The following is a 53072-nucleotide window of genomic DNA, read 5'->3' as shown; positions in this document are numbered from 1 at the left end:
CCTGTAGGAGCTGTCGAGTGAAACGAGGCTGCGATCTTTTGATCTGCGCTAAGCCCCTACCCGCGCCTGCAAACTCAAATGCGCCTTCTGTCCCGGCGCCAGGCTCAGGCTGTGGGTGCCGCCACTGGCCGCTTCCACACACACAAACTCTGATATTTCATTCCAGCTCACCCCCAGCAACGGCCGCGAGCCCGGATGCCAGACCACCGTGTCCGCCTCGTCACCCGTATCGATGCACAACTCACGCTGCCAGGCGTGGTCCTTGAGTTGCAATTCGCCGTCTTGCTGGAACACTCGCTGGCACCCGCCATCGACCCTCAACTCACCATCCTGCTGACAACTCTGGCGATTCAAATGGTCGTAACCCTGCACGCCATCGAGCCCAGACAGCGCTATCTCGCTGACATCGCCAATACGCCAGTAAGCATGCAAAGCCTGGCTCAACTGGCACGGCATGTCGTCCTGATGCTCGGTGCTCAGGCGCAATTCCATGCGTTCGCCAAGGTGGGCGTGCAAGTCCACTTGCCAGTCACACAATTGAAGCTGCCAGTGCAATCGCACGCCATCGTCGTCATGGCGGCTGTCGAGCAGCTTCCAGTCGATCAACCGCGCCCAGCCATGAGATGGCCACGCATTCTCGCTCGGATGACGGCCATACCACGGCCAGCACACCGGCACGCCACCCCGAATCGCGCCGACCTGCGGCCACTTCGCCGCGCACCACAGCCAGGGTTTTTGACCCGTTGGCTGGAAGTGCAGCAACTGCGCGCCCTGGCGACTGAACACGGCCTGACACAGCGGATGGTCGATCACCAACACGTCGCGCTTCTGATAGCGCTCCCACGCAAACACCGGACGTTCGCGCAAGGATTTGAAGAAGCGTTGTAGCGGATGCTCATGCATGTGCCACGGTCCTGAAAATCAATGGGGGTACTCTTACTGTTGTGCCCAGTGCGCCACAGGCCCTCTAAGGCCTCCCAAAAAAAAGCGGACAGCCTTGGCTGTCCGCAAACATGCGCACATAGAGAGGAGCTTATCGCAACAGCGTTAGAACACCGACTGAATTTTCAGGCCGGCTACCAGCGCGTTGTCGACTTCATCCACACCGCCTGGGTGAGTGACGTATTGCAGGTTAGGACGCACGGTCAGCCAGTTGGTAACGTGGAAGCCGTAGTTGAGTTCGTAGTTGTATTCAGTGGTCCGCAGTGGCGAGAACAGTGGATCCTCGTACTCAGTCACATTGTTGGCAGCGTTGACCGCCTCGGCGTTTTTCTTCACGTCATCGTTGACATGGATACGGGCGAAACCGATGCCCATGTCATCTTTAGGACGCGCATCGAACGGGCCCTTGTACACAAACATCAACGACTGGTAGTTGTCGACAATGTTGGTGTCCTTGTCGTGGAACGTGGCGTTGGCTGCAATGTTCAGACCGCGGGACTTGTCACCGTTGTGGCTGGTGAGTTGTTGCTGTGCAACGAACCAGTAACCGTGCTTGCTGCTGTGGCTGCGATAGGCGTTACCGCTGGTGGCCGCATCATTGCCGTTGTCGTCCTTGAGAACGTCATCGGCCTTGGCCGTGCTTTTGTAGTAACCGACACGGTATTCGCCCGGCAGGTTGCCAGGGTTAGGCAACCAGACCAGTTCGACTGGCAGGACGGTGCCGTTGGTACCACTGCCGCTGAGTTTGAAGCCGTTACCGTGCTCCAGTTGCGACGTGTTCTGGTTGTACGCGCCGATCTGCGCATAGAACTCAGGCGAGATGTTGTACTTCACGCGGACCGCAGCCTGCATGACCGGCCAGTTGTACCAGATGTTGGTGGCCCAGTTACCCACCTGGGAACCACAGAACGCCAGGTTCTGGAACTCGCATGGGAAGGTGTTGAAGTCTTCGCCTTCGCCGAAGTAACCGGCCTTGATGTCCAGTTTATTGTCGAAGAACTGGTGCTTGATCCACAACTGGGTCAGACGGACCATGTGACCACGGCCATAGACTTCCTGGGAGGAACTCAAGGTGCCAGCACGCGGGTCGCCGATACGGTCATTGGAGATGTTCTCACCGTTACGGTTGGTGAGCTGGATCTTGGCCTGAGTGTTATCCCAGCCAAACAGTTTTTGCAGGTCCAGTGCTGCCCCAAGGCCAAACTGGTCTGCGTAACGAGCCGTTTTGTCGTCGTTGAAACCGCCATGGAGGTTGCCGCCGACTTCACCGACGTAATCCATTTTGATGTCGATGCCCTGCTCGATCAGCTTGGTCCGCTCGCCACCCCAATCACCGGTCATCCATTCGGAGTCGGCGCTGAACGCATCAGCCGCGTGTGCGCTACCGGCAATCATCATCACTGCAACAGCTGACAACTGGCAGATAAGCTGAGCGTTGTTGTTCTTCTTCATCCCTACATCCTCGTTTTATTGTTATTAACTTTTCTTTTTCTAACGCGGTGACATCGGTTGCAGCGGACGACAGGCCATCCGCCGCGTATCCCCCTGTGGGAGCGAGCCTGCTCCCACACTTTTTATTTTCAGCGGCCTTTGAATTGGGCCACGTTGTCAGCGTGCATTTCGCTTTTCGGCAAGCCCGCCACCCCCAAACGCTCACCCGTCCTGGCGTCGAACAGCAGCACTTTCGATGGGTCGAATTGCAGGGTCAGTGTCTCGCCCGGTGCCGGTGCGACGTCTGGTGCCAGACGGCAGCAGACTTTGGTGTCATTGAGATTGACGAACACCAGGGTGTCGGGGCCGGTTGGCTCGGTGACCTGGACTTCAGCGCGAATGGTCGGCAATCCGTTCGGTTCGCCATTGGCCAACACGATCTGTTCAGGGCGCATGCCCAGGATCACTTCGCGGTCTTCGAGGCCGGCATCCTGCATGCCCAGTGGCAACTCGCAACGGGCCTGGCCGCTGTCGAGCAATGCAACCAGACGACCGTCCTTGCGCTGCAAACGCAGGGGGATGAAGTTCATCGGTGGCGAGCCGATGAAGCTCGCCACGAACAGGTTGGCCGGGTTGTTGTAGATGTCTTTCGGCGTGCCGAACTGCTGGATGATCCCGTCCTTCATCACCGCCACTTTGTCGCCCAGGGTCATCGCTTCGATCTGGTCGTGGGTCACGTAGACCGTGGTGGTTTTCAGGCGCTGGTGCATCAGTTTCATTTCGGTGCGCATCTCGACCCGCAGCTTGGCGTCGAGGTTGGACAGCGGTTCGTCGAACAGGTAAATCTTCGGTCGCCGCGCCAGGGCCCGGCCCATGGCGACACGCTGTTGTTGACCACCGGAGAGCTGGCCCGGCTTGCGAGTGAGCAGGTGTTCGATCTGCAGCAATTTGGCGACGCGAGCGACTTCTTCGTCGATTTCGGCAGTCGGCATTTTGCGGATCTTCAGGCCGAACGCGATGTTGTCGCGCACACTCATGGTCGGGTACAGCGCGTAGGACTGGAACACCATGGCGATGTCGCGATCCTTGGGGCTCATGCCGCTGATGTCGGCGTCGTCCACCAGGATTGCGCCGCCGCTGATGGTTTCCAGGCCGGCGATGCAGTTCATCAGCGTGGATTTACCGCAGCCCGATGGCCCTACCAGGATCAGGAACTCACCGTCATCGATCTTCAGTTCGATGTTTTTCAGAGTGTCCGGCAAACCGGCACCGTAGGTCTTGTTGACGTTGCGTAATTCGAGAGTTGCCATGTTTCTACCCCTTGACCGCGCCGGACGTCAGCCCACGCAGGAAATACTTGCCAGCGAATATGTAGACCAGCAGTGTCGGCAGCCCGGCGATCATCGCGGCGGCCATATCAACGTTGTATTCCTTGGCCCCGGTGCTGGTGTTGACCAGGTTGTTCAGGGCCACGGTAATTGGCTGGGCATCGCCACTGGCGAACACCACGCCGAACAGGAAGTCGTTCCAGATTTGAGTGAACTGCCAGATCAGGCAGACCATCACGATCGGGATCGACATCGGCAGCAGGATCTTCAGGAAGATCGTGAAGAAGCCCGCACCGTCCAGGCGTGCAGCCTTGACCAGTGCATCCGGAATGCTCACGTAGTAGTTGCGGAAGAACAGYGTGGTGAACGCCAGGCCGTAGACCACGTGCACCAGCACCAGGCCGGTGGTGGTGTTAGCCAGGCCGAACTTGCCGAGGGTGAACGAGGCAGGCAACAGCACGGTCTGGAACGGCAGGAAGCAGCCGAACAACAGCAGGCCGAAGAACAGTTGCGAGCCACGGAAACGCCACATCGACAGTACGTAACCGTTCATGGCACCGATGAAGGTGGAAATCAGCACCGCCGGCACGGTGATCTTCACCGAGTTCCAGAAATAGCCGCCGACCACGTCCCAGGCCTTGATCCAGCCGATACCGTCAATTACGGTCGGCCAGCTCAGCAAGTTGCCGGTGCGGATGTCTTCCGGAGATTTGAAGCTGGTCAGCAGCATCACCACCAGCGGGATCAGGTACACCGCCGCTGCGAGCAGCAGCGTGGCGTATATGGCGACCCGGCTGAAGCTGAGGCTGCGTTTTCCGAATTGATCAGTCATGGCGTTTGCCTCGCAGCTCGGAGTACAGGTACGGCACGAGGATGGTCAGCACGGCACCGAGCATGAGCATGGCGCTGGCCGAACCGATGCCCATCTGGCCACGGCTGAAGGTGAAGGAATACATGAACATCGCCGGCAGGTCGGACGAGTAGCCGGGGCCGCCCGCCGTCATCGCCGCGACCAGGTCGAAGCTCTTGATTGCGATGTGCGCAAGGATCATGAAGGCACTGAAGAACACCGGGCGCAGGCTCGGCAAAACGATCTTCAGGTAGATGGTCGGCAGGCTTGCACCGTCGACCTGGGCAGCACGGATGATCGACTGATCGACACCGCGCAGACCGGCGAGGAACATTGCCATGACAAACCCGGAGGCTTGCCACACAGCGGCGATCACCAGGCAGTAGACGACGCGATCCTGATCCACCAGCCAGTCGAGGCGAAAGCCTTCCCAGCCCCAGTCACGCAGCATCTTGTCCAGACCCAGGCCTGGGTTGAGCAGCCATTTCCATGCGGTACCGGTGACGATCATCGAGAGCGCCATCGGGTACAGGTAAACGGTGCGAATGAAACCTTCCTTGCGAATGCGCTGGTCCAGCAACACGGCGAGGAACACGCCGAGCACCAGGCTGATACCGATGAACATGCCGCCGAACACCGCGAGGTTTTTGCTCGCGACCCACCAGCGATCGTTGTCCATCAGGCGCATGTATTGCTGCAGGCCGACCCACTTGTAGCTCGGCATGAAGCTGGAATTGGTAAAGGACAGAATGAACGTCCAGATGATGTAACCGTAGAAACCAACCAACACGATCAGCATGCTCGGCGCCAGTACCAACTTGGGTAACCAGCGTTGCAGCGCATCGAACGGTGAGGCTTTGCTGAAAACCGCCACAGAGCTCATCGGGATAATCCAGGTGGAGAGAAGTGAGATCGACACAGCCCTTGTGGGAGCCGAGCTTGCTCGCGATGACGGACTGACATTCAAAAGAGATGTCGACTGTCACACCGCTATCGCGAGCTAGCTCAGCTCCTACAGGGGATTACTGGGCCGCTTTGACAGCCGATGCCAGTTGGGCGCTGGCCTTGGCCGGGTCAGCATCCTTGTCGTTCATGAAGTTGGTGACCACATCGAAGATCGCGCCCTGTACGGCCAGGGAGGTGGCCATGTTGTGCGCCATGCTCGGTTGCAGGCCGCCCGTCTTGTCGTCCGCAACGAAGTCCTTCGCTGACTTCTGGGCGCACTCGTCGAAGCCGAGCTTGTCCATTTCATTCAGCATGTCGTTACGCACCGGGATCGACCCTTTGTTCATGCTGAAGACTTTCTGGAAGTCAGTGCCCAATGCGACCTTGGCCAGGTCTTGCTGGGCAGCGATGTCACCCTTGCGATCCGCTTTGAGCTTGAACACCGCCAGGGAGTCGATGTTGTAGGTGAAGGCTTTTTCGGTGCCCGGGAACGGTACGCACTGGTAGTCCTTGCCCGCGACTTTCTTCGCCGCTGTCCATTCGCTTTTCGCCCAGTCGCCCATCATCTGCATGCCGGCCTTGCCGCCGATGACGTCGGCGGCGGCGATGTTCCAGTCACGACCGGCGCGGTTCGGGTCCATGTAGCCGGTGATTTTTTTCAGTTCGGTGAACGACTTGGTCATCTCCGGGCCGGAGAGGGTTTTCTGGTCCAGGTCAACCAGGGCTTTCTTGTAACCGTCGGCGCCCATTACCGAGAGCACCACGTCTTCAAACACGGTGCTGTCCTGCCAAGGCTGACCGCCGTGGGCCAGGGCGATGAAGCCTGCGGCTTTGAGCTTGTCGCCAGCGGCATAGAATTCTTCGAGGGTGGTCGGGGCTTTTTCGATCCCGGCTTTCTTGAACACTTCCGGGTTGATCCACAGCCAGTTCACACGGTGAATGTTCACCGGAACGGCGACGTAGTCACCTTCGTACTTCACGGTATCGGAGACTTTCCTGGACAGCAGGCCATCCCAGTTTTCCGACTTGGAAACGTCTTTCAACGCGTCGGTGCTGAGCAGGCCAGTGCTGCCCCACTCCTGGATGTCCGGGCCTTTGATCTGTGCGACGCCCGGCGGGTTACCMGCTACGGCGCGGCTTTTGAGCACGGTCATGGCCGTRGARCCACCRCCGCCRGCGACWGCGCCGTCTTTCCAGRYGAAGCCGTCTTTTTCRACYTGMGCYTTGARCACATCGACYGCWGCTTTTTCACCACCCGACGTCCACCAGTGAACAACTTCCACGGAACCTTTGGATTCGGCGGCAAGCACACTGAGAGGGAGCGCAGACAGGGAGGCGAGAGAAATGACAGTAGCGAGGCGAGAAATCGCATTCATCTAGAAGTACCTTTCTTGTTGTTATGCATGCAAGTCTGGTGCTTGCGCTGCATAGGATTTTAAACAGGAGTTATCCCCTCGCAGGTAACGAAGGGACGCTGGAATGTCACTGCATGGTTACACAGGAGCGCTCTGTGATAACTGCCCCAGAGCGGTGGCCATGCTCGGCGCCAGAGGCAGACGCGGAATCAATACGGCTTGCCAGGCGTGATACAGGTCGGGTTTACCGGCCCAGATATCAGCGCTTGGGCGGTTTTGCGGATCCAGCTCATGGTGCCAACTGCCGTCGCAACGATCGATAAAATGACTGTCACAGAATTCCCAGAATAGCCGGTACCAGGTTTCGTATCGCRCATCGCCGGTGCGTTTAAGCAACGCACTGGCGGCGGCACTGGCTTCGCAATGGGTCCAGTGCAGACGGTGGCGAACCACCGCCCGATTGTCCCAGTCGAGGGTGTAGACAATCCCGGGCAGCCCATCGACATCCCAGCCGTGACGGCAGTTGTGGTCGAAGAGTTTTTGCGCGTCGGTGGCGAGCCAGCCTGGCGTGAGCATTCCCGCCTGAACCCGCGCCGCTTCAAGGTGCAGCACCAGTCGCGCCCATTCAAAACCGTGGCCCGGTGTGGTGCCGTAGGGGCGAAAACCGTCGGCCGGGTTGTCGTGGTTGTACTCGCGTAGCGGCTGCCACTGACGGTCGAAATGCTCGATCACCAGATAATCATTGGCCGCGGCATGACCGTGAATAACGCGCTCGACGATGCGTTGTGCACGGCACAGCCAGCGGTTGTCCTGGGTGACATCGGCCAGTGCGAGGAAGGCTTCGGTGGCGTGCATGTTGCTGTTGGCACCGCGATAGGCCTCCTCTTCACGCCAGTCGCGATTGAAGGATTCGCGCATCGCGCCCTCCTCCTCGCTCCAGAAATGCGTGTCGATGATATTGATTGCATCGTCGAGCAAGGCTTGTGCGCCGGGACGCTGGGCGACGACGGCGGAACTGGCGGCCAACGCAACAAAGGCGTGCAGGTAGGCGGCCTTACCAGTGTTGCCGTCGCGATGATGCGCGACCGCAAACCAGCCCCCGTGTTCGGCATCGCGCAGCGGCCCGCTGAGGGCGCGGACGCCGTGATCCACCAACTCCGCAAACCCCGCAAGCCCCTGGATGTGCGCCATGGCGAAGCTGTGGGTCATGCGGGCGGTGTTCATGGTTTCGGCGTAGGCGTTGGCCGGCAGGCGGCCTTTTTCATCCAGATTGCCGAAGCCGTCGGCAAGCGTTGAAGCCTTGGCAAACGCCAGCAGGCGCAGGCCTTCAGCTGCAAGCCATTGCTGATGGGCAGGCGCGTTCAGCCAACTGCTGAACGCCGGTTGGAAGGTGTCCATGGCATACCTTTTTTGTTGTTATGACTGGAGGGCAGTCTAAACAACGGGCGATGACAGGCAGGTAACGAAGGGGGCGAGTTATGTCACCAGTCTGTGACATTCGCCTTGAGGAGTGTGTTGAATGGTCTGACGCCATCGCGAGCAAGCTCGGCTCCTACAGGATGGGCGCAATACCTGTGGGAGCAAAGCTTGCTCGCGATGAACGATAACGCGGTCTGACTAGTCAACACTTCGCGGTAACTGAAGTGTCACCCGCAACCCACCCTCACGCAGGTTTTGCAGGCTCACTTCCCCACCATGGCTATGCGCAATGTTGCGCGCAATTCCCAGCCCCAGCCCATACCCCTGCTGCTGCCCGGCCAGGCGGAAGTGCGGTTCGAAGACCTGTTCCAACCGTTGCTCGGGCACGCCCGGCCCTTCGTCATCGACGTGCAGAACAAACGCACTGTCGTCATCATCGATGTGCAAATGCGCGTTTTGTCCGTACTTCAAGGCGTTGTCGATCAGGTTGCCAATGCAGCGTTTAAGCGCCAACGGTTTGCCGGGGTACGCTGCCAGCGCCCGCCCCTGCTGAGTCACGCGACCATTGCCATTGGGCGCCAGATACGGCTCCACCAGGCAATCAAGCACATGGTTGAGGTCCACTGGTTCGATGTTTTCGTGAATGTCGGTGTCTTTCACGCATTGCAACGCGCCTTTGACCAGCAACTCCAGCTCATCCAGATCCCGTCCGAACTTGGCTTGCAGCTTTTCGTCTTCCAGCAATTCCACGCGCAGGCGCAAGCGAGTGATGGGCGTACGCAGGTCATGGGAAATCGCACTGAACAACTGGCTGCGCTCGGTCAGGTACCGGCTGATGCGTTCGCGCATGGCATTGAATGCACGGCTCACTTCGACCACTTCACTGCCGCCGCCCTCAGCCACCGATTGCACGTCGGCCCCCAGCGACATGTCCCGGGCGGCACGGGCCAGGCGTTTGAGCGGACGGCTCTGCCAGTGCACCAGCAAACCGATGAACAGCAGCAGAAAACCGCTGGTGAGCACAATGAACCAGACCTGCTGCGCCGGCAGCCCCTGCTCTTCAAGACTGGTGTAGGGCTCGGGCAGCAGCGAGGCGATGTACAGCCATTCACCCGGCGCCATCTGGATTTGCGTAACCAGCACAGGCGGGTTCACCGGCTCCAGCGTCAAGGCGTAGTGCGCCCACGAGCGTGGCAATTCGTCGAGCTTCAAGCCACCGTTGAAAATTCGCAGGTCTTCGGGGCTGACGAAGGTCACCGAAATGTCGGTGTCCTGGCCCAGTGACTGGCGCAGCACTTCGTCCACCGCTTTGAGCACCGCTTCCTTGCGCGGGGTGATCGGCAGCACATCCATGCCCAAGGGTTTGTCGTTGAGGGTCACCACGAATCGGGTGCCGCCCATACTGCGCAACTGGTCCAGCACCAACGGCCTGAAAGCGACCGGCAGCGAGCGGAAATAACTGACGCTGGCCGTCATCGAATGCGCCAGGCTGCGGGCACTGGTGACCAGGCCTTCAAGCTGCGTCGCGCGCAATTGCGACACCCAGATCACGCTCGACAACGTCTGCGCAAACAACACCGCCAGCAGCGTCAGCAGCAACATCCGCCCCAGCAGCGAACGCGGCATCGGCACCTTGGCCGCAAGCTTGCGCAAAGACTCAGTGGCCATTGCTGGCAATCACATTGGCGGCCAGTTGATAGCCGCTGCCGCGCACGGTGCGAATCAATCGTGGCGGTTTTTCAGTGTCACGCAGGCGTTGACGCAAACGGCTGACCGCCATGTCGACGATGCGGTCCAGCGGCATCAAATCGCGACCCCGGGTGGCGTTGCCGATGGTGTCTCGATCGAGGATTTCCTGGGGGTGGTCGAGGAACAGTTTCAGCAACGCGAAATCGGCGCCGGACAGAATCACTTCTTCACCGTCGGTGTGGAACAGTCGATGGCTGACCATGTCCAGGCGCCAGTCATCGAAGGCCAGCACTTCGCCGCCGTTGCGTTCCTGACCGAACTGCGCGCGGCGCAACAACGCCTTGATGCGCGCCTGCAATTCACGTGGGCTGAACGGTTTGCCAAGGTAATCGTCAGCACCCAGCTCCAGGCCAATGACCCGGTCGGCTTCGTCGGAGCTGGCGGTGAGCATGATGATCGGCACTTGCGCCTGACGCGGGTGCTGGCGAACCCAGCGGCAGAGGCTGAAGCCATCTTCGTCCGGGAGCATCACATCGAGGATCACCAGATCGCTCGGCGCCTCGTTCAGCGCCTGGCGAAAACCGGCGCCATCGGGCGTGGTGCGGACCTGGAAACCGGCGCGGGTCAGGTAGGTGTCCAGCAACTCGCGTATCTCTTGATCGTCATCGACCAACAAAATCGACTTGTTGACTGAGCTCACGGGGCGGCGTCCTTGTTGTTTGAATTGGGCGGATTATGCCTGATCGTGCAAAGAACGTTGGTGTCTGTGAGGGCCCCATCGCGAGCAAGCTCAGCGCCTACAGGTCATCACAACCCTGTGTAGGAGCCGAGCTTGCTCGCGATGAATGGTACTCGGTCTCAAGCCTGTTCCAGCGCCACACCCGCGCCCATCAGGCCGGAATACGGTGCCGTCACCAGCCACACCGGGATGCCTTTGAAGTAGTCGCTCATGCAGCCCTTGTCGGCGAAGCACTTGGCGAAACCGCTTTCAAGGAAGAAATCGGCGAATCGCGGAATCACCCCGCCCACGATGTACACGCCACCGCGCGCGCCGGTGGTCAGCACGTTGTTGCCGGCCACGCGGCCAAGCCAGCAGCAGAACTGCTCCAGCACCTCCAGTGCAATCGGATCACCAGCCAACCCTGCAGCGGTAATCGCTTCCGGGGTTTCAAGTACCGGCGTGTGACCGTCCACCGCACAAATCGCCCGGTAAACCCGTGGCAAGCCGCCACCGCTCAACGCGGTTTCAGCACTGACATGGCCGATCTCATTGAAGATGTGCTGCCACAACTGGGTCTCCCGTGGACTGCTCAGCGGCAAGTCGACGTGACCGCCTTCTCCGGGCAACGCGGCAAAACGCCCTTCCCCCAGATCCAGCAAGGTGCCGACGCCAAGACCAGTGCCCGGACCAATCACCACGGCCGGGCGCAACGGTTCCGGCATGCCTTCGCAGACCACGCGGAATTCGCCGGGCTGCAAACGGGTCATGCCCAGCGCCATGGCCGAGAAGTCATTGACCAGCAACAGCTGCTCGACCTGCAAGGTCTCGCAGAAACCCTTGCGGCTCAGTCGCCAGTGATTGTTGGTGAACTTGAATTCATCGCCACTCACGGGACCGGCCACCGACAGGCACACCGAGCCGATCGAACCCGGCGCCAGCCCCAAACCGCTCAGGTAAAGACTGATCGCGTCTTCCGGATGGGCGAAGTCTGCCGTCGCCAGCACCTGGACCGATTCCAGTTGCTGGTTTTTCCACAACGCGAAACGTGCGTTGGTCCCACCGATGTCACCGACCAAAGCCAGTTTCAATTAAGCGTCTCCAGGGCAGAAGTAAAGGCGCTGGCGCCCTGCTCCGCCGAGCTGAAGGCCATGCGCATGAAACCAAACAGTTCACGACCGCTGCCAATGTTATTGCCCAACAGGCCCTTGGCAGGTTCGCGCGCTGCAAATTCAGCGGCGTCCACCTTAAGTTCCAGGGTGCCTTTGACGCCATCGACGCGGATGATATCGCCCTCTTGCACCCGCGCCAAAGCGCCACCGACATACGCTTCGGGGCTGACATGAATCGCCGCCGGGATTTTGCCCGAGGCACCGGACATACGCCCGTCCGTCACCAGCGCCACTTTGAAGCCACGATCCTGCAGCACGCCAAGGAACGGCGTCATCTTGTGCAGTTCCGGCATGCCATTGGAGCGCGGGCCCTGGAAGCGCATCACCGCGACAAAATCCTTCTCCAGCAAACCGGCCTTGAACGCATCGGCCAGGTCCTGCTGATCCTGGAACACCATCGCCGGTGCTTCGACGATCTGGTTTTCCAAGGCTACGGCCGATACTTTCATCACGCCGCGGCCCAGGTTGCCTTCCATCACGCGCAAACCGCCTTCTGGCGAGAACGCACGAGCGACCGGGCGCAGGATGCTTTCGTCGAGGCTGTCGGTCACGCCTTCGCGCCAGACCAGTTCGCCGTTATCGAGGAACGGTTCCATGGTGTAACGGCGCAGGCCGTGACCCAGCACGGTGTTGACGTTTTCGTGGAGCAGCCCGGCGTCCAGCAGTTCGCGGATCAAGAACGACATGCCGCCCGCCGCCTGGAAGTGGTTGATGTCGGCTTTGCCGTTCGGGTAGACGTGGCTCAGGGTCGGCACGACTTCGGAGAGGTCGGCCATGTCCTGCCAGGTCAACTGGATGCCCGCCGCCATGGCGATGGCCGGCATGTGCAAGGTGTGGTTGGTCGAGCCGCCAGTGGCATGCAGCGCCACGATGGAGTTGACCAACGAACGTTCGTCGACGATTTCGCCGATCGGCATGAAGTCGCCGTTCTGCTTGGTCAGACGCGTTACCTGGTGCGCCGCTTCGCGAGTCAAGGCATCGCGCAGTGGCGTGTTCGGGTTGACGAAGGAGGCGCCCGGCAAGTGCAGGCCCATGACTTCCATCAGCAACTGGTTAGTGTTGGCGGTGCCATAGAACGTGCAGGTGCCAGGGCTGTGGTAGGAATTCATTTCCGATTCCAGCAGCTCTTCGCGGCTGGCCTTGCCTTCGGCGTAGCGCTGGCGCACATCGGCTTTCTGCTTATTGGAAATGCCCGAGACCATCGGCCCGCCCGGCACAAAAATCGTCGGCAGATGACCGAAACGCAAAGCCCCCATCATCAGGCCCGGCACGATCTTGTCGCAGATGCCGAGCATCAGCGCACCGTCGAACATGTTGTGGGACAACGCCACCGCGGTGGACATCGCGATCACTTCGCGGCTCGGCAAGCTCAGTTCCATGCCCGGCTCGCCCTGGGTCACGCCGTCGCACATGGCCGGGGTGCCGCCGGCAAACTGGCCGACCGAACCGATCTCGCGCAGCGCTCTTTTGATCTGTTCCGGGAAGACTTCATACGGCTGGTGTGCCGAGAGCATGTCGTTATATGACGAAACTATCGCGATGTTGGCGGAGTTCATCATCCGCAGACTGTTCTTGTCTTCCGTACCGCAACCCGCCACGCCGTGGGCGAAGTTGGCGCATTGCAGCTTGCCGCGCATYGGACCGTCGCTGGCCGCACCGCGAATCAAAGCAAGGTAGGCCTCACGTGTGGCGCGGCTACGGGCGATAAGCCGTTCGGTGACCTCAAGGACGCGGGGATGCATGTGTAGAACTCCAGGCTAACGGATGTGGCGACCTGATTGTCTATGCTGAACAAGGACCGTTGTGATTGGGATGACAGACGGTTTTCTTGATCGGTCGGACCAGTTTGTTCAGGTCACTCGTTGTAGATTGAACAAAATATTGCCATTAAAAAGGCTTGTTTTCTATTTTTATGCGAATAATCTTGTAATTCCAACAACAAAACGACGGCGGCCCTGTTAAATGACTCTTCGAATCGCAATCAATGGTTTTGGCCGAATTGGCCGCAACGTCTTACGCGCACTGTATACCCAAGGCTATCGTCAGGACCTGCAGATCGTTGCCATCAATGATTTGGGTGACAGCGCGATCAACGCTCATCTGCTCAAGTACGACACTGTTCACGGCACGTTCGACGCCGATGTCCAGCACGACCAGGAGAGCCTGACCGTCAACGGCGACCGCATCGCCGTCAGCGCCATTCGCAACCCCGCCGAACTGCCTTGGGCTGCAGAAAAGATTGATGTCGTGTTCGAATGCACCGGTCTGTTCACCGACCGCGCCAAAGCCGCCGCGCATATTACGGCCGGCGCGCGCAAAGTCATCATCTCGGCCCCGGCCAAAGGCGCCGACGCCACCGTGGTGTATGGGGTTAACCACGACATTTTGCGCCAACACCACCAAATCATTTCCAACGCGTCGTGCACCACCAACTGCCTGGCCCCGGTCGCTCAGGTGCTGCACCGTGAACTCGGGATCGAGAGCGGTCTGATGACCACGATCCACGCCTACACCAACGATCAAAACCTGACCGACGTCTATCACACCGACCCGTACCGCGCCCGTTCCGCCACCCAGAACATGATCCCGAGCAAGACCGGTGCCGCTGAAGCCGTCGGCCTCGTCCTGCCGGAACTGGCGGGCAAGCTGACCGGCATGGCCGTTCGCGTGCCCGTGATCAATGTGTCGCTGGTGGACCTGACCGTTCAGCTCAAGCGTGAAGCATCGGCCGATGAAGTGAATGCGCTGATGAAAGAAGCCAGCCAGCATTCGAAGATTCTCGGGTACAACACCCTGCCGCTGGTTTCCAGCGACTTCAACCACAACCCGCTGTCGTCGATTTTCGACGCCAACCACACCAAGTCCAGCGGCAAGCTGCTCAAGGTGTTGGCCTGGTACGACAACGAATGGGGCTTCTCCAACCGCATGCTCGATAACTGCCTGGCGCTGTGCAACGCTGAATAAGCCCGGAGCAGTCACCGATGATCGGTATCAGTTTTACGCAAAAGACCTTGGCGGCGCGCAAGCGTATCGCCTTGGTCGCCCATGACCACTGCAAAGTGTTTTTGCTGGACTGGGCCGAACGGCACAAAGACAAACTCGCGCAACATGAACTGCTCGCCACCGGCACCACCGGGTTGTTATTACAACAACGCCTCGACCTGCCGGTGGAAAGCATGATCAGCGGCCCCCTAGGCGGTGACCAACAGCTCGGCGCACGCATCGCCGAGCAGCGCGTCGACCTGCTGGTGTTTTTCTGGGACCCGTTCGAGCCGCAACCCCACGACCCGGACATCAAGGCTTTGCTGCGCGTGGCGGCGGTCTGGAACATTCCGGTGGCGTGCAATGAATGCAGCGCCGACTACCTGCTCAGCAGCCCGTTGATGGATCAGGCACACGAACATCGCATCCCCGATTACGCGACGTATTTATCCGGCCGAGCGTAACCCCTCACAATCAGTACTTGACCATCCGAGCGGATGATAAGCATTATCATTCGCTCGAAATGGATCAGGTTCCCCCGTGAGTCAATCGCGCTTCAATCATGTCTTCATCGCCCAGCGCGTTTCGCTGCTGCGCACGTTGGAGCGGATGGTCAACAATCACAGCACCGCCGAAGACCTCCTGCAGGAGACCTACCTGCGAGTGACTCGCGCGCTGGGTGAACGGCCCATCGATCACCTCGAACCCTTCGTGTTCCAGACCGCCCGCAACCTGGCGCTGGACCATTTGCGCGCGCGTCGCATTCAGTCCCGCACCCTGCTCGACGACGTGCCGCTGGACGTGGTGGAAAGCATCGCCGCCCCTACCAGCAGCGCCGAAGATGCCGTCCATGCCGAACAATTGCTGGAGCGTTTGAACGTGAGCCTCGGTGAACTGAGCCATCGTCAGCAGCAGATTTTTATCCTCAGCCGCCTGAACGGACACAGTTATCTGGAGATCGCCGAGAAGCTCGGCGTCTCGTTGAGTACTGTGCAGAAGGAACTGAAGCTGATCATGACGATCTGCATCGGCGTCGCCGAGCGCTCAAACGGCGACTGAGTTCGTCAGGCTTTGTTACCCTTGCCCCACTTCCAAGCCTCACTAAAAAAACAGCCGTGCACAGACACTGCCGAGGAAACACCGTGACGGACACCCACCGCTCCCCTTCGCCCTCGCCGGCCAGGGACCCCGCTACCGCGATGGACCAGGCCCTGGACTGGCTGATCGTGCTGGGCAGCCCGAGCGAAGACCAGACCCAGGCGTTTCATGACTGGCTGGCTGCTGATCCGCTGCATGCCGAGGCGTTCGCCAAGGCGCAGGCGATCTGGGATGGCCCGCAAGTGGTGCAATGCGCACAACAACTGGCCGCCCGGCCGCCGAAAGTAACCGTCCAGTCGCGCCTGCGTCCGCACTGGAAACCCTTGGCGACGGCCGCCGTATTGATCCTCGGCCTGTTCAGTTTCAGCAACCTGCCGATGCGCCTTCAGGCCGACCACTTGACCGTGATCGGTGAACGCCAGCGCCTGCAATTGGAGGACGGCTCCAAAGTGCTGCTCAATACCGACTCGGCGTTTTCCAGCACCATCAACGATCAACAGCGCGTGGCCAGGTTGTATCAGGGCGAAGCGTTTTTCGAAGTGCAAGCCAGTCGTGGCCAGCCATTGGAAATCGACGCCGGGCCCGTTACGGCCAGCGTGCGCGATACCGCGTTTGCCGTGCGTTATCTGGACGGCGTGACGCAGGTTCGGGTGCAGCGCGGGGATGTCGACTTGCGGGCGACGCACGACGATACGCGTGTGCGCCTCAGCGCCGGTGAAAGCATTCGTATCGGCCCCAACGGTTTCGACCGGCCCGCCAAGCTCGATGCCGCCACCGAACTGGCCTGGGTCCAGGGCCGACTGGTGTTCGAGAACTGCCCGCTGAGCCAGGTACTGGCAGAGCTGCGTCGCTACTATCCGGGCTGGATCATCAACAACAACGAGCAATTGGCCGACGTCGCCGTGACCGGCAATTACCGTCTCGACCAACCGCTGGATGTGGTCCGCTCGCTGGCACACATCACCTCCGCACGGCTTCAGGAATTCCCCGCTTTAGTCATCCTGAACTAAATGAGAATTATTTTTACTCGATAGCACGCGTTCGTTCGTCTCGTTATAGCCAATGCAATTGATTCGCATCTCTATATGCCAATCAGCACCTATAAAGATTCGTGCGACACGGAGCGCTATCGATGTCCTCTCGCCTTACCCGCCAGTCCTCTTCACCTTCCTGCGTGCTGTCGCTGCTGACCGCCGCCATCCTCATGGCCGGTGCCGCGCCGCTCATGGCCGCCACGGCGGCCGAGCCGTCGACCCGCAACATGGGTGATTATTCGTTCGCCATCCCTGCTCAGTCGCTGGTGTCGGCACTCAATGCCTTTACCGCCGTGACAGGTTGGCAAGTCGGCTTGCCGGCAGAGCTGGCGGAAGGCGTGGCTTCCCAGGGCGTACGCGGTTCGTTGCCGCCGGAAAAAGCCCTCGATCGCCTGTTGGTGGGGACCAACCTGAGCTATCGCAAACTGGGCACCAGCAACATTGTGCTGGAGAAACGCAGCAACAACGGCGCGATCAACCTGGACCAGGTCACGATCAGCGCCACCCGTAATGAACAGGACGTGAACAGCGTACCGAGCACAGTCAGCGTTTATACCCGTGAAGACCTGGACCGCAACAACGTCAATAACATCAAGGAACTGGTGCGCTATGAACCGGGCGTTTCGGTGGGCGGCACAGGCCAGCGCGCCGGTCTCACGGGCTACAACATCCGTGGCATCGACGGCGATCGCGTATTGACCCAGGTCGATGGGGTGCAAGTGCCGGACAGTTTCTTCAACGGCCCGTATGCCCAGACCAACCGCAACTACGTCGACCCGGAAATCGTCAAACGCGTGGAAATCCTCCGGGGCCCCGCGTCGGTGTTGTATGGCAGCAACGCCATCGGCGGCGCTGTCAGCTACTACACGCTGGACCCGGATGACATCATCAAACCTGGCAAGGACGTCGGCGCGCGCCTGAAAACCGGTTACAGCTCGGCCGATGAAAGCTGGCTGACCTCCGGCACCGTGGCCGGCCGTACCGGCGAGTTCGACGGCCTGCTGCACCTGAGCCAGCGCAACGGTCATGAAACAGAGTCTTACGGCGAAACCGGTGGCACCGGCCTGAACCGCACCGAGGCCAACCCTGAGGACGTGCGCACCACCAGCGTACTGGCCAAGCTGGGCTGGGATTACGCCGACGACGCGCGCTTTGGTCTGACTTACGAAAACTACAAGGCCGACAGCGACACCAACCAGTTGAGCGCGGTGGGCGGCCCGTTCAACGCCGGGCGTGGTTTCGGCTTCTATAAATCCCGTACCGGGAACGACACGATCACTCGCGAACGTTTTGGCCTGGATCATAACTTTGGTCTGGACAGCGCCCTGGCAGACAACATCAAGTGGACCCTGAACTATCAGATCGCCAAGGCCGACCAGAGCACCCAGGAAATCTACGCACCTTCGCGCACCGTGCTGCGCAACCGCGACACCAACTACAAAGATCGCCAGTGGGTGTTCGATGTCCAGGCTGACAAGTCATTCGCCATTGCCGACACCGCTCACCTCGTCACCTACGGCACGACCATCAAACAGGACAAAGTCACCGGCCTGCGTACCGGCACCGGCACCTGTCTGACCGTGGCCGGTTCCTGTCGGGTCATCGGTGCCGCGAGCCCCGCCGACACCCTGAAACCGGCGAGCGATTTCCCCGATCCGACGATCAACACTTACAGCCTGTTTGCCCAGGATCAGATCAGCTGGGGCAACTGGACCTTCCTGCCCGGTGCTCGTTACGACTACACCCAACTCAAGCCGCACGTCACCGATGAGTTCCTGGCCACCGCCGACCAGAGCGGCAACGGCGTCGTGAGCGAAGACACCAAAACCTGGCATCAACTGTCGCCAAAACTCGGCACCACCTACCGCTTCAACGACAACTACACCTGGTATGGCCAATACGCCGAAGGCTTCCGCACGCCGACGGCCAAGGCTTTGTATGGTCGCTTCGAAAACCTCGCGGGCGGCTATCAGGTCGCCCCTAACCCGGACCTGGAACCGGAAAAGAGCAAGAGCTATGAAACCGGCCTGCGCGGTCAGTTCGAGGCCGGCACGTTCGATGTAGCGGTGTTCTACAACAAATACCGCGACTTCATCGACGAGAACGCCATTACGCCCGGCTACACCGAGACCACGTTCCAGAGCAACAACATCGCCCACGCGACCATCAAAGGTGTGGAGCTCAAGGGTCGCCTGAACCTGGACAACTTCGGCGCTCCGAACGGCCTCTATACCCAAGGCTCGGCGGCCTACCAGTACGGTCGTAACGATGACACCGGTCAGCCGCTGAACAGTATCAACCCGCTGACCGGCGTGTTCGGCCTGGGTTACGACCAGGACAACTACGGCGCCCTGCTGAACTGGACACTGGTCAAGCGCAAGACCCGCGTCGACAGCACCAGCTTCAAGACCCCTGATGGCACCAGCACCCAGTTCAAGACACCGGGTTATGGCGTGCTCGACCTGGCCGGTTTCTACAAGGTGACCGACGACGTGACCGTCAACGCCGGCCTCTACAACCTGACCAACAAAAAGTACTGGCAATGGGATGACGTACGCGGCTACGACAGCGTCGGCGAAGCCTCGGTGACTCAGCCGGCCAACCTCGACCGCCTGACCCAGCCGGGTCGCAACTTCGCGGTCAATCTGGTCTGGGATATCTGATCCCGCCCGACTCACTGTGCAGCCCAGTAAAAGCTGCACAGTGAAGATTTTTTACTGTCGCGCGCCTACTGATTCGTCTCGTTACCAAGCGCCTCCATTTCTCAAGGATTTCTCATGACCTCTCAGGACACCGCTCAACGCCCTGCTCTGCGTTCGCAACGTTTGAACCAGATCACCCACGAACCGCATACCAAACTTGATGCCCTGGTCAAAGCCCACGCGCCGTTTGAAACCCAGGCCAACTTCGCCCGTTTCGTGGTCGCTCAGTACCTGTTCCAGTCGGAACTGGTGTCGCTGTACAACGATGCCGCACTGACCGCGATTGTTCCCGACCTGCCGGCCCGTTGCCGTGCCGAAGCGGCCAAGGCTGACCTCGCTGATCTGGAAACCGAAGTGCCGGCCGCCGTCGCCGGTGCCGTGAAGAACCCGACCCAGGCCGAAGCGCTGGGCTGGCTGTTCGTTTCCGAAGGGTCGAAGCTCGGCGCAGCGTTCCTGATCAAGCGAGCCGTTGGCCTGGGCTTGAGTGAAACCTTCGGCGCCCGCCATCTTGGCGAACCAACCGGTGGTCGCGCTGAAGGCTGGAAAAGTTTCGTGAAGACGCTGGATGGCCTGACGCTCAGCGCACAGGAAGAAGCCGATCTGGACAAAGGCGCCATCGACGCGTTCAACCGGTTTACCGTGTTGCTGGAACAGGCTTACGCCACCGCAGCCGAACCGGCCTGAAGCCAAACAAATATCCTGTGGGAGCGGGCTTGCCCGCGATTGCAATGTGACATTCAGCATCTTTGTTGAAGGGTAGACCGTCATCGCGGGCAAGCCCGCTCCCACAGGTCCGCCTCCCCCCCGTGCCCTTGAGACCAATGCCTCAGCCCCCCTCTTCAAAAATCTCCCGCCTGCTCTTCGGCCTGCTGGCCTACATCAGCCTCGGTATCGGCCTGATCGCCATCGTCGTGCCCGGCCTGCCCACCACCGAATTCATCCTGCTCGCCGCCTGGGCCGCGACCCGCAGTTCGCCGCGCTTGAGTGCCTGGCTGGAAAACCATCGGCTGTTCGGTTCGATCCTGCGCAACTGGCGCAACGGCAAGATCATCGCCCGTCGAGCCAAAGTCAGTGCCACCGTCAGCATGTTGCTGTGCGCCACGCTGATGCTGGTGATGCTCGATCACGGCTGGACGATTTACCTGGCGATTGCCGGCATGAGCCTGGGCAATCTGTGGATCTGGTCGCGACCGGAATCAGTACCGAGAATTTCCTGAAATTCAGCTCTTTTCAGGGCATTTTCCTGCGCAAACGGTCAACCACTACCGTTCGTCGACTTGCGTTCATGCAACCTTCACAAAGCGCCGATGTGCATTGAATGGCGCTAAATGGATTTGGCGTACCGAGTCGGTTTCGACTCCTTGCCAACACTTCATCCATTTGTGAGTTCGCCCTATGTTCGACTCCCTCTCTATCCGTCTGAAAATCGTTTTGCTCTCCGGTCTTTGCCTGCTCGGCGTGGTCGTCTTGATCGTCGGCATGAACATTTACCAGACCAATCAGAACGATGATCTGGTCAACGCCTCCAGCAGCAAAATGCTCACCGACAGCGTGCAGAGCCTGCTGCAAGCCAAAGCTGCCGAACAAGCGGTGCGAGTGCAGAAGACCTTCGGTGAAACGCTGACGGTGGTGACGGCCCTGGCCGATCAGATCAAGGACATGCGCACCCTGGCGGCCAAGCGCTCGCTTGACGCCGGCGCCCTGCGTGAAGAGTTGAACCAGAACCTGAAAACCGCGTTCGAGCGCAACAGCAAAGTGCTGGGGATCTGGCTGGCGTTCGAGCCCAACGGGCTGGATGGCAAGGACAGCGAGTTCGTCAATGATGCGGTCCGCCAGTCCAACGAAGCCGGGCGATTCGCCACGTATTGGAGCCGTGCAGGGGGCGAGGCGCTCAACACAATCATGGTCGAAGAGGACATGACCAAAACCACCCTGAACCTCAGCGGCACACCCTACAACGTCTGGTACACCTGCCCGCGGGACAGCAAGCGTACCTGCCTGCTCGACCCCTACGCCGATACCGTCGGCGCTAACAAAACAGAAGTGTTGATGACCACCATTTCCGTACCGCTGCTGGTGGATGGCAAGTCCATCGGCGTGGTCGGTGTCGACATCGCGCTAGATGCCCTGCAAGCGGCGGCGGTCGACTCCCAGCGTGAACTGTTCAACAGCGCCGGGCACATGCTGATCGTCTCCGGCACAGGCGTGCTCGCGGCCTACAGTGTCGACGCCGGTAAAGTCGGCAAGAGCATCGGCGACACCCTCGGCGCGGACGGCAGGGACATCCTGCAATTGCTCGGCAGCGGAGCGCCGAAGATTCTTCAGCAAGGCGACCTGATCCGCGCGGTCTACCCGGTCAGCCCCATCACTGACGCGAAAACCTGGGCCGTGGTGATCGACTTGCCCAAACAAGTGTTGCTGGCCGACTCGGTGAAACTGCAAGCGGTGCTCGATGACGCCCAGCAAAGCGGCACGATCAAAGCGGTGCTGGGTGCCGTCATTGCTGGTTTGGGCGGCTTGCTGCTGATCTGGCTCACCGCGTCGGGCGTGACCCGCCCGATCAACAGCGTGGCCGACATGCTCAAGGCGATTGCCAGCGGCGACGGCGACCTGACCCAGCGTTTGAACTACAGCAAGAAAGACGAATTGGGTGAACTGGTCAGCTGGTTCAATCGCTTCCTCGACAAGCTGCAACCGACCATCGCGCAGATCAAGCAAAGCATCACCGACGCCCGCGGCACGGCCGACCAGTCTTCGGAAATCGCCCGTCAGACCAGCGAAGGCATGCAAGTGCAGTTCCGTGAAATCGACCAGGTCGCCACCGCGTCCAACGAAATGAGCGCCACCGCCCACGACGTTGCCAACAGTGCCTCGAACGCCGCCAGTGCGGCCAAAGGTGCCGACCAATCGGCCCGAGATGGCATGCAGATCATCGAGCGCAGCACCCGCGACATCAATCAACTGGCGGACGAAGTCAGCAAAGCGGTGACCGAAGTCGAAGCGTTGGCGGTCAACAGTGAGCAGATCGGTTCGGTGCTGGAAGTGATCCGCAGCATTGCCGAACAAACCAACCTGCTGGCGCTCAACGCCGCGATTGAAGCGGCCCGTGCCGGTGAAAGCGGTCGCGGGTTTGCGGTGGTGGCCGACGAGGTGCGCAACCTGGCCAAACGCACGCAGGATTCGGTGGAAGAAATTCGCCAGGTGATCGAGCGCATCCAGAGCGGCACGCGTGGCGTGGTCGCCACCATGCATTCGAGCCAGACCCAGGCCCACAACAACGCTGGGCAGATCCAGCAAGCGGTCCAGGCCCTGGGCAAAATCAGTGATGCAGTGACGGTGATCAGCGACATGAACCTGCAAATCGCCAGCGCTGCCGAACAGCAAAGCGCAGTGGCCGAAGAGGTCAACCGCAACGTCTCGGCGATCCGCACCGTCACCGAAACCCTGACCGGCCAAGCCACCGAATCGGCGCAGATCAGCAGCCATCTCAACTCGCTGACCACGCACCAGATGAAATTGATGGATCAGTTCCGGGTGTAATTCACGTTCCTGTAGGAGCAAGGCTTGCCCGCGACAGGATCGTTCCCACGCTCTGCGTGGGAATGCAGCCCGGGACGCTCTGCGTCCCAAAAGCGGACGCAGAGCGTCCATTGAGGCATTCCCACGCAGAGCGTGGGAACGATCATCTGGTCTGTCAGCCGTTTTGAACTATGCTCGGGCTCTCGTTCCGGAGGGCCTTCGATGACTGATTTACTCACGTCCATTCAAGCCGCACTCGGCTTGCCTCACCCCCCCATACCTTTCACGTCGAGCGGCGCCCTGCCCTCGGCGTTTGCCGTGACCGATCTGGCCTGCGCCAGCATTGCCGCCGCCGGACAGGTTGTCAGCGAGCTATTGCGGCAGCACACCGGTCGCTTGCCGGGGGTTGAAGTCGACCGCCGCCTTGCCTCTTTCTGGTTCGCCACGTCGATCCGCCCCGTCGGCTGGAGCGTTCCGCCGATGTGGGACCCGGTGGCCGGTGACTACGCGACGAATGACGGCTGGATCCGCCTGCACACCAACGCCCCCCATCACCGGGTAGCGGCTGAAAGCGTGCTTGGCACCTGCGTTGACCGCGCGGCGATGGCGAGCAAAGTGGCGCATTGGGCCAAAAGCGCTCTGGAGCAGGCGGTGGTCGACGCCGGGGGCTGCGCCGCCGAAATGCGCACGTGGGCGCAATGGCAGCGGCACCCGCAAGGGTTGGCCGTCAACGCCGAGCCATTGATTCAGTTCAGCGACGCCAGCGGCCACCCCGCCAAAGCGTGGCGCGGCTCCGTGGCCCAGCCACTGGCCGGGATCAAGGTGCTGGATTTGACCCGCGTGCTGGCAGGTCCGGTCGCCAGCCGTTTTCTCGCGGGCCTCGGTGCGCAGGTGCTGCGCATTGACCCGCCGACCTGGAACGAACCCGGCGTGGTACCGGAGGTGACCTTGGGCAAACGCTGTGCGCGCTTGGATCTGCACAGTAAAGATGATCGCGCTGTATTCGAAACCCTGCTCAAGGAAGCGGACATCCTTTTGCACGGTTACCGCGCCGATGCACTGGAACGCTTGGGCTACGGCGTTGCCGAGCGCCGGACACTGGCGCCGGGCCTGCTGGATGTCAGCCTCAACGCCTATGGCTGGAGCGGCCCGTGGCAGAACCGCCGTGGCTTCGACAGCCTGGTGCAGATGAGCAGCGGGATTTGCGACGCCGGGATGCAGTGGAAACACGCGGACAAACCGACACCCTTGCCGGTGCAGGCGCTCGATCACGCCACCGGGTATTTGATGGCGGCTGCGGCTGTCATTTTATTGGGGCGTGGGGGTTCGGCGCGGTTGTCGTTGGCGCGGACGGCGAAACTGTTGATTGAACAGGGTGCCGGGGTGCAAGAACCGTTGCGGGCAGAGGATGACAACGATCAAGGGATCGTGATTGAGCAGACGCCTTGGGGGCCGGCGCATCGGCTTCATGTGCCGCTGAAAATCACCGGGACACCGTTGCAGTGGGGGCTACCCGCGACAGAGTTGGGTTCCCATCGCGCGCAGTGGTGGTGATGATTCTGGCCCCATCGCGGGCAAGCCCACTCCCACAGGTTTTGTGATCGGCACAGATCCACTGTGGGAGCGGGCTTGCCCGCGATGGGGCCAGAACAAACAGCTCAGTCAGAGCGGCTGAGTGATGTCCAGAGCAACTGCGCCGCATACCCTCGATAAGGTCGCCACGCCTCGGCTCGCAGCAACAAATCCCGCGCGGTCACCGGCCCGCTTTCCAGCGCTGCCAGTGCCTTGATCAATCCCACATCCCCAGACGGAAACGCATCCGGCTCGCGCAACTGGCGCAACGCAATGTACTGCGCCGTCCAGTCACCAATCCCGTGCAAGGCGAGTAGCCGCGCCACTCCATTTTCTCGGCCCGGCTCAAACAACCGAGGATCATCCCGCAACGCCTGAGCCACACCGGACAAGGTTCGCCCCCGGCTTTTCGGCATGCCCAATGCCGCCAGATCCGCGTTCGCCAACACGGCCGACTCAGGAAACACATGGGTCAATCCCGCCAGCGGCGACTGCAACGGCGCGCCATACTGCACCACGAGTTTGCCCGCCAGGCGGATCGCCGCGCCCACGGTGATCTGTTGCCCCAACACCGCTCGAATCGCCAACTCCAATCCATCCCAGGCACCCGGCACCCGTAAGCCCGGACGCTGGGCAATCAGGCGCTTCATCAACGGTTCCCGTGTCAACTGGCGGTGGATCGCTGGCAAATCCGCATCCAGATCAAACATCCGACGCAGCCGCGCCACGATCCCGGGCACGGCCATCGCATCCGGAAAATCCAGAGTCAGTTCAAGGGCGTCAGCGTCTGTCGGTCCTATCGAAAACGTACCGTAGACACCGTTCAACCCGATGCTGCGCGAGTAGACCCCGTCGGCCACGGCCTCCATCCCGGCCACCGCCCGCACCGACAAAAATCCCAGCATCGCCGACCAGTCATACGGCGGCTGATAGGCCAGCAACAACCTCACAACGACAGCAACCCGCTGTACAGACCATACGCGGCCAACCCGGCACCAATCATGACGCAGGTAAAAATGCCCTTCTCGACATGCGTGAACAATGGCTCGCCTTGCTCATGCTTGGCCTTGGCGAACAGAATCACCCCCGGCGCATACAACAACGCCGACAGCAGCAAATATTTGACCCCGCCGGCATACAGCAACCACACCGCATACCCCAGCGCGATACCGCCGATCATCAGGTCCTTGGTGCGCTCGGCGCTGGCGTGCTCGTAGGTTTCGCCGCGCCCGCTCAACAACACCGCATACGCTGCCGACCACAGGTACGGCACCAGAATCATCGACGACGCGAGGTAGATCAGGCTGGTGTAAGTGCCGGCGGAAAACAGCGTGATCAGCAGAAAGAGCTGGATCATCACGTTGGTCAGCCACAGCGCATTCACCGGCACGTGGTTGGCGTTTTCCTTTTTCAGGAAGGCGGGCATGGTCTTGTCTTTGGCCGTGGCGAACAGGATCTCGGCRCACAGCAGCGCCCAGGACAGCAAAGCCCCCAGCAGCGATATCGCCAGGCCAACGCTGATCAGCAACGCCCCCCAGGGCCCGACGATATGTTCCAGCACGGCCGCCAGCGACGGGTTCTGCAGGTTGGCCAATTCTGGCTGGCTCATGATGCCCAGCGACAACACGTTCACCAGCACCAGCAAGGCCAGCACCCCGATAAAACCGATGACCGTCGCCCGTCCCACGTCCGAACGTTTCTCCGCCCGGGCCGAGTAGACACTGGCGCCCTCGATCCCGATGAAGACGAACACCGTCACCAGCATCATGTTGCGAACCTGGTCCATCACCCCGCCAAAATCCGGGTTGCTGCGTCCCCAGATGTCCCGGGTAAAAATGTCCGCCTTGAAAGCGACGGCGGCGATGACGATGAACATGATCAGCGGCACGATCTTGGCCACGGTGGTCACTTGATTGATGAACGCCGCCTCCTTGATCCCGCGCATCACCAGGAAATGCACGGCCCACAGCAGCACCGAGGCACAGCCGATGGCGACGGGTGTGTTGCCCTGGCCAAAGACCGGAAAGAAATAACCGAGGGTGCTGAACAGCAACACGAAATAACCGACGTTGCCCAGCCAGGCGCTGATCCAGTAACCCCAAGCGGAGGAAAATCCCATGTAGTCGCCGAAGCCGGCCTTGGCGTAGGCATACACCCCGGAATCCAGTTCAGGCTTGCGATTGGCCAGGGTCTGGAAGACGAACGCCAGGGTCAGCATGCCGACGGCGGTGATGGCCCATCCGATCAGCACCGCCCCCGCATCAGCTCGCGCCGCCATGTTCTGCGGCAACGAGAAGATCCCCCCGCCAACCATCGAACCCACCACCAGGGCGATCAACGCGCTCAGGCGAAGCTTTTGCGTCGGTTGTGACATTCCTGCGTCTCCACTTTTTTCCAAATGCGGCCGGGCGACCATGGTTATAAAACCGTCACATGACGGGTTTTAACTAAATAGATACAGCGTAATAACGTTTATTAGATAACGCCATGTCACGGTCATTTATTTATAACCGAACATTCTATGGCCGTCATGGCAAAGAGCGATTTTGTGGGTTAATCCTAATAAATCAATTCCGTACCAAAAACAGGCGCCAAATATTTGCGGAAACGCCAAAAAGAACTAACTTAAAGATCGCCACCAAAGCTCGCTTATTCCGGCTAGCTCTGAGCGAGGCCTCTGGATTAGGCTTCTCCGGCGATCCGTATCCGGACCGAAAAGCATCCAAAAGTCTTTAATTAACAATGGAATGTGTTCATGCACTGATCTAAGTCAGATGTTCGAACAGCTAACAGAACTACTCTGTTGTCTCTCTTCTCCTGCACTGGAGTCATGCGATGTCTGAATCCCCCGCAAAACTGAAACTTGGCGCGTTGGTTGCTCTGGTTGTCGGCTCAATGATTGGTGGCGGGATCTTCTCCTTGCCACAAAACATGGCCGCCAGTGCTGACGTTGGCGCCGTACTGATCGGCTGGGCCATCACCGCCGTTGGCATGCTGACCCTGGCGTTTGTCTTCCAGACCCTGGCCAACCGAAAGCCTGATCTGGACGGCGGGGTATACGCCTACGCCAAGGCCGGTTTCGGCGACTACATGGGTTTCTCTTCCGCCTGGGGTTACTGGATCAGTGCGTGGTTGGGCAACGTCGGGTACTTCGTACTCTTGTTCAGCACCCTGGGTTACTTCTTCCCGATTTTCGGTGAAGGCAACACGGTAGCTGCCGTGATCGGTGCATCGGTGCTGCTCTGGGGCGTGCATTTCCTCGTGTTGCGGGGGATCAAGGAAGCCGCGTTCATCAACCTGGTAACCACGGTCGCCAAAATCGTGCCGCTGGTGCTGTTTGTGTTGATCGCGATTTTCGCCTTCAAACTGGACATCTTCACCGCTGACATTTGGGGCGTGAAAAACCCGGACCTGGGCAGCGTGATGAACCAGGTACGCAAGATGATGCTGGTCACCGTCTGGGTGTTCATCGGCATCGAGGGCGCGAGCATTTTCTCGGCCCGCGCAGAAAAACGCACCGATGTAGGTAAAGCCACCGTCATCGGTTTCATCACTGTGCTGCTGTTTCTGGTGCTGGTGAACGTGCTGTCCCTGGGCATCATGACTCAACCGGAACTGGCCAAGCTGCAGAACCCGTCGATGGCGGCCGTGCTGGAGCACGTGGTCGGTCACTGGGGCGCGGTGCTGATCAGCGTAGGCCTGATCATCTCGCTGCTGGGGGCGTTGCTGTCGTGGGTGCTGCTGTGTGCGGAGATCATGTTCGCCGCGGCCAAGGACCACACCATGCCGGAGTTCCTGCGCAAGGAAAACGCCAACCATGTGCCGGTCAACGCCCTGTGGCTGACCAACGCGATGGTGCAGTTGTTCCTGATCATCACGCTGTTTTCGGCCAGTACTTACCTGTCGCTGATCTACCTCGCCACGTCGATGATTCTGGTGCCTTATCTGTGGTCGGCGGCTTATGCGCTGCTGCTGGCGGTGCGCGGCGAGACTTACGAAAACGACTCGGGCGAGCGCACCAAGGACCTGTTGATCGGCGCCATCTCGGTGATCTACGCGGTCTGGCTGGTCTACGCCGGCGGCACCAAATACCTGCTGCTGTCCGCCCTGCTCTATGCGCCCGGCGTAATCCTGTTCGCCAAGGCCAAACGTGAACTGGGCAAACCTGTTTTCACCAACGTCGAGAAGCTGATTTTTGCAGCCGTAATCATAGGCGCCGTGGTGGCGGCCTATGGGCTGTATTCCGGCTTCCTGACCCTGTAACACCTGAATAATTTGTCATCTGGAGGATCACTGTAATGACCACGGAAAAAGTTAAGTACGGCGTGCATTCCGAAGCCGGCAAACTGCGCAAAGTCATGGTTTGCTCCCCAGGCCTGGCCCACCAGCGGCTGACCCCGAACAACTGTGACGAACTGCTGTTTGATGATGTGCTTTGGGTCGCCCAAGCCAAGCGTGACCATTTCGACTTCGTCACCAAGATGCGCGAACGCAACATCGATGTACTGGAAATGCACAACCTGCTGACCGACATCGTTGCAATCCCGGAAGCGCTCGACTGGATTCTGGAGCGCAAGATCACTGCCAACTCGGTGGGCTTGGGCCTGATCAATGAAACCAGCTCGTGGCTGCGCAGCCTGGAGCCGCGCAAGATCGCCGAATTCCTGATCGGCGGCGTCTCCGCCGATGACCTGCCGACCAGTTTCGGCGGCAAAGCCATCGAGATGTTCCGCGACTTCCTCGGCCACTCAAGCTTCATTCTGCCGCCATTGCCCAACACCCAGTTCACTCGCGATACCACCTGCTGGATCTACGGTGGCGTGACCCTGAACCCGATGTACTGGCCGGCACGCCGCCAGGAAACCCTGCTGGCCACCGCCATCTACAAATTCCACCCGGAATTCACCAACGCCGACTTCCAGGTCTGGTACGGCGACCCGGACCAGGAACACGGTAGCTCCACCCTGGAGGGGGGCGACGTGATGCCAATCGGCAACGGCGTGGTGCTGATCGGCATGGGCGAACGCTCGTCCCGCCAGGCCATTGGCCTGCTGGCGCAAAGCCTGTTCAAAAACAAAGCGGTCGAAAAAGTCATCGTCGCCGGTCTGCCGAAATCCCGTGCAGCGATGCACCTCGATACCGTGTTCAGCTTCTGTGACCGCGACCTGGTCACGGTTTTCCCTGAAGTCGTCAATCAGATCGTCGCCTTCACCCTGCGTCCGGATGAGAAAAAACCGGGTGGCATCGACATCCGACGCGAAGACGCCAGCTTCCTCGACACCGTGGCCAAGGCCCTCAACCTGAAAGCGTTGCGCGTGGTGGAAACCGGCGGCAACAGCTTCGCCGCCGAGCGCGAACAGTGGGACGACGGCAACAACGTGGTGGCTGTGGAGCCAGGCGTGGTGATCGGTTATGACCGCAACACCTACACCAACACCTTGCTGCGCAAGGCGGGCATCGAAGTCATCACTATCAGCGCAGGCGAGCTGGGACGTGGGCGTGGCGGCGGCCACTGCATGACCTGCCCGATCATTCGCGACCCAATCGACTACTAACCTTCAGCCTTGGCCGGCGCAGCCCTGTACCTCAGGGCATGCGCGACCAAGGGGATAACCGACACCAAAGGAGATCCATCATGGCTTTTAATATTCACAACCGTAATTTGCTGAGCCTGGAACACCACACCCCTCGCGAATTGCGCTACCTGCTCGACCTGTCCCGCGACCTCAAGCGCGCCAAATACACCGGCACCGAGCAGCAACACCTCAAAGGCAACAACATCGCGCTGATCTTCGAAAAAACCTCGACCCGTACCCGCTGTGCGTTCGAAGTCGCGGCCTATGACCAAGGCGCCAACGTCACCTACATCGACCCGAACTCCTCGCAGATCGGCCACAAAGAAAGCATGAAAGACACCGCCCGCGTATTGGGGCGCATGTACGACGCCATTGAATACCGTGGCTTCAAGCAGGAAATCGTCGAAGAACTGGCCAAGTTTGCCGGCGTACCCGTGTTCAACGGCCTGACCGATGAATACCACCCGACGCAAATGATCGCCGACGTGCTGACCATGCGTGAACACGCCGACAAGCCGATCCACGACATCAGCTACGCCTACCTCGGCGACGCCCGTAACAACATGGGTAACTCGCTGCTGCTGATCGGCGCCAAGCTGGGCATGGACGTGCGCATCTGCGCGCCAAAAGCCCTGTGGCCGCTTGACGACCTGGTGGCTCGCTGCAAGCAATATGCGGAAGAAAGCGGTGCTCGCATCACCCTGACCGAAGACCCGAAAGCCGCGGTCAAAGGCGTGGACTTCATCCACACCGACGTCTGGGTGTCGATGGGCGAACCCGTTGAAGCCTGGGCCGAGCGTATCCAGCAACTGCTGCCGTACCAGGTCAACGCCGAACTGATGAAAGCCACCGGCAACCCGCGCACCAAGTTCATGCACTGCCTGCCGGCCTTCCACAACAGTGATACCAAAATCGGCAAGCAGATTGCCGAGCAGTACCCGAACCTGAAGAACGGCATCGAAGTGACCGATGACGTGTTCGAGTCGCCGGCCTGCATCGCCTTCGAGCAAGCGGAAAACCGCATGCACACCATCAAGGCGATTCTGGTGTCGACTTTGGCTGACCTTTAACGGCGCACCCGGCTCCCACTGACTGGACTCAGTCAATGTGGGAGCTGACTTTTGTGGGAGCCGGGCTTGCCCCAGGCGGCGTTCCGACGATGGCATCACCTCGTTGTAACTGATTCACCGAGGCGTCTGCATCGCTGGCAAGCCAGGCTCCCACAATGACCGCATCTCACTGTTTTTCTGGAAGGATTGCCATTATGCGTATCGTCGTCGCTTTGGGCGGTAACGCCCTGCTCCGCCGTGGTGAACCCATGACCGCGGATAATCAGCGCGCCAACATCCGGATCGCCACCGAACAAATTGCCAAGGTCCATGCCGGTAACCAACTGGTAATCGCCCACGGCAATGGTCCGCAGGTCGGCCTGTTGTCGCTGCAAGCCGCGGCCTACACCTCGGTTTCCCCCTACCCGCTGGACGTGCTCGGTGCCGAAACCGAAGGCATGATCGGCTACATCATCGAACAGGAACTGGGCAACCTGCTGGACTTCGAAGTGCCCTTCGCCACCCTGCTCACTCAGGTTGAAGTCGACCCCAAAGACCCGGCCTTTCAAAACCCTACCAAGCCGATCGGCCCGGTATATGCCAAGGCCGAAGCGGAAAAACTCGCCGCCGAAAAAGGCTGGGCGATTGCCCCGGACGGCGACAAATTCCGTCGCGTGGTGGCCAGCCCCAAACCAAAACGCATTTTCGAGATCCGCCCGATCAAGTGGCTGCTGGAAAAAGGCAGCATCGTGATCTGCGCCGGCGGTGGCGGCATACCGACCATGTACACCTCACCCGGCGTACTGGAAGGTGTCGAAGCGGTGATCGATAAAGACCTGTGCTCGGCGCTGCTGGCCGAACAGCTTGAAGCCGATATTCTGGTGATCGCCACCGACGTCAGCGCCGCGTTCATCGACTACGGCAAGCCGACCCAGAAAGCCATCGGCCAGGCTCACCCGGATGAAATGGAAAAACTTGGCTTCGCCGCCGGCTCCATGGGGCCCAAGGTGCAGGCAGCCTGTGAATTCGCACGCCATACTGGAAAGGTCGCGGTGATCGGTTCACTCTCGGACATCGAAGCGATCGTCCAGGGCAAGGCAGGTACGCGCATCAGCACGGCGAAACCTGGCATTACTTACTTGTAGGGAGAAACGTCTATGGCACTGTTTGAGCCAGGTCATTTACACATCGAGCGACACGCGTTGACCAAGGACGATGTCAGCTACGACGTGAAGCTCGACTATGAAGTCAGCAAAAATGATAAAGGGGTGAAAGGAATTCAGTTCACCCTGCATGGCAGCATGCAAGGGAAGGACATGAAAGAGGCCTTCTTTCTGCCCAAGGAGGAGGCTTACAACTTCGCCAGAAACGTGACAGCGATCGCCGAGAAGTACGGCATTCCAAAGACCCATAGCCAGATCGGCTCGGTACACAAACATTACGACTTGATGTTTGAAGACATACGCAAGCAGTTGGACATGAAATCCGGCGACCCGGTAGATATCAAAGACTTCGAGTAATCCACTGACCCCTGTGGGAGCGAGCCTGCTCGCGCCCACAGGGGTTCTGTGTTGCCCGCAAATCCTGCACCGAATTTCACCTTATCCCCTGCGCCAAGGCATACTTGCCACCCTCCGCACTTCAGAACACTGAACCACCCCATGCGTATCCACGTCAGCTTCATCGACCGCGTCGGTATTACCCAGGAAGTCCTGGCCCTGCTCGGTGGGCGCAACCTCAATCTGGATGCGGTGGAGATGGTGCCGCCCAACGTTTACATCGATGCCCCGACCCTGAGCCCGCAAGTCCTCGAAGAGCTGCGCGATGCGTTGTTCAGCGTGCGCGGTGTGCAAGCGGTGACGGTGGTCGACATCCTTCCCGGCCAGCGCCGGCACCTGCAACTCGATGCCTTGCTCGCGGCCATGACCGACCCGGTCCTGGCGCTGGACAGTGCCGGCAAAGTGTTGCTGGCCAACCCGGCCTTGATCGCGTTGTACGGTCGTGAACCGGCGGGCGAAAGCATCGCCGACCTGTTTGCCGACCCGGCACTGCTCGACGCCCTGCTTGAGCATGGCTTTCGCCTGCCGCTGCGGGAAATCACCGTCGACGGTCAGACATTGCTGCTGGACGCCACGCCGATCACCGACGCGGGCGCCCTGTTGACCTTGTATCAACCCAACCGCATCGGTGAACGCCTCTCGGCGCTGCACCATGACCATGCCGAAGGGTTCGATGCGCTGCTGGGCGAGTCACCCGTCATCCGCACCCTCAAGGCGCGCGCACAACGGGTCGCGGCCCTCGATGCGCCGCTGCTGATCCAGGGCGAAACCGGCACCGGCAAAGAACTGGTGGCACGGGCCTGCCACGCCAGCAGCGCTCGGCACAGTTCGCCATTCCTCGCGCTCAACTGCGCGGCATTGCCAGAAAACCTCGCCGAAAGCGAACTGTTCGGCTATGCCCCCGGCGCCTTCACGGGTGCGCAACGGGGCGGCAAACCGGGGCTGATGGAACTGGCCAACCAGGGCACGGTGTTTCTGGATGAAATCGGCGAGATGTCGCCGTACTTGCAGGCCAAACTGCTGCGTTTTCTCAATGACGGCAGCTTTCGCCGCGTTGGCGGTGATCGCGAGGTGAAGGTCAATGTGCGGATTCTCAGCGCCACCCACCGCGACCTGGAAAAAATGGTCAGCGAGGGCAGCTTTCGCGAAGACCTGTTCTATCGCCTCAATGTGCTCAACGTTGAAGTCCCGCCGCTGCGCGAACGCGGCCAGGACATTCTGTTGCTCGCCCGCTATTTCATGCAGCAGGCCTGTGCACAAATCCAGCGCCCGGTCTGTCGCCTGGCACCGGGCACCTACCCGGCGTTGCTGGGCAATCGCTGGCCGGGCAACGTGCGGCAATTGCAGAACGTGATCTTCCGTGCCGCGGCGATTTGCGAAAGCACGCTGGTCGACATCGGCGACCTCGACATCGCCGGCACCTCGGTGGCGCGCCAGAACGACAGCGAAGTCGACAGCCTGGAACAGGCCATGGAATCGTTTGAAAAAACCCTGTTGGAAAAACTCTACATCAGCTACCCCTCGACCCGCCAACTGGCCAGCCGCCTGCAAACTTCCCACACGGCGATTGCCCATCGGTTGCGCAAGTACGGGATACCCAACAAGCCCTGAGCTTGTGGCGGGATCACAATCCCCCAAACACCACAGCCCCCTGTGGGAGCCGAGCTTGCTCGGCTCCCACAGGGTCCATGTTCAAAAACGACCTCCATCTGTACTGAAAGCGCTACAGCGGAACGATATCGCTACACCCCTCCCCGATCACGGCTGTGCAAGGCTTTGATCCACCTCGGCTTTCTCCCTCGCCTCCGACCGTATCGATTTCGCTACAACGGACAAATCCAGCCTATCCACAAAACTTCATAAATCATTGATAAATAACGGCTAAACCAACATTGGCCGTGTTCTTGCTATGTAGTCCTCATAACCAGGGCTTTGCCCAAGCATTCAATAGCGTCCACCAGACGAGTCTGGCCCCCCTTAGGAGTTCACATGAGCGAGTTGCGTTTTACTGAAGACCACGAATGGCTGCGCACCGAAGCTGACGGCAGCGTTACTGTCGGCATCACCGCTTTCGCACAGAACGCCTTGGGCGACGTGGTTTTTGTACAACTGCCTGAGCTGCAGTCCTATGACAAAGGCGCCGAAGCCGCCACCGTGGAATCGGTAAAAGCCGCCAGCGGCGTGTACATGCCACTGGACGGCGAGGTGCTGGAAGTGAACCCGGCGCTGGACAGCAGCCCTGAACTGGTCAACGAAGATCCGCTGGGCGAAGGCTGGTTCTTCCGCTTCCAGCCAAGCGACGCCTCGGCGGTCGCCCAATTGCTCGATCAGGATGCCTACGACCGCCTGATCAAAGCCAACGCCGAAGCCTGAGGAGCGCTGACATGACCCAAGTGAATCTGACCACCGCCAACGAATTCATCGCCCGCCATATCGGCCCTCGCGCCGGTGACGAGCAAGCCATGCTCAACAGCCTCGGTTTCGACTCCCTGGAAGCCCTGAGCGCCAGCGTCATTCCCGACAGCATCAAAGGCACCAGCGTCCTGGGCCTGGAAGACGGCCTGAGCGAAGCCGATGCCCTGGCGTCGATCAAAGCCATCGCCGGTAAAAACCAGCTGTTCAAGACTTACATCGGCCAGGGCTACTACGGCACCCACACGCCATCGCCGATCCTGCGCAACCTGCTGGAAAACCCGGCCTGGTACACCGCCTACACCCCGTACCAGCCAGAAATTTCCCAGGGCCGTCTCGAAGCGCTGCTGAACTTCCAGACCCTGATCAGCGACCTGACCGGCCTGCCGATTGCCAACGCTTCCCTGCTTGACGAAGCCACCGCCGCTGCCGAAGCCATGACCTTCTGCAAACGCCTGAGCAAGAACAAGGGCAGCCACCAATTCTTCGCTTCCGTGCATTGCCACCCGCAAACCCTCGACGTGCTGCGCACCCGTGCCGAGCCGTTGGGCATCGAGGTTGTCGTCGGTGACGAACTCGAACTGACCGACGTGACGCCATTTTTCGGCGCGCTGCTGCAATACCCGGCCAGCAACGGTGACGTGTTCGATTACCGCGCGCTGACCGAACGCTTCCACGCGGCCAACGCACTGGTCGCCGTAGCGGCCGACCTGCTGGCCCTGACCGTGCTGACCGCACCGGGCGAATTCGGTGCCGACGTGGCCATCGGCAGCGCCCAACGCTTCGGCGTACCGCTGGGCTTCGGCGGCCCGCACGCGGCGTACTTTTCCACCAAAGATGCGTTCAAGCGTGACATGCCGGGCCGTCTGGTCGGTGTTTCCGTGGACCGTTTCGGCAAGCCGGCCCTGCGCCTGGCCATGCAAACCCGCGAGCAACACATCCGTCGCGAGAAAGCCACTTCGAACATCTGCACCGCGCAAGTGCTGCTGGCCAACATCGCCAGCATGTACGCCGTGTACCACGGCCCGAAAGGCCTGACCCAGATCGCCAATCGCGTGCATCACCTGACGGCGATTCTGGCCAAAGGCTTGAGCGCACTGGGCCTGACCGTTGAACAAGCCAGCTTCTTCGACACCCTGACCCTGAACACCGGCGCCAATACCGCCAAGCTGCACGATCAGGCGCGCGCCCAGCGCATCAACCTGCGCGTGGTCGATGCTCAGCGTGTGGGCCTGTCGGTCGACGAAACCACCACCCAGGCTGACATCGAAACCCTGTGGAGTATTTTCGCCGACGGCAAGACTCTGCCGGACTTCGCCGCCCTCGCAGCCGTAGTGCAGAGCACCATTCCTGCGTCGCTGGTGCGCCAATCGCCGATCCTCAGCCACCCAGTGTTCAACCGCTACCACTCGGAAACCGAGCTGATGCGCTACCTGCGCAAGCTGGCCGACAAAGACCTGGCACTGGACCGCACCATGATCCCGCTGGGTTCGTGCACCATGAAACTCAACGCCGCCAGCGAAATGATCCCGGTGACCTGGGCTGAATTCGGTGCCCTGCACCCGTTCGCCCCGGCCGAACAAAGCGCCGGCTACCAGCAACTGACCGACGAACTGGAAGCGATGCTGTGCGCCGCGACTGGCTACGACTCGATCTCGCTGCAACCGAACGCCGGTTCGCAAGGTGAATACGCCGGTCTGCTGGCCATTCGCGCCTATCACCAGAGCCGTGGCGAAGACCGTCGCGACATCTGCCTGATCCCGTCGTCCGCCCACGGCACCAACCCGGCCACCGCTAACATGGCTGGCATGCGCGTCGTCGTCACCGCTTGCGATGCTCGCGGCAACGTCGACATCGAAGACCTGCGCGCCAAGGCCATCGAGCACCGCGAACACCTCGCTGCGCTGATGATTACCTACCCGTCGACCCACGGCGTGTTCGAAGAAGGCATCCGCGAGATCTGCGGCATCATTCATGACAACGGCGGCCAGGTGTACATCGACGGCGCCAACATGAACGCGATGGTCGGCCTCTGCGCACCGGGCAAGTTCGGCGGCGACGTGTCGCACCTGAACCTGCACAAAACCTTCTGCATTCCACACGGCGGTGGCGGCCCGGGCGTCGGCCCGATTGGCGTGAAATCGCACCTGACGCCGTTCCTGCCGGGCCACGCCCAGATGGAACGCAAGGAAGGCGCCGTTTGCGCAGCACCGTTCGGCAGCGCGAGCATTCTGCCGATCACCTGGATGTACATTTCGATGATGGGTGGTGCGGGCCTCAAGCGCGCTTCGCAGCTGGCGATCCTCAATGCCAACTACATCTCCCGTCGCCTGGAAGAGCACTACCCAGTGCTGTACACCGGCAGCAACGGCCTGGTGGCGCACGAATGCATCCTCGACCTGCGTCCGTTGAAAGACAGCAGCGGCATCAGTGTCGATGACGTCGCCAAGCGCCTGATCGACTTCGGCTTCCACGCGCCGACCATGTCGTTCCCGGTGGCTGGCACGCTGATGATCGAGCCGACCGAAAGCGAATCCAAGGAAGAACTGGACCGTTTCTGCGACGCCATGATCCGCATCCGCGAAGAAATCCGCGCGGTGGAAAACGGCACGCTGGACAAGGACGACAACCCACTGAAAAACGCTCCGCACACCGCAGCAGAGATCGTTGGCGAGTGGACCCACCCGTACAGCCGTGAGCAAGCGGTGTATCCAGTTGCCTCGCTGATCGAAGGCAAATACTGGCCACCGGTCGGTCGCGTCGACAACGTCTTCGGCGATCGCAACCTGGTGTGCGCCTGCCCGTCGATCGAAAGCTACGCTTAAACGAATGAGGGGGCGGGTTTACTCGCCCCCGCGTTCAAGAACACCGCTTATCCCTGTGGGAGCAAAGCTTGCTCGCGATAGCCGTTACACGGTCTATCTGATGAACCGCGCCATCGTTCATCGCGAGCAAGCTTTGCTCCTACGGCTCACGTTGCACCTATAACAAGAAACCGGAGAACAACCATGTCGTTAAGCGTGTTCGACCTGTTCAAGATTGGCATCGGCCCCTCCAGCTCCCACACCGTCGGTCCGATGCGCGCCGCCGCACGCTTCGCCGAAGGTTTGCGCCGTGAAGGTCTGATGGCTGCCACCACCTGCGTCAAAATCGAGCTCTACGGTTCGCTCGGTGCCACCGGCAAGGGCCACGGCAGCGACAAGGCTGTGTTGCTCGGCCTCGAAGGCGAACACCCGGACACCGTGGACACCGAAACCGTTGCTGCGCGCTTGCAAGAAATTCGCGGTAGCGGGCGCTTGAACCTGCTCGGCGAACACAGCATTGCGTTCAACGAGAAAGAACACCTGGCGATGATTCGCAAACCGTTGGCCTATCACCCCAACGGCATGATCTTTCGCGCGTTCGACGCGGCGGGCCTACAGATCCGCAGCCGCGAGTACTACTCGGTCGGTGGTGGTTTTGTGGTCGATGAAGACGCCGCCGGCGCCGACCGCATCGTCGAAGACGCCACGCCGCTGACCTTCCCGTTCAAAAGTGCCAAGGACTTGCTCAGTCATTGCACCACCTACGGCCTGTCCATCAGCCAGGTGATGCTGACCAACGAAAGCGCCTGGCGCCCGGAAGCGGAAACCCGCGCCGGCCTGTTGAAAATCTGGCAAGTGATGCAGGACTGCGTCGACGCCGGTTGCCGCAACGAAGGCATCCTGCCCGGCGGCTTGAAGGTCAAGCGCCGCGCCGCCGCCCTGCATCGACAATTGTGCAAGAACCCGGAATCGTCATTGCGCGATCCGCTGTCGGTGCTGGACTGGGTCAATCTGTACGCCCTGGCGGTCAACGAAGAAAACGCCAATGGCGGACGCGTCGTGACCGCGCCTACTAACGGCGCAGCCGGGATCATTCCAGCGGTTTTGCATTACTACATGCGCTTTATCCCGGGGGCCAATGAAGACGGGGTCGTGCGCTTTCTGCTGACCGCGGCGGCCATAGGCATTCTCTACAAAGAAAACGCCTCGATCTCTGGCGCCGAAGTCGGTTGCCAGGGCGAGGTCGGCGTGGCCTGTTCCATGGCCGCCGGCGCCTTGTGCGAGGTCCTTGGCGGGACCGTGCAGCAAGTGGAAAACGCGGCGGAAATCGGCATGGAACACAACCTGGGCCTGACTTGCGACCCGATTGGCGGGCTGGTGCAAGTGCCWTGCATCGAGCGCAATGCCATGGGCTCGGTGAAGGCCATCAATGCGGTGCGCATGGCGCTGCGTGGGGACGGTCAGCACTTCGTCTCCCTCGACAAGGTCATCCGCACCATGCGCCAGACTGGCGCCGACATGAAAAGCAAATACAAGGAAACCGCCCGTGGCGGTTTGGCGGTCAACATTATCGAGTGCTGATGCTCACGCGCATTGGCACACTTTTTCAGGAGCTGAATATGTCCACCGAACAATTGCTGAAAACCCCGTTGCACGCCCTGCACATCGAACTCGGCGCGCGCATGGTGCCGTTCGCCGGCTATGACATGCCAGTGCAATACCCGCTTGGCGTAATGAAAGAACACCAGCACACCCGCGATCAAGCCGGGCTGTTCGATGTTTCGCACATGGGCCAGATCCGCCTGACCGGCGCCAATGCCGCCAAGGCCCTGGAAACCCTGGTGCCGGTGGACATCATCGACCTGCCGGTGGGCATGCAGCGCTACGCGATGTTCACCAATGAAACCGGTGGCATTCTCGACGACCTGATGGTCGCCAACCTCGGTAACGACGAATTGTTCCTGGTGGTCAACGCAGCCTGCAAGGATCAGGACCTGGCGCACCTGCGCAAACACATTGGCGAGCAATGCACCATTGAGCCTCTGTTCGAAGAACGCGCCTTGCTGGCCCTGCAAGGTCCGGCCGCAGTCACCGTACTCGCGCGCCTGGCCCCTGAAGTGGCGAAGATGACCTTCATGCAGTTCACCCGCGTGAAATTGCTGGGCGTGGACTGCTTCGTCAGCCGTTCGGGCTACACCGGGGAAGACGGCTTCGAAATCTCCGTACCGGCCGCCAATGCCGAAGCCCTGGCACGCGCCCTCCTGGCCGAACCAGAAGTCGCTGCCATCGGCCTGGGTGCGCGCGACTCGTTGCGCCTGGAGGCCGGCCTGTGCCTCTACGGCCACGACATGAACACCGAGACCACCCCGATCGAAGCAAGCCTGCTGTGGGCCATCTCCAAGCCGCGTCGTGCCGATGGTGCGCGGGCCGGCGGCTTCCCTGGCGCTGAAACCGTATTCGCGCAACAACAAGGTGGTGTCAGCCGCAAGCGCGTGGGCCTGCTGCCTCAGGAACGCACGCCTGTGCGTGAGGGTGCGGAAATCGTCAACGAGGCTGGCGACATCATCGGCGCCGTATGCAGCGGCGGTTTTGGCCCGACCCTGGCAGGTCCTTTGGCCATGGGTTACCTCGACAGCGCCTACATCGCCATCGACACACCCGTATGGGCGATTGTCCGTGGGAAAAAGGTGCCTTTGCTTGTAAGCAAAATGCCATTTGTTGCACAACGCTACTATCGCGGCTGATTGACTGTTTCTATAAGTAACGCGGTTGCGTTAACAGTGCACTAATGTGTAACGCAACCGCCATAAAATAGTGCATGTCATTACCAATAAGCTTCGTTTATGAACGCTGCTTATAACGTTCTAAAACAATTGAGCAGCGACATAGAATAAGAAGGCTCTAGTGGATCGACTAGTGCGCTCAACCTGAGCAAAACCGGGCCTCTGACGGGGCTTGTTTTTTCTCCCATAGTTGGCGTAGAGTTTGTTCACTGTGTTTGCATGGGTCGCTTGGAATCGTGACCTGGGCAGTAGCCTACAAGTTAGCTACATCCCGTTCGACGTCTTCTTACTCTCCTGCAACCAGCCCCAGTACTCTTTCATGAGAAGGAGACTGTCATTAATTTTTGCGTCAAAGGAAATAAGAAATGTCCCAACGTCAGAGCGGTACCGTCAAGTGGTTTAACGACGAGAAAGGTTTTGGTTTTATCACTCCTGAAAGCGGTCCGGATCTGTTCGTACATTTCCGCGCCATCCAGGGCAACGGCTTCAAGAGCCTGAAAGAAGGCCAGAAAGTGACTTTCGTTGCCGTGCAAGGCCAGAAAGGCATGCAGGCTGACGAGGTTCAAGCAGAAGGTTAATCTTCTGTAACGAAAAAGCCCCTGATGCTGACATCAGGGGCTTTTTTGTGCGCGTAAATCCGTAAAATGGCTTCTTTTTTCTGCCCAGAGGCTGCCATGTCGAAACACCTGCTCAACCCCCAGGGCGACTTCCCCACCGCCCCCCTGGGTCGTCGCCTGGCAGCGATGTTCTATGACTTCCTGTTATGCACCGCCCTGCTGATCGTCACCAGCGGCATTTACAAGATGATCCAGATGGCCATCCTCGGCGAAGAAAAAATGCGCACCCTGACCGAAGCCGGCGCGCTGGACGGCGATCCATTGCTCTCGACGGTGTTGCTGTTTGTACTGTTCGGCTTTTTCGCCAAGTTCTGGACCTGGTCTGGCCAGACACTGGGCATGCAGGTGTGGTGCATCCGCGTACAGAACGCCGACGGCTCGTCCATCAGCCTGTGGCAGGCGCTGTTGCGGTTTGTAGTGTCGATAGCGTCCTGGCTATGTCTGGGGCTGGGTTTCTTCTGGTCGCTGTTCGACAAGCAGAAACGCAGTTGGCATGACATGTACTCCAACACTCAGCTCGTACAGATTCCGAAAAAAACCAAGTAGACCGCCAGATGCAAAAACGCCCCGACCAAATCGGGGCGTTTTTTTAGCGGCCAGCGAATCAGGCGTTACCCGCCAGCTTCATTCGCGCAGCCTGAGTGAAGTCGAGCATGCGCTTCAATGGGCGAATCGCCTGCGGAATCAGCGCAGGATCGACAAAGATCTCATTCGCCCCCTCTTTCAAGCTCTTCAGCAGGCGCTCAAGCGTGTTCATTGCCATCCACGGGCAGTGTGCGCAACTGCGGCACGCGGCACCGTTACCGGCCGTTGGCGCTTCGATGAAGACCTTGTCCGGGCACAGCTGCTGCATTTTGTAGAAAATGCCGCGGTCGGTGGCGACGATCAACGTCTTGTTTGGCAGGCTCTGCGCCGCCGCGATCAACTGGCTGGTAGAACCGACGGCATCCGCCAGTTCGATCACCGAGGTCGGGGACTCCGGGTGCACCAGAATCGCGGCTTCGGGGTACAGCGCCTTCATGTCTTCAAGCTGCTTGGACTTGAACTCCTCGTGAACGATGCAAGCACCGTCCCACAGCAGCATGTCCGCACCGGTCTGGCGCTGAATGTAGGTGCCCAGGTGTTTATCCGGGCCCCAGATAATGGTCTCGCCGTTGTCCATCAGGCTTTCGACGATTTCCAGTGCGCAACTGGAGGTCACCACCCAATCCGCCCGGGCTTTGACTGCCGCCGAGGTATTGGCGTACACCACGACGGTGCGTTCCGGGTGCTGATCACAGAACGCCGAAAACTCGTCTACCGGGCAGCCCAGGTCCAGCGAGCACGTCGCTTCGAGGGTGGGCATCAGCACACGTTTTTCAGGGGTGAGGATTTTCGCGGTTTCACCCATGAACTTCACACCGGCGACCACCACGGTTTTGGCCGGATGTGCGGCGCCGAAGCGGGCCATCTCCAACGAGTCGGAGACGCATCCACCGGTTTCTTCAGCCAATGCCTGAATGACCGGATCGCAATAGAAGTGGGCAACCAGCACCGCGTTCTGAGCCTTGAGCTCGGCGGCGATGGCGGCACGGTAATAGGCCTCTTCCTCGGCAGTCAGCGGTTTGGGCTGCTTGGCATCGAGGTGAGCCTGAACCAAAAGGCGTTCGGAAATCTGCGTCATGTTCGCAAGACCTGCAGGCGCATTTGCGCGAAAGTCGAGTATACACCCGGCTCCGACCCTTTCAGGGTACCGCCGGGAGAGTGAGTATTCATCAGGCACGGACAGCGTTGAAGCTGGGCAAGGCTACAGAATATCCCGCAGATGCAAAAGATGATTCTGACCTGGCCGACCTTAAATCGCGGGCAAAAAAAAATCCGGAAATCCTCACTTGCGTGGGCCTTCCAGACTTTTAAAACTGCTACAAAAATGGTGGGTCGTGTGGGATTCGAACCTACGACCAATTGGTTAAAAGCCAACTGCTCTACCAACTGAGCTAACGACCCGCYGTGTGGTGGCGCGTATAATACTGATTTTTAAGGACTATTCAACACCTAATTTGAAATAAATCAAAAATAAGGTGTTGGGTCGCTGATTCCGGCCGCCGCGAAGCCTTCTGCGCGCAGTCGGCAGCTGTCGCATTTACCGCACGCACGTCCGTTATCGTCGGCCTGATAGCAGGAAACGGTCAGCCCGTAATTGACGCCAAGCTTCACGCCAGCCTCAACGATCTGTGCCTTGCTCAGGTTCTGCAGCGGCGCCTGAATGCGGAAGCCATTGCCCTCGACACCGGCCTTGGTCGCCAGATTGGCCATGCGCTCGAACGACTCGATGAACTCGGGACGGCAGTCGGGGTAACCGGAGTAATCCACCGCATTGACGCCAATAAAGATGTCACGCGCACCCAGCACTTCCGCCCAGCCCAACGCCAGCGACAGAAACACCGTGTTGCGTGCCGGTACGTAGGTCACCGGAATACCTTCGCCGAGCTCTTCAGGTATGTCGATGCTGCTGTCGGTCAGTGCCGAGCCGCCAATGCCGTTCAGGTTCAGACCGATCACCTTGTGCTCGACCACACCCAAGTCTCGGGCGACGCGTGCAGCGGCATGCAACTCGGCATGAGACCGCTGACCATAATCAAAGCTCATGGTGTAGCAGCTGTAACCTTCGGCGCGAGCCATGGCCACGACTGTCGCCGAGTCCAGGCCACCGGACAGCAGGATGACCGCACGTTTTTCAGCAGTGTTCGATTGTTCAGTCATTTCAGCGCCCCGGCTCGTCATTCCAAAGATATTTATGCAGCTGCAATTGCAAACGCACAGGCAGGTTGTCCGCCACGACCCAGTCCGCCAGATCCCGAGCATTCAGGTCATGGTGGCTTGGCGAGAACAGGACTTCACCGGCGCGCCGATCAAGACCGTACTGGATCAGCTTGGACACAGCCCAGTCGTAGTCTTCCCGCGAGCAGATGACAAACTTCACTTGGTCGTTGGGCGTGAGCAATTCGATATTTTCGTAGCGGTTGCGGTGTGCTTCCTTCGAACCCGGGGTTTTCAGGTCGACAACGCGACTGACCCGAGAATCTACTGCCGAGATGTCGAGCGCACCACTGGTTTCCAGTGACACTTCGTAACCGGCGTCGCACAACTGCTTGAGCAATGGGATGGCGTTAGGTTGTGCCAGTGGCTCACCACCGGTGACACACACATAACGCGGGCGAAAACCAGCCACTTGCTCGAGGATATCGTCGAGCGGGTGGATGGTTCCACCCGTGAAGGCATAGGCGCTGTCGCAGTATTGGCAACGCAATGGGCAACCGGTCAGGCGCACAAATACAGTGGGCAGCCCGGCAGTCCGCGTTTCACCCTGCAACGAGTAAAAAACTTCGGTGATTCTCAATGTGTCTTGCATAGTCGCCACGGGCATAACAGCTAAACAGGCTGTCCGCCTCCGTCAGGCACTTCAAGGAACCCCGCCACCGCGCAGATCCCAAAAAGCGTGTTTCATAAAAAGGGCGTGAATTCTAACGAAAAAACCCGCGACAAGCGCGGGTTTCTTCGAAACGGGTCAAGCAGCCCTTACATTTTTTGCAGATCACGCTGGGCCAGCTGAGCGGCGGAAGTGCCCGGATACTGCGACACAACCTGCTGCAGAATGCCTTTGACCTTGTCGGTGTGACCGAGGCGGCGTTCTACATCAGCCAGCTTGTACAACGAATCAGGCACTTTGGCGTGCTTTGGGTACAACTGTGAAACCTTGGCAAACGCTTGACCTGCACCTTGCAGATCGCCTTTGGCCAGGTTCACTTCGCCCAGCCAGTACTGGGCATTGCCCGCGTATTGGCTGTTCGGGTATTTGCGCAGGAATGCGGCAAAAGCCTGGCTGGCCTTGTCGAAATCCTTGGCTTTGATCAAGTCGAAGGCTGCGTCGTAATACAGCTTTTCCTTCGCCGGATCAGCCGGCTCGCTACCCGCGGCAGGTGCTTGAGCGGCAGCGGCTCCAGCACTTGCGCCGACGGCAGCACCAGGGGCGTTCAAATCACCACTGGTGGAAGAATTCTCAGAAGTCGCGGCAGGTGCAGCACCGGTTCCAATGCGCCGATCAAGATCCTGATATCGCTCCAGGTTCTCTTGCTTCATGCGCGCCACATCATTTTGCAGAACTTCAATCGCGCCTTGCTGGCGCTCGATCTGTTGCTGCATTTGTTGCAGTTGGTTGAACAGCTCGCCCTGTGCCGAGACAGGGGCCGAAACCCCTCCCCCGGCATAGGCGCCGTTCGTACCGTAACCTGCAGGCGGATAACTGCTCCCGCTATTGTTATAACCGGAGTTGTTATCGACCACAGGAACCGCAGCCAACACCGCAAGCGGTGCGAGACTGAGAGCCAAGACAGTTACAGCACGACGGCACGTTCGCATGACGAATTACTTACGCAGTTCGACGCGACGGTTTTGAGCCCAGGACTGCTCGTCGTTGCCGGTAGCAACTGGACGCTCTTCGCCGTAGGAAACCAGTTCCAGCTGAGCTGGGGAAACACCTTGCAGTACCAGGTAGCGTTGAACGGCTTTCGCACGACGCTCGCCCAGTGCCATGTTGTACTCACGAGTACCACGTTCGTCGGTGTTGCCTTCCAGAACAACGCGAGCGCCGTTTGCTTTCAGGTCTTTGGCGTGAACGTCCAGAGCGCGCATGGCTTCTGGCTTCAGGTCCGAGCTGTCGTATTCGAAGTAGAAAGTAGTGATAGCGCGCAGAGCAGCTTCTTCGCTCAGGGAACCGTCAACGGCACCAGTGTTTGCGCCATAACCAGCGTTTGGATCTACTGCGCCTTCACCGGCGTTGTCGCCGCCTTTGGACGAGCAACCTACAGCTACAGCCATGGCCAGAGCCAGCGCAGCAAATTTACCAAACTTCAGCATTTCCATCGTGAAACTCCTAATGAACCCCAATGTGTTAAGTACAACGTGTAGCGCCGCGTCAGTTCAGGTAAGGGGACCAGGAAGGTTCTCTGACTTCGCCTTGAGCGGTAGGAAGCGGGAGCCTTACGCGTCCATTAATGGACACGAGCATCAAGACTCCCCGGCCCTGCTGGCGGGTGGCGTAGATTACCATGGTGCCGTTGGGCGCAACAGTAGGCGACTCGTCCAGAGTGCTATCAGTGAGGATCTTTACACTACCTCGCTGCAAATCCTGGGCCGCCACCTTGAAATTGGTGAAACCATCCTGGCGGTGGATCATCACCAGGGTCTTTTCATCAGCCGACAGTTTAGGGTTGGCGTTGTAGTTACCCACGAAGGTCACACGCTCCGCACCGCCACCACCGACGCTGGTTTTGTAGATCTGCGGCTTGCCGCCACGGTCGGAGGTGAAGTAGATGGTCGAGCCATCCTTACCCCAGAACGGTTCGGTGTTGATGCCGGGACCGTTGGTGACACGAGAGATCTGACGCGAACCCAGGTTCATCACATAGATGTCCGGGTTGCCGTCTTTGGACAGCACGAACGCCAGGCGATTGCCGTCCGGCGACCAGGCTGGCGCGCCATTCAGGCCTTCGAAGTTGGTGATCTGCTCACGGCGACCGGTGTCGATGTTCTGCATGAAAATGCGCGGACGCTTCTGCTCGAACGACACATAGGCGATGCGCTTGCCATCCGGCGCAAAACGCGGCGACAGGATTGGCTCGCGCGATTGCAGCAGGGTCACGGCACGGGCACCGTCATAGTCCGAACGTTGCAGCGTGTAACGCGTGTTCTTCTCGGAGAAACGCTCGGCCGTCACGTACAGCAGGCGAGTCGAGAACGCACCTTTGATACCGGTGAGTTTTTCAAACGACTGGTCGGAGATGTAGTGCGCCATGTCGCGCAACTGATCTGTACTGCCCGACACGCTGCCGGTCAGTACTTGCTGCTCGGTGGCAACGTTGAACAGTGCGTATTGAACCTGCAGGCGACCGCCCGCTGGAACGATACTGCCGACCATGATGTATTGGGCACCCACCGCCTTCCAGTCACGGAAAATGATTTCGCTGGCCTGGCTCGGCAAGCTGATCATGTTCTGCTTTGGAATCGGCGAGTAGTAACCCGAGTTGCGCAGGTCGTTACCGATGATTTCGGCCATGTCGTCCGGCAGCACAGCGCCGCCCTGGAACGCAAACGGCACGACTGCAATCGGGGTAGCCCGATCACTGCCGCTGGTGACCAGAATGTTTTTCTCATCCGCCATCGCCATCCCTGCCAGACAGCAGATAGCGACAAGCATTCCTCGTAGAAGGTTTCTCACGGGGCTAAATCCTCAGGCGTGAATGTCATCTTGAATGAACGATACGGAGCAAAATCGCTCGGCTTCATTCCCTGCATTTCTGTCAAACGTCCAATATTCTTCACTGCCGCTACAGCAGACGCATCAAACGGACCGTCACCACTGGACTTGGCCACGCTGGCCGAAGTCACCGTACCATCCGGCAACATGCCGATTTGCAGCACGACTGTCATACCTTTGCGCGCCGAAGGTGGACGAGCCCAGCCTTCCGCCGCACGAACACGAATCAAATCATCGAAACTGCCGGCGACTTCGTCACCCTGTTCATCCGCCAAGGCCTGCTGGCGCTGCGGCGTGTCGGAAAGCAAATCTGCCAGGGCCTGAGCCTTTTTGTCTTCGGCGGATTTACGTGCTGCATCCTGCGATTTCTTCTTCGCAGCATCGGCAGCAGCTTTCTTCTTCGCATCTTCGGCGACTTTCTTCTTCGCCTCTTCAGCTTCAGCTTTCTTCTTGGCGTCTTCGGCGGCTTTCTTCTTCGCGTCTTCGACGATTTTCTTCTTCGCTTCTTCAGCGGCCTCTTTCTTGGCCTCTTCTTCAGCGGCTTTCTTGGCTTCTTCTTCGGCTTTCTTCTTGGCTATATCAGCCAATTGTTTCTCTTCGGCCTTTTTGGCTTCGGCGGTCTTCTTCGCTTCATCGGCTTTCTTGGCTTCATCAGCCTTTTTCGCCTCATCCGCTTTCTTCGACTCGTCAGCCTTCTTGGCTTCCTCGGCCTTTTGAGCCGCCTCTTCTTTCTTTTGTTCCGCAGCCTTCACCGCTTCCTGCTCGACCTTCTTCTGCTCCAGCTGTTCGACTTCGGTCTGGCGCGCAGCAGATTTCTGCGCCTCACCCGCAATCTTCTGATTGGTCTGGGTGGTCGCCCGACTTTTCGATTTCAGCTGGTACAGCGTCGCCTGGACAATTGGCTTGGCCGGCGGCAACTCAGGCGTGAAGGCAAAGCTGACAAACAGCATGCCGAACACCAGCACGTGCAAGCCAATCGCCCAGACACTAGGCCAGAAGTAGCTTTCCGAGGCTGTTGGCTCTCGTTGTTGCTGCATCAGGGCGCCTCGGTAATCAAGCCAACATTACCGACCCCGGCTTTCTGCAACCCGCCCATGGCGCCCATGACCGAACCGTAGTCGACGGTCTTGTCGCCGCGGATGAACACCTGAGTGCGCTTGCCGCCTTCAGTGCCGGCACGAATGATCTTGGTCACCGCGTCAGTCATCTGCGGCAAGGTCATGGCCTTGTCCTGCTGCTTTTCGGTGTCGACTTCGCTGCCAAGGTTCCAGTAGTAGGTCTTGTCAGCCTTGATCGAAATGGTCAGGACCTGGGTGTTGTTGTCCTGCGGCAAGGCTTCGCTGGAAACCTTGGGCAGATCAACTTTCACGCCCTGATTGAGCATCGGCGCGGTCACCATGAAGATGACCAGCAGCACCAACATCACGTCGATGTAAGGCACCACGTTCATCTCGGCAACCGGCTTGCGCTTTTTGCGAGCTCGAGCGATTAAAGCCATTGGAAATTACCTGCTTATTCTTCGCTGGTGTGCACTTTGCGGTGCAGGATCGCCTGGAATTCATCGGCGAAGGTGTAGTAACGGCCCAGCAGGGTTTCACTGCGAGCAGCAAAACGGTTGTAAGCGATAACGGCCGGGATGGCGGCGAACAAGCCGATCGCAGTTGCAATCAGTGCCTCGGCAATACCTGGCGCCACAGTGGCCAGGGTCGCTTGTTGGGCAGTGGCCAGACCACGGAAGGAGTTCATGATGCCCCAGACCGTACCAAACAGACCGATGTACGGGCTGACGGAACCTACGGTGGCGAGGAACGGCAGGCTCTGCTCGAGCTTCTCTTCTTCGCGGGAAATGGCAACGCGCATGGCACGGGCCACGCCTTCCATGACCGCTTCCGGATCGACACCTGGCTGCTGGCGCAGACGGGAGAATTCCTTGAAGCCGGCCCGGAAGATCTGCTCGACGCCCGAATCCGGATCAGGGTTGCTGCCGGCCTGGCGGTAGAGTTTGGACAGGTCGATACCCGACCAGAAGCGCTCTTCAAAGCTCTCCAGGGCACGTCGACCGGCGCGCAGCAGATTGCTGCGCTGAAAGATCATGATCCATGAGGTGACCGATGCGGCTACCAGGATCAGCATTACCAGTTGCACCACGATACTGGCATTGCTGACCAGGCTCCACATGGAGGAATGGTCGACGACGTTAGCTTCCACGCTTTATCTCCTGCTTTGAGTGTGTACCCGCGCCGCTCACGTCGGCAAAGGCCGCTCGTAGAGCTTCGGGAATGGCCCGGGGTTTCAAACTTTCAGTGCGCACACAGGCCACCAAAAACTGCCCTTCGCAGAGCAGCACATTATCCGTAGCCCGCCTGACCTGCTGCTTGAAGCGCAGGCTGACACGGTTCAATTCGATTACTTCAGCGCTTACCAGAAGCTCGTCGTCCAGTCGCGCCGGCGCGTGGTAACGCGCTTCGCTGGAATGCACGACAAACAACAGGTCCTCCCCTGCCAGCGCCGATTGGGCAAAGCCCAGATCCCGGAGCCGCTCGGTTCGAGCCCGTTCCATAAACTTGAGGTAATTGACGTAATACACGATGCCGCCCGCATCGGTGTCCTCGTAATAAACGCGACAACGATGTACGAACGGCTCAAGCCCGTTTTGCGCGCGCATACTCTAGTGCTTACTCCTCAGGTTGCCAATCCGGCCAGGCAACTGTTTTTCATTGATCTGCGGCTTTGCGGCAAAAGTACGGTCCTGGGACCGCACAAAAGCCGAATATATCAGCGCGCAAAGGATATTAATCGTCAACGGCATCCAGGAACTCGTCTACCACGGGCATTTCACCCAATCGTGACGGAATATTTAAACCGAAGTGCAAATACGCATGCCGGGTGACAACTCGCCCCCGAGGGGTGCGCATGATGTAGCCCTGCTGGATCAGATACGGCTCCAGCACATCTTCGATGGTGTGGCGTTCTTCGCTGATGGCGGCGGCCAGGCTATCCACCCCGACCGGCCCACCGTCGAACTTCTCGATCATGGTCAGCAGCAGGCGCCGGTCCTGATGATCGAAGCCACGCTCGTCGACATCCAGCAGATTCAAGGCGAGATCAGCGATCGGCTTGGTAATGTGCCCCTTGGCACGAACTTCGGCGAAATCGCGCACTCGGCGCAGCAGGCGATTGGCAATACGTGGCGTACCGCGAGCACGCCGGGCGATTTCAAACGCACCCTCCGGGTCCAGCGGCAAGCCCAGTATGTTCGCCGAACGGCTGACAATCGTTGCCAGGTCCGCGGTGCTGTAGAACTCCAGGCGCTGGACGATGCCGAAGCGATCGCGCAGCGGGTTGGTCAGCATACCGGCACGCGTTGTTGCGCCCACCAGGGTGAACGGCGGCAAATCAAGCTTGATCGAACGCGCGGCCGGGCCTTCGCCGATCATGATGTCGAGCTGGAAATCCTCCATGGCCGGGTACAGCACTTCTTCGACAATCGGCGACAGGCGATGGATCTCGTCGATGAACAGCACGTCATGGGGTTCAAGATTGGTCAACAACGCGGCCAGGTCACCCGGACGCTCGAGGACCGGCCCTGACGTGCTCTTGATCGACACGCCCATTTCCTGGGCGATGATGTTCGCCAGCGTGGTCTTGCCCAAACCGGGCGGACCGAAAATCAGCGTGTGGTCCAGAGACTCGTTGCGCCCACGCGCGGCCTGGATGAACAACTCCATTTGCTCGCGAACAGTCGGCTGGCCGATGTATTCGGCCAGGCTGACAGGACGAATCGCCCGGTCCTGGACTTCCTCGCGGTCACGAGGACCGGGGGTGGCGGCAATCAGACGATCGGCTTCAATCACTTAAATCATTCCCTTCAGGGCACGACGAATCAGGTCTTCACTGCTCAAGCCTTTCTCCTTGATCGCAGAAATCGCCTTGCTGGCCTCCTGCGGTTTGTAGCCCAGGGAAATCAGCGCGCTSACCGCGTCGTTTTCGGCGGTAGCCACCGGTGCCGGGGCGTCTGGCCCGCCAGGCTGGTTTGGCACCAGCGCGAACATCGTCGGCACGGTTTCCCAGGCCTTGAAGCGGTCCTTGAGTTCCACCAGCAAACGTTCGGCCGTCTTCTTGCCCACGCCCGGCACCTTGGTCAGCGCCGAGGTGTCCTGGGACTGCACGCAACGGACCAGCTCATCGACTTCCAGACTCGACATCAACGCCAGCGCCAATTTTGGCCCGACACCATTGAGACGGATCAACTCGCGAAAAAAGTCTCGCTCTCGCTTGCTGGCGAAACCATAGAGTAACTGCGCGTCTTCGCGTACGACCAAGTGGGTGTGCAAGGTCAGCGGTTCACCGACCGACGGCAAGCGATACAACGTGGTCATGGGCACCTCCAACTCATACCCCAGACCGTTTACATCCAGAATCAGGTGCGGCGGCTGTTTTTCAGCCAGTGTGCCGCGCAAGCGTCCAATCACGTTTCAGATCCTTGAGCGTTGGCCAGATCAATGCCTGGCGACCGACAGAGCGAGGGGTCGCGTCGACGACACAGACACGAAAAACCTCATTCCGCAAAAAATGATTGCTGATGCTATCAGAGACGCAAGCGCCCGCCACGACTGCGTGCCGCGCCAAGGCCATGGGGTAACAGACTGGACCGGGTATGCGCATGGCAAATGGCGATGGCCAGGGCATCCGACGCATCGATTTGCGGCTTGCTGGTCAGTTTCAGCATGTGCATGACCATCATCTGCACTTGTTCTTTATTCGCCGCACCGGTGCCGGTCACGGCTTGTTTGACCTGGGTTGCGGTGTACTCGGCTATTTCCAGGTTTTCTTCGGCACCCGCCACAATCGCCGCACCCCGGGCCTGACCCAGCTTCAGCGCGGAGTCTGCGTTGCGTGCCATAAAGACCTTTTCGATACCCATGGTCACAGGACCATAGGTCTGAATGACTTCCCGCACGCCCCGATAGACGATTTGCAGACGCTCGTGCAATTCGCCAGAGCCGGTTCGAATGCAACCCGATGCCACATAAACGCAGCCACGGCCGGTATCGCGTACCACGCCATAACCGGTGATGCGCGAACCGGGGTCGATACCAAGGATTAAAGTCATAACGCCTGCGGGTTCAGTGAAAGCACGATATTCAATTCAGCGAATAACAATTGTGGGAGCTGGCTTGCCTGCGATGGCATCACCTCGGTCTGTCTGATACACCGAGGT

The 53072-nt window shown here is 59.6% G+C and carries 47 protein-coding genes, 1 tRNA gene and 1 pseudogene; 22 read left to right on the top strand and 27 right to left on the bottom strand.

Annotation, left to right across the window (positions count from 1 at the left end; all coding sequences use genetic code 11):
- Positions 1-48 precede the first annotated feature (48 nt).
- The 11 genes from AC1D2P_RS13440 to edd all read right to left on the bottom strand — a co-directional run bounded on the left by AC1D2P_RS13440 (position 49) and on the right by edd (position 13591).
- On the bottom strand, positions 49-903 hold the full coding sequence (locus AC1D2P_RS13440) for a D-hexose-6-phosphate mutarotase (RefSeq protein WP_109785090.1): 855 nt from the start codon (positions 901-903) through the stop codon (positions 49-51).
- A gap of 144 nt (positions 904-1047) precedes the next feature.
- Positions 1048-2394 (bottom strand): carbohydrate porin, encoded by a 1347-nt coding sequence (locus AC1D2P_RS13435; RefSeq protein ID WP_477758452.1) that lies wholly within the window; start codon positions 2392-2394, stop codon positions 1048-1050.
- Positions 2395-2522: 128 nt separating this feature from the next.
- Positions 2523-3683: an ABC transporter ATP-binding protein gene (locus AC1D2P_RS13430; RefSeq protein WP_223525669.1), complete on the bottom strand. Its 1161-nt coding sequence runs from the start codon at positions 3681-3683 to the stop codon at positions 2523-2525.
- A gap of 4 nt (positions 3684-3687) precedes the next feature.
- The gene (locus tag AC1D2P_RS13425; RefSeq protein ID WP_046032028.1) at positions 3688-4533 is read right to left on the bottom strand and encodes a carbohydrate ABC transporter permease; all 846 of its coding nucleotides are present in this window, start codon (positions 4531-4533) and stop codon (positions 3688-3690) included.
- Positions 4526-5434, bottom strand: coding sequence for a carbohydrate ABC transporter permease (locus tag AC1D2P_RS13420; protein ID WP_007974433.1), 909 nt, complete (start codon positions 5432-5434; stop codon positions 4526-4528). Before AC1D2P_RS13420 ends, AC1D2P_RS13425 begins: the two co-directional genes overlap by 8 nt.
- Before the next feature lie 139 nt (positions 5435-5573).
- The gene (locus AC1D2P_RS13415; RefSeq protein ID WP_477811463.1) at positions 5574-6872 is read right to left on the bottom strand and encodes an ABC transporter substrate-binding protein; all 1299 of its coding nucleotides are present in this window, start codon (positions 6870-6872) and stop codon (positions 5574-5576) included.
- Between the two features lie 117 nt (positions 6873-6989).
- The gene (locus AC1D2P_RS13410) at positions 6990-8249 is read right to left on the bottom strand and encodes a D-mannose isomerase (protein ID WP_477811462.1); all 1260 of its coding nucleotides are present in this window, start codon (positions 8247-8249) and stop codon (positions 6990-6992) included.
- A 219-nt stretch (positions 8250-8468) separates the two neighbouring features.
- Positions 8469-9938: an ATP-binding protein gene (locus AC1D2P_RS13405; RefSeq protein WP_046032031.1), complete on the bottom strand. Its 1470-nt coding sequence runs from the start codon at positions 9936-9938 to the stop codon at positions 8469-8471.
- Positions 9928-10659 carry a response regulator gene (locus tag AC1D2P_RS13400; RefSeq protein WP_046032032.1) on the bottom strand — a complete coding sequence of 244 codons (732 nt, stop codon included), beginning with the start codon at positions 10657-10659 and terminating at the stop codon, positions 9928-9930. Before AC1D2P_RS13400 ends, AC1D2P_RS13405 begins: the two co-directional genes overlap by 11 nt.
- Positions 10660-10817: 158 nt before the next feature.
- Positions 10818-11768 carry a glucokinase gene (locus AC1D2P_RS13395; RefSeq protein WP_223525671.1) on the bottom strand — a complete coding sequence of 317 codons (951 nt, stop codon included), beginning with the start codon at positions 11766-11768 and terminating at the stop codon, positions 10818-10820.
- Positions 11765-13591, bottom strand: a complete 1827-nt coding sequence (gene edd, locus AC1D2P_RS13390) for a phosphogluconate dehydratase (protein WP_046032034.1) — start codon at positions 13589-13591, stop codon at positions 11765-11767. The genes AC1D2P_RS13395 and edd overlap by 4 nt, the downstream gene beginning before the upstream one ends.
- Before the next feature lie 220 nt (positions 13592-13811).
- Here edd and gap point away from each other — a divergent pair, with 220 nt between their 5' ends.
- From gap to AC1D2P_RS13340, 10 genes and pseudogenes are all read left to right on the top strand, one after another.
- Positions 13812-14813 (top strand): type I glyceraldehyde-3-phosphate dehydrogenase, encoded by a 1002-nt coding sequence (gap, locus tag AC1D2P_RS13385; RefSeq protein ID WP_077431389.1) that lies wholly within the window; start codon positions 13812-13814, stop codon positions 14811-14813.
- A 17-nt stretch (positions 14814-14830) separates the two neighbouring features.
- On the top strand, positions 14831-15295 hold the full coding sequence (locus tag AC1D2P_RS13380) for a methylglyoxal synthase (RefSeq protein ID WP_046032036.1): 465 nt from the start codon (positions 14831-14833) through the stop codon (positions 15293-15295).
- A 76-nt stretch (positions 15296-15371) separates the two neighbouring features.
- Positions 15372-15890 (top strand): RNA polymerase sigma factor, encoded by a 519-nt coding sequence (locus AC1D2P_RS13375; protein WP_077431387.1) that lies wholly within the window; start codon positions 15372-15374, stop codon positions 15888-15890.
- 83 nt (positions 15891-15973) lie between these two features.
- Positions 15974-16939, top strand: coding sequence for a FecR family protein (locus AC1D2P_RS13370; RefSeq protein ID WP_477758451.1), 966 nt, complete (start codon positions 15974-15976; stop codon positions 16937-16939).
- 122 nt (positions 16940-17061) lie between these two features.
- Complete coding sequence (locus tag AC1D2P_RS13365; RefSeq protein WP_477758450.1) at positions 17062-19626, top strand: TonB-dependent receptor; 2565 nt, start codon at positions 17062-17064, stop codon at positions 19624-19626.
- Between the two features lie 114 nt (positions 19627-19740).
- Positions 19741-20349, top strand: coding sequence for a biliverdin-producing heme oxygenase (locus AC1D2P_RS13360; RefSeq protein ID WP_109785082.1), 609 nt, complete (start codon positions 19741-19743; stop codon positions 20347-20349).
- Positions 20350-20486: 137 nt separating this feature from the next.
- Positions 20487-20882 carry a YbaN family protein gene (locus AC1D2P_RS13355; protein WP_477758449.1) on the top strand — a complete coding sequence of 132 codons (396 nt, stop codon included), beginning with the start codon at positions 20487-20489 and terminating at the stop codon, positions 20880-20882.
- A 178-nt stretch (positions 20883-21060) separates the two neighbouring features.
- Positions 21061-22347, top strand: a pseudogene (locus AC1D2P_RS13350) (methyl-accepting chemotaxis protein); the annotation flags it as partial.
- Positions 22348-22449: 102 nt separating this feature from the next.
- On the top strand, positions 22450-23205 hold the full coding sequence (locus tag AC1D2P_RS13345) for a methyl-accepting chemotaxis protein (RefSeq protein ID WP_371916731.1): 756 nt from the start codon (positions 22450-22452) through the stop codon (positions 23203-23205).
- Between the two features lie 201 nt (positions 23206-23406).
- Positions 23407-24738, top strand: coding sequence for a CoA transferase (locus tag AC1D2P_RS13340; protein ID WP_477758448.1), 1332 nt, complete (start codon positions 23407-23409; stop codon positions 24736-24738).
- A gap of 104 nt (positions 24739-24842) precedes the next feature.
- Here the strand turns inward: AC1D2P_RS13340 and AC1D2P_RS13335 are convergent, their stop codons facing one another.
- Together AC1D2P_RS13335 and arcD (AC1D2P_RS13330) are read right to left on the bottom strand one after the other, a co-directional pair.
- Positions 24843-25706, bottom strand: a complete 864-nt coding sequence (locus AC1D2P_RS13335) for a DNA-3-methyladenine glycosylase family protein (RefSeq protein ID WP_477758447.1) — start codon at positions 25704-25706, stop codon at positions 24843-24845.
- Entirely contained in the window at positions 25703-27130 is a 1428-nt protein-coding gene (gene arcD / locus AC1D2P_RS13330) for an arginine-ornithine antiporter (RefSeq protein ID WP_223525675.1), read from the bottom strand. The genes AC1D2P_RS13335 and arcD (AC1D2P_RS13330) overlap by 4 nt, the downstream gene beginning before the upstream one ends.
- A gap of 461 nt (positions 27131-27591) precedes the next feature.
- On the opposite strand from arcD (AC1D2P_RS13330), the gene arcD (AC1D2P_RS13325) reads away from it, so the two are divergent.
- The 12 genes from arcD (AC1D2P_RS13325) to AC1D2P_RS13270 all read left to right on the top strand — a co-directional run bounded on the left by arcD (AC1D2P_RS13325) (position 27592) and on the right by AC1D2P_RS13270 (position 42102).
- On the top strand, positions 27592-29019 hold the full coding sequence (gene arcD, locus AC1D2P_RS13325) for an arginine-ornithine antiporter (RefSeq protein ID WP_077431381.1): 1428 nt from the start codon (positions 27592-27594) through the stop codon (positions 29017-29019).
- A 35-nt stretch (positions 29020-29054) separates the two neighbouring features.
- The gene (gene arcA / locus AC1D2P_RS13320) at positions 29055-30311 is read left to right on the top strand and encodes an arginine deiminase (RefSeq protein WP_077431380.1); all 1257 of its coding nucleotides are present in this window, start codon (positions 29055-29057) and stop codon (positions 30309-30311) included.
- Positions 30312-30391: 80 nt separating this feature from the next.
- Positions 30392-31402 carry an ornithine carbamoyltransferase gene (locus AC1D2P_RS13315; protein ID WP_046032048.1) on the top strand — a complete coding sequence of 337 codons (1011 nt, stop codon included), beginning with the start codon at positions 30392-30394 and terminating at the stop codon, positions 31400-31402.
- Between the two features lie 194 nt (positions 31403-31596).
- Positions 31597-32526, top strand: coding sequence for a carbamate kinase (arcC, locus tag AC1D2P_RS13310; protein WP_046032049.1), 930 nt, complete (start codon positions 31597-31599; stop codon positions 32524-32526).
- 12 nt (positions 32527-32538) lie between these two features.
- The gene (locus tag AC1D2P_RS13305; protein WP_109785077.1) at positions 32539-32901 is read left to right on the top strand and encodes a DUF5064 family protein; all 363 of its coding nucleotides are present in this window, start codon (positions 32539-32541) and stop codon (positions 32899-32901) included.
- A 141-nt stretch (positions 32902-33042) separates the two neighbouring features.
- On the top strand, positions 33043-34551 hold the full coding sequence (locus AC1D2P_RS13300; RefSeq protein ID WP_046032051.1) for a sigma-54-dependent transcriptional regulator: 1509 nt from the start codon (positions 33043-33045) through the stop codon (positions 34549-34551).
- Between the two features lie 378 nt (positions 34552-34929).
- Positions 34930-35313: a glycine cleavage system protein GcvH gene (gcvH, locus tag AC1D2P_RS13295; RefSeq protein WP_046032052.1), complete on the top strand. Its 384-nt coding sequence runs from the start codon at positions 34930-34932 to the stop codon at positions 35311-35313.
- 11 nt (positions 35314-35324) lie between these two features.
- Positions 35325-38177, top strand: coding sequence for an aminomethyl-transferring glycine dehydrogenase (gene gcvP, locus AC1D2P_RS13290; RefSeq protein ID WP_046032053.1), 2853 nt, complete (start codon positions 35325-35327; stop codon positions 38175-38177).
- A gap of 183 nt (positions 38178-38360) precedes the next feature.
- Positions 38361-39737: an L-serine ammonia-lyase gene (locus AC1D2P_RS13285; RefSeq protein WP_109785076.1), complete on the top strand. Its 1377-nt coding sequence runs from the start codon at positions 38361-38363 to the stop codon at positions 39735-39737.
- Between the two features lie 38 nt (positions 39738-39775).
- On the top strand, positions 39776-40900 hold the full coding sequence (gene gcvT / locus AC1D2P_RS13280; protein ID WP_077432198.1) for a glycine cleavage system aminomethyltransferase GcvT: 1125 nt from the start codon (positions 39776-39778) through the stop codon (positions 40898-40900).
- Between the two features lie 404 nt (positions 40901-41304).
- Positions 41305-41517 (top strand): cold-shock protein, encoded by a 213-nt coding sequence (locus AC1D2P_RS13275; protein WP_007934683.1) that lies wholly within the window; start codon positions 41305-41307, stop codon positions 41515-41517.
- A 96-nt stretch (positions 41518-41613) separates the two neighbouring features.
- Entirely contained in the window at positions 41614-42102 is a 489-nt protein-coding gene (locus AC1D2P_RS13270; protein WP_109785075.1) for an RDD family protein, read from the top strand.
- Positions 42103-42160: 58 nt separating this feature from the next.
- Here the strand turns inward: AC1D2P_RS13270 and nadA are convergent, their stop codons facing one another.
- The 14 genes from nadA to ruvC form a co-directional block, all read right to left on the bottom strand.
- The gene (gene nadA / locus AC1D2P_RS13265) at positions 42161-43219 is read right to left on the bottom strand and encodes a quinolinate synthase NadA (protein ID WP_046032056.1); all 1059 of its coding nucleotides are present in this window, start codon (positions 43217-43219) and stop codon (positions 42161-42163) included.
- Between the two features lie 247 nt (positions 43220-43466).
- Positions 43467-43542: transfer RNA gene (locus tag AC1D2P_RS13260), tRNA-Lys, on the bottom strand.
- Between the two features lie 63 nt (positions 43543-43605).
- Entirely contained in the window at positions 43606-44298 is a 693-nt protein-coding gene (queC, locus tag AC1D2P_RS13255) for a 7-cyano-7-deazaguanine synthase QueC (protein WP_046032058.1), read from the bottom strand.
- Between the two features lies 1 nt (position 44299).
- Positions 44300-44947, bottom strand: coding sequence for a 7-carboxy-7-deazaguanine synthase QueE (gene queE / locus AC1D2P_RS13250; protein WP_258666968.1), 648 nt, complete (start codon positions 44945-44947; stop codon positions 44300-44302).
- Between the two features lie 167 nt (positions 44948-45114).
- Positions 45115-45954 (bottom strand): tol-pal system protein YbgF, encoded by an 840-nt coding sequence (gene ybgF / locus AC1D2P_RS13245; protein WP_477758446.1) that lies wholly within the window; start codon positions 45952-45954, stop codon positions 45115-45117.
- 6 nt (positions 45955-45960) lie between these two features.
- Positions 45961-46458 carry a peptidoglycan-associated lipoprotein Pal gene (gene pal / locus AC1D2P_RS13240; protein ID WP_003178634.1) on the bottom strand — a complete coding sequence of 166 codons (498 nt, stop codon included), beginning with the start codon at positions 46456-46458 and terminating at the stop codon, positions 45961-45963.
- Positions 46459-46510: 52 nt separating this feature from the next.
- A complete protein-coding gene (gene tolB, locus AC1D2P_RS13235) occupies positions 46511-47791 on the bottom strand; it encodes a Tol-Pal system beta propeller repeat protein TolB (RefSeq protein WP_263295831.1) in 1281 nt (426 codons plus the stop codon).
- 17 nt (positions 47792-47808) lie between these two features.
- Positions 47809-48888 carry a cell envelope integrity protein TolA gene (tolA, locus tag AC1D2P_RS13230; RefSeq protein WP_109785072.1) on the bottom strand — a complete coding sequence of 360 codons (1080 nt, stop codon included), beginning with the start codon at positions 48886-48888 and terminating at the stop codon, positions 47809-47811.
- A complete protein-coding gene (tolR, locus tag AC1D2P_RS13225) occupies positions 48888-49340 on the bottom strand; it encodes a protein TolR (protein ID WP_161807482.1) in 453 nt (150 codons plus the stop codon). The genes tolA and tolR overlap by 1 nt, the downstream gene beginning before the upstream one ends.
- Before the next feature lie 23 nt (positions 49341-49363).
- A complete protein-coding gene (tolQ, locus tag AC1D2P_RS13220; RefSeq protein WP_008147369.1) occupies positions 49364-50059 on the bottom strand; it encodes a protein TolQ in 696 nt (231 codons plus the stop codon).
- Positions 50049-50516: a tol-pal system-associated acyl-CoA thioesterase gene (ybgC, locus tag AC1D2P_RS13215; protein ID WP_007945841.1), complete on the bottom strand. Its 468-nt coding sequence runs from the start codon at positions 50514-50516 to the stop codon at positions 50049-50051. Before ybgC ends, tolQ begins: the two co-directional genes overlap by 11 nt.
- Positions 50517-50643: 127 nt before the next feature.
- Complete coding sequence (ruvB, locus tag AC1D2P_RS13210; protein WP_008027785.1) at positions 50644-51705, bottom strand: Holliday junction branch migration DNA helicase RuvB; 1062 nt, start codon at positions 51703-51705, stop codon at positions 50644-50646.
- Positions 51706-52323, bottom strand: coding sequence for a Holliday junction branch migration protein RuvA (ruvA, locus tag AC1D2P_RS13205; RefSeq protein WP_109785070.1), 618 nt, complete (start codon positions 52321-52323; stop codon positions 51706-51708).
- Positions 52324-52439: 116 nt separating this feature from the next.
- Positions 52440-52964: a crossover junction endodeoxyribonuclease RuvC gene (gene ruvC, locus AC1D2P_RS13200; protein WP_046032063.1), complete on the bottom strand. Its 525-nt coding sequence runs from the start codon at positions 52962-52964 to the stop codon at positions 52440-52442.
- Positions 52965-53072: the final 108 nt, after the last annotated feature.

It is taken from the genome of Pseudomonas sp. P1_F1_2, assembly GCF_056405815.1.
This window is presented reverse-complemented; position numbering and strand designations above follow the sequence as displayed.

Coding starts and splice junctions, on each gene's coding strand:
- ybgC (WP_007945841.1), bottom strand. CDS start 50,516: ATGCGCGCGCAAAACGGGCTTGAGCCGTTCGTACATCGTTGTCGCGTT.
- AC1D2P_RS13275 (WP_007934683.1), top strand. CDS start 41,305: ATGTCCCAACGTCAGAGCGGTACCGTCAAGTGGTTTAACGACGAGAAA.
- AC1D2P_RS13355 (WP_477758449.1), top strand. CDS start 20,487: ATGCCTCAGCCCCCCTCTTCAAAAATCTCCCGCCTGCTCTTCGGCCTG.
- AC1D2P_RS13365 (WP_477758450.1), top strand. CDS start 17,062: ATGTCCTCTCGCCTTACCCGCCAGTCCTCTTCACCTTCCTGCGTGCTG.
- AC1D2P_RS13380 (WP_046032036.1), top strand. CDS start 14,831: ATGATCGGTATCAGTTTTACGCAAAAGACCTTGGCGGCGCGCAAGCGT.
- queE (WP_258666968.1), bottom strand. CDS start 44,947: ATGCAAGACACATTGAGAATCACCGAAGTTTTTTACTCGTTGCAGGGT.
- pal (WP_003178634.1), bottom strand. CDS start 46,458: ATGGAAATGCTGAAGTTTGGTAAATTTGCTGCGCTGGCTCTGGCCATG.
- arcA (WP_077431380.1), top strand. CDS start 29,055: ATGACCACGGAAAAAGTTAAGTACGGCGTGCATTCCGAAGCCGGCAAA.
- tolB (WP_263295831.1), bottom strand. CDS start 47,791: ATGCTTGTCGCTATCTGCTGTCTGGCAGGGATGGCGATGGCGGATGAG.
- AC1D2P_RS13430 (WP_223525669.1), bottom strand. CDS start 3,683: ATGGCAACTCTCGAATTACGCAACGTCAACAAGACCTACGGTGCCGGT.
- arcC (WP_046032049.1), top strand. CDS start 31,597: ATGCGTATCGTCGTCGCTTTGGGCGGTAACGCCCTGCTCCGCCGTGGT.
- arcD (WP_077431381.1), top strand. CDS start 27,592: ATGTCTGAATCCCCCGCAAAACTGAAACTTGGCGCGTTGGTTGCTCTG.
- ybgF (WP_477758446.1), bottom strand. CDS start 45,954: ATGCGAACGTGCCGTCGTGCTGTAACTGTCTTGGCTCTCAGTCTCGCA.
- AC1D2P_RS13420 (WP_007974433.1), bottom strand. CDS start 5,434: ATGAGCTCTGTGGCGGTTTTCAGCAAAGCCTCACCGTTCGATGCGCTG.
- AC1D2P_RS13270 (WP_109785075.1), top strand. CDS start 41,614: ATGTCGAAACACCTGCTCAACCCCCAGGGCGACTTCCCCACCGCCCCC.
- AC1D2P_RS13305 (WP_109785077.1), top strand. CDS start 32,539: ATGGCACTGTTTGAGCCAGGTCATTTACACATCGAGCGACACGCGTTG.
- AC1D2P_RS13345 (WP_371916731.1), top strand. CDS start 22,450: ATGCAAGTGCAGTTCCGTGAAATCGACCAGGTCGCCACCGCGTCCAAC.
- AC1D2P_RS13315 (WP_046032048.1), top strand. CDS start 30,392: ATGGCTTTTAATATTCACAACCGTAATTTGCTGAGCCTGGAACACCAC.
- AC1D2P_RS13340 (WP_477758448.1), top strand. CDS start 23,407: ATGACTGATTTACTCACGTCCATTCAAGCCGCACTCGGCTTGCCTCAC.
- tolA (WP_109785072.1), bottom strand. CDS start 48,888: ATGCAGCAACAACGAGAGCCAACAGCCTCGGAAAGCTACTTCTGGCCT.
- gcvH (WP_046032052.1), top strand. CDS start 34,930: ATGAGCGAGTTGCGTTTTACTGAAGACCACGAATGGCTGCGCACCGAA.
- AC1D2P_RS13435 (WP_477758452.1), bottom strand. CDS start 2,394: ATGAAGAAGAACAACAACGCTCAGCTTATCTGCCAGTTGTCAGCTGTT.
- ruvC (WP_046032063.1), bottom strand. CDS start 52,964: ATGACTTTAATCCTTGGTATCGACCCCGGTTCGCGCATCACCGGTTAT.
- queC (WP_046032058.1), bottom strand. CDS start 44,298: ATGACTGAACAATCGAACACTGCTGAAAAACGTGCGGTCATCCTGCTG.
- AC1D2P_RS13300 (WP_046032051.1), top strand. CDS start 33,043: ATGCGTATCCACGTCAGCTTCATCGACCGCGTCGGTATTACCCAGGAA.
- gcvP (WP_046032053.1), top strand. CDS start 35,325: ATGACCCAAGTGAATCTGACCACCGCCAACGAATTCATCGCCCGCCAT.
- AC1D2P_RS13405 (WP_046032031.1), bottom strand. CDS start 9,938: ATGGCCACTGAGTCTTTGCGCAAGCTTGCGGCCAAGGTGCCGATGCCG.
- nadA (WP_046032056.1), bottom strand. CDS start 43,219: ATGACGCAGATTTCCGAACGCCTTTTGGTTCAGGCTCACCTCGATGCC.
- gap (WP_077431389.1), top strand. CDS start 13,812: ATGACTCTTCGAATCGCAATCAATGGTTTTGGCCGAATTGGCCGCAAC.
- AC1D2P_RS13440 (WP_109785090.1), bottom strand. CDS start 903: ATGCATGAGCATCCGCTACAACGCTTCTTCAAATCCTTGCGCGAACGT.
- gcvT (WP_077432198.1), top strand. CDS start 39,776: ATGTCCACCGAACAATTGCTGAAAACCCCGTTGCACGCCCTGCACATC.
- AC1D2P_RS13360 (WP_109785082.1), top strand. CDS start 19,741: ATGACCTCTCAGGACACCGCTCAACGCCCTGCTCTGCGTTCGCAACGT.